The organism is Cohnella herbarum (assembly GCF_012849095.1).
GTDB classification, from domain to species: Bacteria; Bacillota; Bacilli; order Paenibacillales; family Paenibacillaceae; genus Cohnella; species Cohnella herbarum.
In genome coordinates this window covers 5,018,871-5,076,541 of the sequence record NZ_CP051680.1, presented here as the reverse complement: position 1 = coordinate 5,076,541, position 57,671 = coordinate 5,018,871, and the positions used below count along the sequence as shown (strand labels likewise).

At 51.1% G+C, this 57,671-nt stretch carries 53 protein-coding genes (2 of these 53 cut by a window edge); 38 read left to right on the top strand and 15 right to left on the bottom strand.

Translation table 11 applies throughout. The annotated features are described in order from the left end of the window. A protein-coding gene (locus tag HH215_RS21745) for a helix-turn-helix domain-containing protein (protein ID WP_169281807.1) crosses the window boundary here: on the top strand, positions 1-1,574 show its 3' portion. The gene continues 22 nt to the left of window position 1, outside the view; the window shows 1,574 of its 1,596 coding nt (coding positions 23-1,596); its start codon lies off the left edge, out of view; it ends in the stop codon at positions 1,572-1,574. 33 nt (positions 1,575-1,607) lie between these two features. Continuing rightward, positions 1,608-2,858 carry an alpha-L-fucosidase gene (locus HH215_RS21740; RefSeq protein WP_169281806.1) on the top strand — a complete coding sequence of 417 codons (1,251 nt, stop codon included), beginning with the start codon at positions 1,608-1,610 and terminating at the stop codon, positions 2,856-2,858. A gap of 182 nt (positions 2,859-3,040) precedes the next feature. Here HH215_RS21740 and HH215_RS21735 read toward each other — a convergent pair whose 3' ends face one another. Then, positions 3,041-5,947 carry a family 78 glycoside hydrolase catalytic domain gene (locus HH215_RS21735; RefSeq protein WP_169281805.1) on the bottom strand — a complete coding sequence of 969 codons (2,907 nt, stop codon included), beginning with the start codon at positions 5,945-5,947 and terminating at the stop codon, positions 3,041-3,043. Positions 5,948-6,093: 146 nt separating this feature from the next. Here HH215_RS21735 and HH215_RS21730 point away from each other — a divergent pair, with 146 nt between their 5' ends. Further along, on the top strand, positions 6,094-6,978 hold the full coding sequence (locus tag HH215_RS21730; RefSeq protein WP_169281804.1) for an AraC family transcriptional regulator: 885 nt from the start codon (positions 6,094-6,096) through the stop codon (positions 6,976-6,978). 91 nt (positions 6,979-7,069) lie between these two features. After that, positions 7,070-7,909 (top strand): YitT family protein, encoded by an 840-nt coding sequence (locus tag HH215_RS21725; protein WP_169281803.1) that lies wholly within the window; start codon positions 7,070-7,072, stop codon positions 7,907-7,909. Between the two features lie 93 nt (positions 7,910-8,002). On the opposite strand, the gene HH215_RS21720 is transcribed toward HH215_RS21725, so the two are convergent. Continuing rightward, complete coding sequence (locus HH215_RS21720) at positions 8,003-9,697, bottom strand: M3 family oligoendopeptidase (protein WP_169284515.1); 1,695 nt, start codon at positions 9,695-9,697, stop codon at positions 8,003-8,005. Positions 9,698-9,960: 263 nt separating this feature from the next. On the opposite strand from HH215_RS21720, the gene HH215_RS21715 reads away from it, so the two are divergent. The 3 genes from HH215_RS21715 to HH215_RS21705 all read left to right on the top strand — a co-directional run bounded on the left by HH215_RS21715 (position 9,961) and on the right by HH215_RS21705 (position 11,799). Next, positions 9,961-10,494 carry a histidine phosphatase family protein gene (locus HH215_RS21715; RefSeq protein WP_169281802.1) on the top strand — a complete coding sequence of 178 codons (534 nt, stop codon included), beginning with the start codon at positions 9,961-9,963 and terminating at the stop codon, positions 10,492-10,494. Between the two features lie 35 nt (positions 10,495-10,529). Next, positions 10,530-11,492, top strand: coding sequence for a hypothetical protein (locus HH215_RS21710; protein ID WP_169281801.1), 963 nt, complete (start codon positions 10,530-10,532; stop codon positions 11,490-11,492). Positions 11,493-11,562: 70 nt separating this feature from the next. Further along, positions 11,563-11,799 (top strand): NHLP leader peptide family RiPP precursor, encoded by a 237-nt coding sequence (locus HH215_RS21705; RefSeq protein WP_169281800.1) that lies wholly within the window; start codon positions 11,563-11,565, stop codon positions 11,797-11,799. Here the strand turns inward: HH215_RS21705 and HH215_RS21700 are convergent. Together HH215_RS21700 and HH215_RS21695 are read right to left on the bottom strand one after the other, a co-directional pair. Continuing rightward, positions 11,776-13,692, bottom strand: a complete 1,917-nt coding sequence (locus tag HH215_RS21700) for an ATP-binding protein (protein WP_169281799.1) — start codon at positions 13,690-13,692, stop codon at positions 11,776-11,778. The genes HH215_RS21705 and HH215_RS21700 overlap by 24 nt on opposite strands. 155 nt (positions 13,693-13,847) lie before the next feature. After that, positions 13,848-14,651: an AAC(3) family N-acetyltransferase gene (locus tag HH215_RS21695; RefSeq protein ID WP_169281798.1), complete on the bottom strand. Its 804-nt coding sequence runs from the start codon at positions 14,649-14,651 to the stop codon at positions 13,848-13,850. Positions 14,652-14,873: 222 nt separating this feature from the next. On the opposite strand from HH215_RS21695, the gene HH215_RS21690 reads away from it, so the two are divergent. The 3 genes from HH215_RS21690 to HH215_RS21680 all read left to right on the top strand — a co-directional run bounded on the left by HH215_RS21690 (position 14,874) and on the right by HH215_RS21680 (position 17,006). Next, positions 14,874-15,032, top strand: a complete 159-nt coding sequence (locus HH215_RS21690; protein ID WP_169281797.1) for a hypothetical protein — start codon at positions 14,874-14,876, stop codon at positions 15,030-15,032. Positions 15,033-15,182: 150 nt separating this feature from the next. Further along, positions 15,183-16,082: an RpnC/YadD family protein gene (locus tag HH215_RS21685; protein WP_169281796.1), complete on the top strand. Its 900-nt coding sequence runs from the start codon at positions 15,183-15,185 to the stop codon at positions 16,080-16,082. Between the two features lie 150 nt (positions 16,083-16,232). Continuing rightward, positions 16,233-17,006, top strand: coding sequence for a hypothetical protein (locus HH215_RS21680; protein WP_169281795.1), 774 nt, complete (start codon positions 16,233-16,235; stop codon positions 17,004-17,006). A 30-nt stretch (positions 17,007-17,036) separates the two neighbouring features. Here the strand turns inward: HH215_RS21680 and HH215_RS21675 are convergent, their stop codons facing one another. The 3 genes from HH215_RS21675 to HH215_RS21665 form a co-directional block, all read right to left on the bottom strand. After that, positions 17,037-17,771 carry an SDR family oxidoreductase gene (locus HH215_RS21675; RefSeq protein WP_169281794.1) on the bottom strand — a complete coding sequence of 245 codons (735 nt, stop codon included), beginning with the start codon at positions 17,769-17,771 and terminating at the stop codon, positions 17,037-17,039. 58 nt (positions 17,772-17,829) lie between these two features. After that, entirely contained in the window at positions 17,830-18,411 is a 582-nt protein-coding gene (locus HH215_RS21670; RefSeq protein ID WP_169281793.1) for a Crp/Fnr family transcriptional regulator, read from the bottom strand. A gap of 138 nt (positions 18,412-18,549) precedes the next feature. Then, positions 18,550-19,833 carry an MFS transporter gene (locus HH215_RS21665; protein ID WP_254450177.1) on the bottom strand — a complete coding sequence of 428 codons (1,284 nt, stop codon included), beginning with the start codon at positions 19,831-19,833 and terminating at the stop codon, positions 18,550-18,552. A 165-nt stretch (positions 19,834-19,998) separates the two neighbouring features. Here HH215_RS21665 and HH215_RS21660 point away from each other — a divergent pair, with 165 nt between their 5' ends. Further along, positions 19,999-21,087, top strand: a complete 1,089-nt coding sequence (locus HH215_RS21660; RefSeq protein ID WP_169281792.1) for a VanZ family protein — start codon at positions 19,999-20,001, stop codon at positions 21,085-21,087. 10 nt (positions 21,088-21,097) lie between these two features. Here the strand turns inward: HH215_RS21660 and HH215_RS21655 are convergent, their stop codons facing one another. Continuing rightward, positions 21,098-22,039 (bottom strand): helix-turn-helix transcriptional regulator, encoded by a 942-nt coding sequence (locus HH215_RS21655; RefSeq protein WP_169281791.1) that lies wholly within the window; start codon positions 22,037-22,039, stop codon positions 21,098-21,100. Between the two features lie 117 nt (positions 22,040-22,156). Between HH215_RS21655 and HH215_RS21650 the strand changes: the two genes are divergently transcribed. Continuing rightward, the gene (locus HH215_RS21650; RefSeq protein WP_254450176.1) at positions 22,157-22,885 is read left to right on the top strand and encodes an alpha/beta fold hydrolase; all 729 of its coding nucleotides are present in this window, start codon (positions 22,157-22,159) and stop codon (positions 22,883-22,885) included. Between the two features lie 23 nt (positions 22,886-22,908). Here HH215_RS21650 and HH215_RS21645 read toward each other — a convergent pair whose 3' ends face one another. The 3 genes from HH215_RS21645 to HH215_RS21635 all read right to left on the bottom strand — a co-directional run bounded on the left by HH215_RS21645 (position 22,909) and on the right by HH215_RS21635 (position 25,969). Beyond that, the gene (locus tag HH215_RS21645; protein ID WP_169281790.1) at positions 22,909-23,916 is read right to left on the bottom strand and encodes a FecCD family ABC transporter permease; all 1,008 of its coding nucleotides are present in this window, start codon (positions 23,914-23,916) and stop codon (positions 22,909-22,911) included. Beyond that, positions 23,913-24,917 carry a FecCD family ABC transporter permease gene (locus HH215_RS21640; protein ID WP_169281789.1) on the bottom strand — a complete coding sequence of 335 codons (1,005 nt, stop codon included), beginning with the start codon at positions 24,915-24,917 and terminating at the stop codon, positions 23,913-23,915. Before HH215_RS21640 ends, HH215_RS21645 begins: the two co-directional genes overlap by 4 nt. Positions 24,918-24,988: 71 nt before the next feature. Further along, complete coding sequence (locus tag HH215_RS21635) at positions 24,989-25,969, bottom strand: iron-hydroxamate ABC transporter substrate-binding protein (RefSeq protein ID WP_169281788.1); 981 nt, start codon at positions 25,967-25,969, stop codon at positions 24,989-24,991. A gap of 289 nt (positions 25,970-26,258) precedes the next feature. Here HH215_RS21635 and rlmN point away from each other — a divergent pair, with 289 nt between their 5' ends. Continuing rightward, on the top strand, positions 26,259-27,326 hold the full coding sequence (gene rlmN, locus HH215_RS21630; RefSeq protein ID WP_169281787.1) for a dual-specificity RNA methyltransferase RlmN: 1,068 nt from the start codon (positions 26,259-26,261) through the stop codon (positions 27,324-27,326). 35 nt (positions 27,327-27,361) lie between these two features. Beyond that, a complete protein-coding gene (locus HH215_RS21625) occupies positions 27,362-28,336 on the top strand; it encodes an aldo/keto reductase (RefSeq protein WP_169281786.1) in 975 nt (324 codons plus the stop codon). Here HH215_RS21625 and HH215_RS21620 read toward each other — a convergent pair. Next, positions 28,328-28,993 carry a lysoplasmalogenase gene (locus tag HH215_RS21620; RefSeq protein ID WP_254450175.1) on the bottom strand — a complete coding sequence of 222 codons (666 nt, stop codon included), beginning with the start codon at positions 28,991-28,993 and terminating at the stop codon, positions 28,328-28,330. The two genes, HH215_RS21625 and HH215_RS21620, sit on opposite strands and share 9 nt — an antisense overlap. 143 nt (positions 28,994-29,136) lie before the next feature. On the opposite strand from HH215_RS21620, the gene csaA reads away from it, so the two are divergent. The 9 genes from csaA to HH215_RS21575 all read left to right on the top strand — a co-directional run bounded on the left by csaA (position 29,137) and on the right by HH215_RS21575 (position 37,767). Beyond that, positions 29,137-29,466: a chaperone CsaA gene (csaA, locus tag HH215_RS21615; RefSeq protein WP_169281784.1), complete on the top strand. Its 330-nt coding sequence runs from the start codon at positions 29,137-29,139 to the stop codon at positions 29,464-29,466. A 26-nt stretch (positions 29,467-29,492) separates the two neighbouring features. Next, positions 29,493-30,518 (top strand): TlpA family protein disulfide reductase, encoded by a 1,026-nt coding sequence (locus tag HH215_RS21610; protein WP_169281783.1) that lies wholly within the window; start codon positions 29,493-29,495, stop codon positions 30,516-30,518. Between the two features lie 255 nt (positions 30,519-30,773). Beyond that, complete coding sequence (locus HH215_RS21605; protein WP_254450174.1) at positions 30,774-30,965, top strand: hypothetical protein; 192 nt, start codon at positions 30,774-30,776, stop codon at positions 30,963-30,965. Further along, positions 30,962-31,219, top strand: a complete 258-nt coding sequence (locus HH215_RS21600) for a hypothetical protein (RefSeq protein ID WP_169281782.1) — start codon at positions 30,962-30,964, stop codon at positions 31,217-31,219. The genes HH215_RS21605 and HH215_RS21600 overlap by 4 nt, the downstream gene beginning before the upstream one ends. 159 nt (positions 31,220-31,378) lie before the next feature. Continuing rightward, the gene (locus HH215_RS21595; protein ID WP_169281781.1) at positions 31,379-33,991 is read left to right on the top strand and encodes a PAS domain S-box protein; all 2,613 of its coding nucleotides are present in this window, start codon (positions 31,379-31,381) and stop codon (positions 33,989-33,991) included. Positions 33,992-34,026: 35 nt separating this feature from the next. After that, a complete protein-coding gene (locus HH215_RS21590) occupies positions 34,027-34,695 on the top strand; it encodes a response regulator transcription factor (RefSeq protein ID WP_169281780.1) in 669 nt (222 codons plus the stop codon). 192 nt (positions 34,696-34,887) lie between these two features. Then, entirely contained in the window at positions 34,888-36,483 is a 1,596-nt protein-coding gene (locus HH215_RS21585) for a methyl-accepting chemotaxis protein (protein ID WP_169281779.1), read from the top strand. Then, positions 36,484-37,284, top strand: a complete 801-nt coding sequence (locus HH215_RS21580) for a CheR family methyltransferase (RefSeq protein ID WP_169281778.1) — start codon at positions 36,484-36,486, stop codon at positions 37,282-37,284. Positions 37,285-37,485: 201 nt separating this feature from the next. Then, positions 37,486-37,767, top strand: a complete 282-nt coding sequence (locus HH215_RS21575; protein WP_169281777.1) for a helix-turn-helix transcriptional regulator — start codon at positions 37,486-37,488, stop codon at positions 37,765-37,767. A gap of 10 nt (positions 37,768-37,777) precedes the next feature. On the opposite strand, the gene pdxR (HH215_RS21570) is transcribed toward HH215_RS21575, so the two are convergent. Next, a complete protein-coding gene (pdxR, locus tag HH215_RS21570; RefSeq protein WP_169281776.1) occupies positions 37,778-39,181 on the bottom strand; it encodes a MocR-like pyridoxine biosynthesis transcription factor PdxR in 1,404 nt (467 codons plus the stop codon). A gap of 125 nt (positions 39,182-39,306) precedes the next feature. On the opposite strand from pdxR (HH215_RS21570), the gene HH215_RS21565 reads away from it, so the two are divergent. Next, positions 39,307-40,269: a proline dehydrogenase family protein gene (locus tag HH215_RS21565; RefSeq protein WP_169281775.1), complete on the top strand. Its 963-nt coding sequence runs from the start codon at positions 39,307-39,309 to the stop codon at positions 40,267-40,269. Positions 40,270-40,325: 56 nt separating this feature from the next. On the opposite strand, the gene HH215_RS21560 is transcribed toward HH215_RS21565, so the two are convergent. After that, positions 40,326-40,874: a pyridoxamine 5'-phosphate oxidase family protein gene (locus tag HH215_RS21560; RefSeq protein WP_169281774.1), complete on the bottom strand. Its 549-nt coding sequence runs from the start codon at positions 40,872-40,874 to the stop codon at positions 40,326-40,328. Between the two features lie 111 nt (positions 40,875-40,985). Between HH215_RS21560 and pdxR (HH215_RS21555) the strand changes: the two genes are divergently transcribed. The 3 genes from pdxR (HH215_RS21555) (at position 40,986) to greA (ending at position 43,572) form a co-directional block, all read left to right on the top strand. Continuing rightward, a complete protein-coding gene (gene pdxR / locus HH215_RS21555) occupies positions 40,986-42,395 on the top strand; it encodes a MocR-like pyridoxine biosynthesis transcription factor PdxR (RefSeq protein WP_169281773.1) in 1,410 nt (469 codons plus the stop codon). 30 nt (positions 42,396-42,425) lie between these two features. Further along, entirely contained in the window at positions 42,426-42,992 is a 567-nt protein-coding gene (locus HH215_RS21550) for a pyridoxamine 5'-phosphate oxidase family protein (protein WP_169281772.1), read from the top strand. A gap of 94 nt (positions 42,993-43,086) precedes the next feature. Beyond that, positions 43,087-43,572 carry a transcription elongation factor GreA gene (gene greA / locus HH215_RS21545; RefSeq protein ID WP_169281771.1) on the top strand — a complete coding sequence of 162 codons (486 nt, stop codon included), beginning with the start codon at positions 43,087-43,089 and terminating at the stop codon, positions 43,570-43,572. Positions 43,573-43,693: 121 nt separating this feature from the next. Here greA and HH215_RS21540 read toward each other — a convergent pair whose 3' ends face one another. Then, positions 43,694-44,575: a pirin family protein gene (locus tag HH215_RS21540; protein WP_169281770.1), complete on the bottom strand. Its 882-nt coding sequence runs from the start codon at positions 44,573-44,575 to the stop codon at positions 43,694-43,696. Positions 44,576-44,743: 168 nt separating this feature from the next. Between HH215_RS21540 and HH215_RS21535 the strand changes: the two genes are divergently transcribed. From HH215_RS21535 to HH215_RS21485, 11 genes are all read left to right on the top strand, one after another. Beyond that, positions 44,744-45,421 carry a FadR/GntR family transcriptional regulator gene (locus HH215_RS21535; RefSeq protein WP_169281769.1) on the top strand — a complete coding sequence of 226 codons (678 nt, stop codon included), beginning with the start codon at positions 44,744-44,746 and terminating at the stop codon, positions 45,419-45,421. Between the two features lie 107 nt (positions 45,422-45,528). Next, entirely contained in the window at positions 45,529-46,836 is a 1,308-nt protein-coding gene (locus tag HH215_RS21530; protein ID WP_169281768.1) for an ABC transporter substrate-binding protein, read from the top strand. A 73-nt stretch (positions 46,837-46,909) separates the two neighbouring features. After that, positions 46,910-47,791: a carbohydrate ABC transporter permease gene (locus tag HH215_RS21525; RefSeq protein ID WP_169281767.1), complete on the top strand. Its 882-nt coding sequence runs from the start codon at positions 46,910-46,912 to the stop codon at positions 47,789-47,791. Next, on the top strand, positions 47,791-48,618 hold the full coding sequence (locus HH215_RS21520) for a carbohydrate ABC transporter permease (protein WP_169281766.1): 828 nt from the start codon (positions 47,791-47,793) through the stop codon (positions 48,616-48,618). The genes HH215_RS21525 and HH215_RS21520 overlap by 1 nt, the downstream gene beginning before the upstream one ends. After that, on the top strand, positions 48,615-49,775 hold the full coding sequence (locus tag HH215_RS21515) for a trans-sulfuration enzyme family protein (protein WP_169281765.1): 1,161 nt from the start codon (positions 48,615-48,617) through the stop codon (positions 49,773-49,775). Before HH215_RS21520 ends, HH215_RS21515 begins: the two co-directional genes overlap by 4 nt. A gap of 172 nt (positions 49,776-49,947) precedes the next feature. Then, a complete protein-coding gene (locus HH215_RS21510; RefSeq protein ID WP_169284512.1) occupies positions 49,948-50,616 on the top strand; it encodes a hypothetical protein in 669 nt (222 codons plus the stop codon). Positions 50,617-50,794: 178 nt separating this feature from the next. After that, positions 50,795-52,579, top strand: a complete 1,785-nt coding sequence (locus HH215_RS21505) for a hypothetical protein (RefSeq protein ID WP_169281764.1) — start codon at positions 50,795-50,797, stop codon at positions 52,577-52,579. Positions 52,580-52,690: 111 nt separating this feature from the next. After that, positions 52,691-53,389, top strand: a complete 699-nt coding sequence (gene rpiA, locus HH215_RS21500) for a ribose 5-phosphate isomerase A (protein ID WP_169281763.1) — start codon at positions 52,691-52,693, stop codon at positions 53,387-53,389. A gap of 213 nt (positions 53,390-53,602) precedes the next feature. Continuing rightward, positions 53,603-54,922, top strand: coding sequence for an MFS transporter (locus HH215_RS21495; RefSeq protein ID WP_169281762.1), 1,320 nt, complete (start codon positions 53,603-53,605; stop codon positions 54,920-54,922). A gap of 348 nt (positions 54,923-55,270) precedes the next feature. Next, the gene (locus tag HH215_RS21490; RefSeq protein ID WP_169281761.1) at positions 55,271-55,966 is read left to right on the top strand and encodes an S-layer homology domain-containing protein; all 696 of its coding nucleotides are present in this window, start codon (positions 55,271-55,273) and stop codon (positions 55,964-55,966) included. Between the two features lie 95 nt (positions 55,967-56,061). After that, positions 56,062-57,671: the 5' portion of a glycosyltransferase family 2 protein gene (locus HH215_RS21485; RefSeq protein WP_169281760.1), read on the top strand. The gene runs 1,333 nt beyond the window's last position; only the first 1,610 of its 2,943 coding nucleotides appear in the window; it begins with the start codon at positions 56,062-56,064; the stop codon falls past the right edge of the window.

Genomic DNA, 57,671 nt, shown 5'->3' with positions numbered 1-57,671 from the left:
ATGAAATGTATGCCGTCATGGGGATTAAGGATGCGATCGACTGGAAAGGCCTTGGCGTTACCGCGGTCCACGATGCCTATAACATGAGAGAAGCCGTCAAAATCTTCGAGAAGCAGGAAATTCAAGTGATGATCTGCGATATCGAGATGCCCAAAGGCACGGGAATCGAGCTGCTGGAGTGGGTCAACGAGTTTTCTCCCCATACGGAAACGATCTTCCTTACGGCTCACGGAGATTTTCGGTTCATGCAAAGGGCTATTCAGCTTAGCAGCTTCGACTATATGATGAAGCCGGTGGAGTTCGACGTCTTGGAAGATACGATCGGGCGGGCGATTGCCGCCGTAGGCAAGAAAAGCGCGGAACTGGCTCAAAGCGAACAATACAAGCCGTATTACGAGCTATGGAATAAGAAGAAGACGCTGCTTAGCGAGCGGTTCTGGCACGACCTGCTGGCGGAACGAATCGTGGCTAGCGAAAGCGCAGGCAATAGCCTGCCCGCCGAGTACGGCATTGTTCTGCAACCGGAGGATCGGCTGTTCCCCGTTATGGTCAGCGTAGAGAATTGGAAGCGGGAACTCAGCACGAGGGACGAAGAGGTCATGGAGTACGCGATACGCCAATCCGCATCCGAGTTGTTAATCGCCAACTCGCGGGGGGAAGTCGTTCAGACGAAACACGGCGTTACGATGGCGATTCTCTATCTCTCTCCGGATGAGGAAAGCGCAATTCAACATAGTATCGGCGGAAGGTGCATGCAATATATCGATGCCTGCGGCCAATATTTGAACTGTTCGGTATCCTGCTATATCGGCGAGCCGGTGAAGCTGCATGAGCTGAGGCCGATGTACAAGTCGCTGTTGTCGATGGAATACAACAATCTCAGCGAATCCAATCAGCTCAATTGGCTGAGATTGCAAAGCCCGGATCCCGTTCCGAATCCGAGCCTGCCCGATTTCGCGGCTTGGGCTTTGTTAATCGAGAACGGCAAGGAAGACGAGATGGTCGGACATCTGAAGCGGAGCCTTCTGGAGTTGGCCTCGGAGCGGCGTTTCGGGGCGAGTGCCCTGCAGGCCTATTATCAGGGGTTTCTTCAGATGATTCACTACTTGCTGCAGAAGAAAGGCGTCTCGGCGCACCAATTGTTCCATGATGACAGCGTATCGCAAGTTAAAGTGCCGCCTCGTACGCTGGAGCAGTTGGAGGAATGGGGGATTCGGTTAATCCGCACGGTGCATCGGTATCTCTATCGGGAAGAGTCGGTTATCCAACGCCTTCGCGGCTATATCGCCGATCATCTGAGCGAGAACATCACCCGCGAGATGCTTGCCGAATACGTTCACTTAAACCCAGCGTATCTCTCCCGGTTGTTTAAGAAAGAGACGGGTATGAGCATTACGGACTACCTGCTGAACGAGAGAATGCGGATTGCCAAGGAGCTGATCGCCCACTCGACGATTCCGATTTCCGAGATCGCGCAGAAGCTGGGTTACGGCAACTTTTCCTATTTCTCTAAAATGTTCAAAAAAATCTATCACGCCAATCCTCAGCAGTTTCGGAAGTTGTCAGGCTGTTAGCGGGCGGATATAGCGAAGGGGATATCGGGTCACATGAGAGATTACCAAGGGGCTCTGCCATCGGAAAATCAATTGAGGTGGCAGGATATGGAGATGGGCATGTTCTGCCATTTCGGCATGAATACTTTCTGCGATCGGGAGTGGGGGGAAGGAACGGACTCGCCGGAGAAATTCCGGCCTTCCGAGCTTGATGCTCGTCAGTGGGCGAGTACGGCCCGTCAAGCAGGGATGAAATACTTCATCCTTACGGCCAAGCACCACGACGGCTTCTGCCTATGGCCAACGGCTACGACGGATTATTCGGTGGCTTTCAGTCCGTGGAAGGATGGCAAAGGCGACATCGTGCGGGAATGCGCGGAAGCTTGCCGCGAGGAAGGAATAGGCTTCGGACTCTACCTCTCTCCGTGGGACCGGCATGAGCCGCGTTACGCGGACCCTGCCGCTTACGACGACTTCTACGCCGACCAGTTGGAGGAGTTGCTGACCGGTTACGGTCCGCTGGTCGAAGTCTGGTTCGACGGCGCGGGCTCGGAGGGACATACCTACGATTGGGAGCGCATTATGCGTATTGTTCGTACTCATCAGCCCGAGGCGATGGTATTCAATATGGGTGCTCCGACGATCCGATGGGTGGGCAACGAAGACGGCGTGGCTCCCTATCCTTGCTGGAATACGGCAGAGGCGGCGCGCCTGAGCATGTTCACGACCGAGAGCGCGGACTGGCTGCCGTCGACGCCGAAATGGGTGCCGGCGGAATGCGACGTTCCGATTCGCAAAGACCAGTGGTTCTGGCACCCGGACGCCGAAGATCGGCTTCATTCGTTGGAACACCTTATGGATATTTACTATCGTTCCGTAGGGCATGGCTGTAATCTGCTGCTCAACGTCGCGCCCGACGATCGGGGGTTGCTGCCGGATTCGGATGTGCGGCGCGTGCTGGAACTGGGAGCCGAGGTGCGTCGGCGCTTCGATGCTCCGATCGCCCGGACGAGCGGGACTGGGAACGAATTGGTGCTTCAGTTGGAGGGAGAGACGTCGATCGATCATCTCGTCCTGATGGAGGACATTCGGCTGGGAGAGAGAATCCGCGAATACGTCGTCGATGCGTTGAGGGACGGGCAGTGGGTAGAGATCTCACGGGGCAGTGCCGTCGGTCATAAGAAGATCGATGCGTTTCCCCCGGTGGCGGCCTCGGCCGTCAGGTTGCGAGTTCTCTCCAGCGAAGGAGAACCGCTTGTTCGTTCTATGGGGGTATATGCGAATTGTAATGATGCGATAAGGTGATGGCATATTGCTATTCCTAGTCCAATCCGATCGGTGACTCGATAGAGAGTGATACCGTAACGTTATTCCTGATCCGTTCCCAACAAGGGTTAGACTCGAGAATATTTCTGGGTAATCAGATTAAGGGGTGTCCCGCTAGGTCAAGTAATAAGACCTTGCGAGACACCCCTTTTTTCCTAAGCCTAAGCTTGCGGCAGAACCGTTTGTTCAATCTCCGCTTCGTAGCCGTCGGGAATCTGGATCTGCAGGCTTACGCCTTCCGGATAAGCGACGCTAAGCTTGAACGATTTGCTGCTCTCGTTGACCGTCCAAGAGACGTCGATCGTTCCGCCGTCCGGATGCGGCACGCTGCCGCGAGCCCAACCTAACCCGTTCGGCGCCGGAGAAACCTCAACCGAGCTCCATCCCGGGGCAAGGCTCTTGATCCCTAGAACTTCCTTCCCGAGAAAATAGGCCGGCGCGGAAGACCAAGCATGGCAGTGGCTGCGCGTGAGCATATCCGGGTTCGCCCTGTTTTCAACGAAGTTGGGGTACTGCTCCCAACATGTCGTCGCGCCGTGATCGATCATGTTGCCGTAGTTTTTGCGGATATCCTCCAAGATCAGACCGATTTCTCCCAATTTGCCCAACGCTTCATAGTAGAAGAAAGACATGAACGGACTGCCGATCTGCACGAAATGCTTTGGCGGGGAGGTCACATACCGATCGATAGTTTCCTTCCGATCCCCTCTCGCGACTCCCGTCAACGATGCGACGACTTGCGTTTGCATGCTGAGTACGCCGGAACGTCTGCCGTCGGGATGGATGCAATCGATGTAGGCTTGCTTCTCGTCATCCCAGAGGTGCGTATTGATGGCGTTATCCAACCGGATAGCCGCCTGATCGAACCGGGAACTCTCCGCGTCCTCTCCGGCTAATCTCCCCATCTCGGCCGCGCAGCGAAGCGTCTGCACGAGGAACATGTTCTGATGAGTCACGATGCCGTCGTTCGGTTGATCGATCGGCGACCAGTCGAGCAGGTTCCAGCCCTTGACGTTAAACAGGCCGTTATCGTCTATTTTCAACAAATAATGATTGAGCGTATAACGGATATGCGCGTACATCTCGATCGCGAATGCCTTGTCGGCCGTCTGTTCGTAATATTCCCGGCAAGCGATTGCCCAGAAGAACGTCCAATTCGGAATGACGCTGTTCCAGCCGCTGGGTACTTGATCCGCGTACAATGGGCTTTGGTGCTTCGATCCCGGTACGAGACGTAGGCAACGTTTCACGATATCTTGAACGCCGTACAGATAGTTGCTCACCAACGCCTCATTCCGGCTATCGCCGACCCAGAAAGCTTGCTCGTATGCCGGACAATCGACGAACGTGTCTTCCATGCATAATTTCGTCGTATGGCGGCTGATTTCCCAAATATCGTTCAGGAGCGGATCGGAACACTCGAATCGGCCTATCTCGGCAACGGGATAGTTGCTCTGGATTATTTTTACGTTATAGATTCGCACCGGCGATTTCGCATTCCTTACGTTAAAGGCCATATAGCGGAACCCTCTGCGGATCGGAGATTCATGGAATTGCCTTCCGGATTTGCACACGTAACGTATCGTATGGTCTAATCCGAAGGTGTCTTGGCGATAGGTATCGGTCATATACTCTAATCCGTACCCATCCAAGATCGTCCCCTCGGACGCTTCCACTTCGAAAGTAAGATAGCCGGAATATTCTTTGCCGAAGTCGAGGACGAGTTCCGTGTCGAAGCCTTCGTAAGTCGGAACGATGCCGGCCTGAGCGTTCGGGATAACCGCGTTCTGCAACTGCGAAGGCACGGCGAACTTAACCTGCTCTTTTCTCCAGACGCAGAGGCTGAACACATCCGCTTCCGAAATATATTTCCGATCGATCGGACGTAGCCATTGCCCGTAACTATTCAAATCAACGGCAGTCTTAACGCTCTTCAGCAAGTTTAGGTATACCGGGTGTTCGGAATCCAGCTTGCGGTTATCTTGATGATCGATTAGCATGACGTAGTCGAACGGACCAACGGCCCAGAAAGCCGATTGTTCATGGGAATCCGGGAAGCGAAGAGGAGAGGTCAATTCCAATTCGATGCAATCTTCCGCGTATACGCCGATTTGCAGTTTGCCCGTGTGTATGGACCCGGATACGTCGATAAGCAGCAAATTGTCCCCTTGAAGCAAGTCTACGTCCACATAGCGTTCGGGCGCGGATCCGTACAGCCGATCGTCGGTTACGATTTCCCCGTTCAGGGATAACGCGCGCAAGCATTCCCCCGAAGCGAGAAAACCCAGCGTAGCTTTACCTGCTTGGCTTGCCCGAACGGAAGTTGCGACGAATCCAGTAAATTGAATGGCGTTCGCATGATCCTCGCTTCCGACCATAAGCGCATTGCGGACGTCTACCGTCGCCGTGAGAGAGAAAGAACGCACCTTGGCCAGAGAGCTTACCCGCACGGGATATACGGCTTCATCCGTCAGCATCGGAATGTCGCGCGGCTTGACCGTTGTCCAGGGCTCCATACCTACCGGACCAAGAACGATCGCATTGCGCCAATCGGAATCGTCATAGTCTTCGCGCATCCACTCGCCGTCCCAAGCCGATGCATCGATATATTCGGCGAAAGCCTGTTGGCAAGTCGTTCGAGGAGAGCGCGGATGATGACCGTTATGGCGGGAAGTTTGCCATGATGCATCCGAAGCGACAATCTCGCGAGTCGAGCCCGCGTACTCGAGTTCGATAAGGAGACCGCCTCTTCCTCTTAAGTAATAGAAGGTAGATACGCCGAAGTGGAGCACGAGAGCGGCAATCGTATTTTTCTCCCCCGGTTTGAGGAGGTGCCCCACTTCGTAGGTGTCATAGCTCAGCTCGGAAGGCCATGATCGAACAGGCCCTCTGCCCAATTGAGTGCCGTTTAAGAACAATACGTAACGAGAATCCGCGGTAATCCGGAGCGAACCGGAACGAATATCGTTCTCGTGGATTTCGAACGTTTTCCTGAAGCAACGCCATTCGTTTCGCGGGCTCTCTTCCCCGTCTCCCCAGATCCACTGTGCTTGCCATTCTCTGCTCATCCTGTTTGCAAGACCACCCGTCATATGGAATTGTTTTCTCCTCTGTATTGTAAAATAATCAGGGACGGATGTTATGGGTTGTTTGCGACTTCGTATGGGTATATGATGACTTCGAGGGGTATTCGTTTCGGGGAGGGGGAAGGGCTGTGAAGAAAGCGAGTCCGATGATCGAGAAGGGAGAGCAATTCTTCTCCAATGGCCTGTCGTTATTCGTCAATCGGGTGAGCGAGGAATTTATTTTGCCCGAGCATGAACACGACTTCATCGAGATTTGTTACGTATGGGAGGGGAGCGGCTTCCATTATATCGAGGATAGGACGATTCGAGTGAGCAAGGGCGACCTGTTTTTCTTGCCCATCGGCATCTCCCATATTTTCCGTCCATCCACCCGCAATCCGAAAGACCCGCTGATTATAGGCAATTGCATTTTCGACGAGAAAATTTTTCGCTTCCTGACATCCGTACTGCCCGTGGAATACGGCTTGTACCTCTTCCGTCAGATTAACGCGAAGACGGATCGCTGGATCCAGATGCGCGAATCCTCCGGCGAATTCGGACAGTTGTTCGAATCGTTGCACATGGAGTTTCAACAGAAACGGATGGGGTACGAGACGATGCTCTGCGGGTTGTTGCTCCAGCTTCTCATCCGGATGGAACGCGCGTTAAATGTTGAAATGCGCGCGGCGGATCCTGCGGCCGAGAAGGTTGAACTCGTATACGGGTATATCCGCGACCACTTGCACGAGAAATTAACGATCGCCGATATCGCCGGACACGTCGGCCTTGGCGAGAGACAGCTTCAGAGGATCGTAAGCTCCTATACGGGGCTCTCCATATCGTCTCTTCTAAGCAAGGAGAGAATAGAACGAAGCCGTAAGCTTCTATCGGAACCCTCGTGTGCCGGCCTTACCGTGGCGGAGATTGCTTCTCGGGTCGGCATCCACGATCTCAAGAGGTTTCACCGGTTGTTCAAGCAGACGACGAACGTCACCCCCGGGCGGTACAGGCAAGAACAAGGGGCGTCGCGCTGACGTAGGCGAGCAAGTATTATACCCGCAAGTTATTGGAATCTTATTGTTGATCTTATAGGTTCGCTGTTCGGATATGATGGGGGGCGTGAATATGAAAAAGAAGTTAATGTCGGATATGGCCCATATTATCGTCGGAGCGTTGATCTTCGCCTTATCCATCAACTTGTTCGTTATTCCGAACGAATTCGGCGAGGGCGGCGTTACGGGGATCACGATTATTTTGTATTACTTATTCGAATGGTCTCCCGGGTTGGTCAGCTTGATCTTCAACTCCTTTTTGCTGCTGATCGGTTACAGGTACTTGGATAAAATGACGGTCATCTATACGATCGTCGCCGTTGTCTTTTATTCATTCTTCCTATACGTAACGGAGGATTGGAGAATCGCGTCCGACGAGTTAACGATTAACGCCGTGTTCGGAGGATTATTCTCGGGAATCGGGATCGGCATGATTATTCGGGTAGGCGGTACGACGGCTGGGACGACCATACTGGCAAGAATCGCGAATAAATACTTGGACTGGAATGTCAGCTACGCTCTGTTGTTTTTCGATCTTATCGTTGCGTTCTCTTCCTATTTTATTATCGGAGCCGAGGCTTTGATGTTTACGATCGTCATGCTCTACATAGGAACGAAAGTGATGGACTTCATTATCGAAGGCGTTAATCCGAAGAAGGCCGTGACGATTATCTCCAAGGAGCAGACCAAAATCGCCGAACAGGTGAACGTGTTGCTGGATCGGGGAGTTACCGTCCTCTATGGTCACGGTCATTATACGAAAACCCCGCAAGAGATTCTCTATATCGTCATCAGCAAGCAGGAGTTAGCCTTGTTGAAGAAGATCGTGAAGGCGCACGACAAAAACGCGTTCATCACGATCCATGACGTTCGGGACGTATTCGGTGAAGGATTTATCGAATTGTCGAAATGATCGATGGGTTAGGTTGGATGCACAAGGCAAATAAAACAAGCACCGAGACGAGTCTCGGTGCTTGTTTGCTGTCGGACAGCGGGGGCGGGACAATCAAAGAGCCCGATCATCCACGCCGTTCAGCCACTCTTCGATGCTGTCGACGACCGACGTGACGCAGTCGCCTTCGAAAGGCGAGATCAGCCCGGCTTCTTTGACCAATTCCGTGAAGGACAGGCTGCCGCCCAATTGGCACAGATGCAAGTATTGCGCCCACGCGGCGGAGCGGTCCTCGTTCATCTTCTTCCAGAACTGGAACGCGCAGATTTGCGCCAGGGTGTAATCGATATAGTAGAACGGCGAGTTAAAGATGTGACCCTGCTTGTGCCAGAAGCCGCCTTGCTCCAAGTAAGCATTGTCCGAATAGTCGCGATGCGGAAGATACTTCTTCTCGATCTCGCGCCACGCCCGTTTCCGCTCGGCCGGGGTGGCCTCGGGGTTCTCGTAGACGTAGTGCTGGAACTCGTCGACGGTTACGCCGTACGGGAGGAAGATCAGGGCGCTGGCCAGATGCTGGAACCGGTATTTGTCCGCTTCCTCCTCGAAGAAAAGATCCATCCACGGCCAAGTGAAAAACTCCATGCTCATCGAATGAATCTCGCAGGCTTCGTAAGTCGGGAAGCTGTACTCCGGAACGGTGAACCGCCGGCTCTCGTATACCTGGAAAGCGTGCCCGGCCTCGTGCGTCAATACGTCGATGTCGCCCGAAGTGCCGTTGAAGTTGGAGAAAATATACGGGGCTCCGTGGTCGCTAATATACGTGCAGTAGCCGCCGCCTTGCTTGCCTTTCTTGCTTACCAGATCCATCAATCCGTTGTCCTGCATGAACCGGAAAAACTTATCCGTCTCCGGCGACAGCGCGGCATACATTTTAGCGCCGTTGTCCACGATCCAATCCGGGTCGCCCTTCGGCTTCGCATTGCCCGACAAGAAGGCTAAATTCTCGTCGTAATAGAGCAATCGATCGACTCCGATCCGGTTACGCTGGCGCTCCTTCAACTTGGACGCGATCGGCACGATATGCTCCAGCACTTGGTTACGGAAGTTTGCCACCATCCCGGCATCGTAACCGATACGGCTCATTCGAGCGTAGCCTAGCTCGACGAAATCGTTAAAGCCCAGCTTCTTGGCGATTCTTGTCCGTATCTTCACGAGCTCGTCGTAGATGCGGTCGAATCGTTCCTCGTTCTCGGCCATGAAGCCGCTCGACGCTTCGGAAGCGCGTTTGCGCATATCGCGGTCGGTGGATTGCTGGAACGGACCGAGCTGCGGCAGCGTTCTCTCTTCTCCTTCGAACGGGATTTTGGCGGAGGCGATCAGCTTGGAATACTCCGTAGACAGTTTGTTCTCCTGTTGCAAGTCTTCGATGACCTCGGGGCTGAACGTCTTGAGAGACAGCTCGGCCATCTGGAATAGCTGCTTGCCCCATTTTTCTTCCAGCTTCGCTCGGAACTTGGAGCCGACCAGCGCCCGGTAGTAATCCGTGACGTACTCTTGGACGACGGGACCGTTCTCGTCGAAGAAATCCTGTTCGGCTTTATAGAATTCGTCGTTCGTATCGATCGAATGGCGAATGCTCGCGATCTGCTGCTGCGTATCGAATTCGCCGCGCAGTTTGTTGATGCCGGCCATTGCCTCGTCTTGTTCCTCGTAGCTGCTTGCCGCTTCGAAAATGGCCAGAAGCTCCTTGATCCGGAGCTCGAAAGCTTTTACGTCGGGTCGTTCGTAACGGTATTCGCTGAATTTCACTTGCACGCACCTGCCTCTTTTTTGATTAATAATGGGCTTTTTTCACCGGTAGTCATCATGTTCCTCCTGAGTGTATTCGATATTCGGCTTCGCTAACCCTGCTGCGTCACGCAAAGTCGTTTAGCCGGTTCGAAGGCGCTAATGGCGACGAATGCGGAACGCGCCGTTTGAATTTGATAATTCGTGTCGAGAAAGGTTAATATTAGCAGCATGAGAGCAAGTTCGATCGGATATTCAGAGATGATAAAGGGTGTGCGTGGATTGTGAAAATCGGGTTAGTCAGACACTTCAAGGTGCGGAAGGAATTTCCGAAAGGGAGAAGATTCAGCGCAAGCGAGGTTGAGCAATGGTTTCGAGAGTACGATGTCGCCGACATCGAAGAGGGGAGTACCGATCTCGGCGGTATCCAATGGAGCCGATGCTTTACGAGTACGATGCCGAGAGCTAGACTAACCGCGGAGAAAATATACGATGGCACGATACTGGTTAAGGCCGAGCTCAAGGAGATTCCCGCGCCGAAGTTCAGCACGAAGCTGAAGCTTCCGTTCATCGCGTGGTTTCTTTTGATCCGACTTTCCTTATTCTTAAATCGTCAGACCCGAATGGACGTTAAGCAAGCACGAGAACGGATAAGAATGGTGCTCGATGAAGCGATTTCTCCTGACGGAGGAGACGTGCTGATCGTAAGCCATGGCGCGTTAATGATCTTTATGGGCAAAGAACTGCTCAAGAGGGGATTTCGCGGTCCGAAGCTGAATTACCCGGCCAATGGGAAATTGCACATCTATGAGAATTAACAGTTCCGATCGATACGGATTAAGGGGGCCTGTGCATGAGATGGAGCGAACGGTACGAACAGGATATCGAGCGCATATTTGCCGAGGCTGTCGCGGAGACGGCTTTGTTCCCTGCGCCATTCAAAGAGATCGGTCTTTCGTTGCTTGCCAAAGCTAACCCGGAGGGGAAACGCGAAGGTTCGAATTATATTACTTTTTTGTTGCCCTTCTGGTTGAAGGAACGGATGACGGAGTTCTCGGAAGCCATATGCAGGGATCTTGCGGTCGGCAACATATATGCAATGCTTCATTACTTCTTAATGGACGACGTTATGGACGCTGGGGGCAGGCTGGATAAGGAAGAGATTCGTAACGCTCTCGTGCTCGGACAGCTCTATCAGGGTTTGTTCCAGCAACGCTACGGACAGCATTTCCCGGCGGAGTCCCCATTATGGCAGGATTATCGAGGTTATGTTGAAACTTGGGGAGCAGCCGTATCGCTAGAAGGCAAGCTGCCGGCGGATCCGCATGATCCCGGACGGCTTGCGGCGAAGTCTGCGCCGGTTAAGCTGTGCGCCGCGGGTATGCTTCGATTGACCGGAGGAAGAGAAAGCTTGTCCGAGCTGGAGAGGGCCATTGATCTCGTGTTAGCGACCTTGCAGTTAGCCGACGATTGGAAGGATTGGCGGGAGGATCTGGCGGAAGAGGAGGAGGGCTGCAATGCGTTCCTTACGCTTGCGCGGGAACGAATCTCCTTGCCGCCGGATCACCCTCTCGATGAGCGGAAAGTGAAACAAGCGATCTATCGCGCCAATGTTCTAGATCGACTAGCGGACATTGCGGAGGATTATGGAAAACGCATAGAGAGCATTCCGAACGTTCCCGCGAGTTTAGCTTCATTCCAACGATCCCTAACCGGAGAAATCCGAAAAGATGCCCTCTTAGCGGAGGAGACGACCGCGAGATTGGCATCGGGAGGAGCTTTGTCCTATTTTTTGTCGAATATCGCAAGGAAATAAGAGATTTTGTCGCGACCGCATGATATGATAGGGGTGAAATTCAACCACATATTGGAAAGGTCGTGTCCGCATGTCATTGGAATCTTTGAAAGTACAGATTATTAAGAAAGCTTGGGAAGATCCGGCATTCAAGCAAAGTCTACTGAGCGAGCCGAAGAAAGCTATCCAAGAAGCGTTCGGCGTAGAAATTCCCGCGGAGATTGAACTGAAAGTGGTTGAAGAAAGCTCGACTCGGTATTACCTAGCTCTTCCTCCAAGTCCGGAGGACGTTGCGGACGGGGACTCAAACGTCAGATTCCCCTGGTAATCGTTTTTCCTTCACGATCAAGGGGAACCGAATGATGAATTCGGTTCCTTTGCCTTTCGTGCTCTTAATCGAAATCGTCCCTTTCATGACCTCGATGATTCGGAAGGTGACCATTAAACCAAGGCCGGTTCCTTTGGTTTTGGTGGAGAAGAAAGGCTCCCCGAGCTTGGCGACTTCCTCCTCGCTCATGCCATCGCCGTTGTCCGCTATCCGGATCTGTACTTTCCCCGTCGTCGCCGTCGCCTCTATTTGAATAATCCCATCGTTTCCGATAGCCTCGATCCCGTTCTTGATGATGTTAATTAACGCTTGTTTAAGCTTCGACGAATTCCCGTGGATATAAAGCTCGTCTTGTATATTGCATACGAGGACACCCCCATGCATGGCAGCCAGAGGCAGCATCATGGCTTCGATTTTTTTGATTTCCTGCGATAGGTCCAGAAGAGTTATCCTCTCGATCTCCGGCTTGGCGAAGGTTAAGAAGTCGGTAATAATATCGGATGCTCTATCAAGCTCGTTAACGGCCAATTCGAAGTAAGCTTGGCTCTTCTCGTCCGTTCTTGCGGCAAGCAGCTGCAGGAATCCCCTAGTGACTTGCAACGGATTGCGGACTTCGTGGGCGACGGAGGCGGCGAGATCGCTTATGATCTTCATTTTCTCGGTACGCTGCATGCTGTGGTTATAGAGCTCCAACTCCTTGGAGTAGGTAACGAGCTTGGCGTAATCGGAAGATATACGTCTAGCGAGGATAATGATCAGGGAGATCATCAAGATGATGACGCCGAATTTCCACAGGTACAGAACGTATGTTTTGTTGCTCAGGTAATAGAAAGTCAGATCTATCGTTCCCGATAAGGCGAATAGAATGATGCCGATCGATAGTATCGTCGCATTCTTGTTGCCCCTGATCGCATTCAGGACGGACAGAACGATAATAAGCGGCAGTTGCAAAAGAATGAGAACGCTGTTGACGACATTGAGGATCAGATAATAAATCTCGTAATTCTGTTGCCCCGATGCGGTATAAACGAAAAGCGCGATTAAGCAGAATGCGGAGTAGCCGGCTTGAATATATCGAAAGATCGTAAAGAACCGGTAATGGCCTTCGAAGATTTGATCGATATAATAATTCAATGCCGGAATTAATATGAACAACGAAACATCGAATAGGATCATCAGGATGCTTCCGTAATCTTTCAGGAAGAGATACGGCAACGGGGAATAGACGATGATCAACGTTCCCGTCGTAAGGGCGATTAGGCATAGAGATATCCATGAACTTCGTTGCTTTTGGCGCAAATAACCGGAGCTTATTAACATAATCAGCGACAGGAAAGCAATCGAAGTTCCAAGCAAAATATCGGGCAAGTCCTTAAGGACGTACCGGTCGGATAGATGCTCGAAATTATCGACGCGAATGCCGCTTATCATTCCGGCCCGGTCGTTCGTCGTAAGAATGCGGATATAATATTCCTCGGATTCAGCGGATTGTTTAATGGGAACAAGCAGCTTATTCAGGTCGAAGCTGACATCGCGGGAAGACTCGAATATCATTTTGTCTTCTTGGTAGACGGAAAGATCAAGTCCGTATAGCCGATCGACGAGTAGCCCCGGACGCTCCCAATCGGAGGTAGGGGGCACCGTGAAACGAATCCACATCCCTTGCGTATTCTTGGGGACGATCGTTAGCGGATTGTTGACTCTGACATTTTCCCAAAGCCCTCCGTCGGTTGGGGCCTCTTCGCCTGAGGTGCCTGCCGGGATCCACTTGACTTGCCATTCCTGGATCACGATCGGATGACTATCGGCATGGGCAGGTTGGGGCAGGAACGCGAACAGCGACAGTAGGAGGATAATGATTCGCGGTGCTATTTGCCAATGTGCCGGCTTCATCTCATACCTCGCAATTACTCTATATTCTGGGTCGGGAGAGGCATTTATTGAATAGTAACAATGGATTTCGACAATATCTTACATAATCCTCTATTTTCTTGAGAATTATTAGAAAATCAGGTACTTTCGACCCCCTCCCCTCTTCCCCCGCTGTTCTACACCCGGTTTATCTCCATCCATTTCACGCTCCAGTCGATTAGAGGTCGTTGCCTTAGCAATCTGACTTCCGCGTTTCCGATCCGATGAGGAAGAATGGAATGGATCTGTTCGTATTCTGCTCCTAGTCGGATGAAATCCGAGTCGTCTACGGCTTGGGTGGAGTAAGTCACCCATTCTCGTTTGCCGTCGCGCCATATCGCGCTGCTTTCCTCCGCGAAGCTTTTGGAAGCGAAGTTTGCTCTGGTTTCGGCCAGATGCAACGATGTGTTCTTGTCATGTCCGACGCCAATCAACAATACGTATCCGTCTAGCTCGTAGAGCTTATCCACGGGGGAGCCTACGCCGAAAATATGGCTTAAATCATGGTCTCGGGTGATATAATCGGCGTTCTTGCCAACTGCGGCAACCGACCGGGCAGGGTGATCCGAGCGATGAGACCCCGGCCACTTTCTGAACATCTCGGCGACGACTCCCATTCCGATCGCAGGCGTGACGTGCTTGTCGTATGCAGGCCAGTTTTCGCGGATGATTGGCCACCACTCCACCGGTTGTTCCCAATGGACTCCCGTTGCGGGGTCGAGATTTTTCCAAGTTTGCGAGGGCATCATGATCGTGCCTTCTTCTCCCACGATTTCAAGAAGCGCGCGGATTAACGTCTCTGCCCCTCCTACGATGAAGCCTAGACTTTTCAGCGAGGTATGGACGATAAGGGTTTGCCCGGCGCTCACCCCGCAATCGCTGAATTGCCGAATGAGATTTTCCTTCGTTAGAATGACTCTTGTTTCGTTCGCGTTCTTCATGATCTTCTCCTCCGATTTTGTATACCGGCGCAACAAAAAGACAACCTCGCTACGAGTAGCGGGGTTGTCTCTGACTTGGCCAGAAATTCATTGCCCTTGAATTGATGGATGACGATACATCCAATAATATACCATAGCCGGGCGTCGATGAAGTCGCAAAAATATGATTTTCTATCCTTCGGTCAAAGAACACTGACACAGAGTTATCAGTGTTCTTTGCTTATGATGGACTCAGAAATCACTGGGATATCTTCCTCCATCTCGGATACGTTCGTGTGGGGCCTTATCCCCGCGGTTCTTGCCATAGTCGCCGCTTGCCTGATGAGTAATGAGAAGCATGACTCGAAGGCGGAGATGGAAGCTTACGCGGCAGCGCATTAAAAAATTGCATACCCAAGGTAACCCTCGAATGGTATACTGAGGTTAACTCATATCCGCCGGACGTGAAGCACACGCCGCTCGTACTCCTAATAAGGAGCTAACGGGCGGCGTTTTGTTTTGTGGCGCGGTGGAGGAGAGGGGAGGCGAGCTATGGACATCGATCATGATCGGCTGTATAAGGTGCTGCTGCAAACTTTTTTTCAAGAATTCGTAGAGCTGTTCTTTCCGGAAGCTGCAGTGGCGATCGACTTTACCCATGTCAAATTTTTATCGGAGGAGATCTTCACGGATTTAACGGGCGGCCAAAGAGGGCGAGTCGATCTGCTCGTAGAAACTAAGCTTAAGGGGGAGGATGCGTTAATCCTGATCCACTTTGAGCCGCAATCATACTATGAGCGGGAATTTGCCGAACGAATGTTTATTTATGCCAGTCGATTGTATGAGAAGTACCGTAGGAGAATCGTGCCGATCGCCATCTTCAGCCACGAACGTAAGAAGCGGGAACCGGATACGTTCTCTTGGGAGTTTTCGTTTCTCGATGTATTGAAGTTTCGATATTTTTCATTGCAGTTGAAACATCAGGATTGGCGAAAATACGTACAAACGAACAATCCTGTTGCCGCTGCATTGTTAAGCAGTATGGGATACGATAAAAGAGATCGGACCGAGCTTTACGGCAGTTTTTTACGGATTATGCTTGATTTGAAATTTGACCCTGCTAGAATGAGATTATTGACGGTGTTTTTCGAATCTTACATGCAATTAAGCGCATCCGAGGAGAACTTGGCGTATTCCGAGTTTATTAAACAGTATCCGCAGGAGGAGGGAACTCTTATGGAATGGCTAACTTCGCACGAGAAGAAAGGCTTTCAGAAGGGTCTGATCGAAGGCAAGATCGAAGGCAAGATTCAAGGCGAGATCGAGGGGAAGAAGAAGCAACTCGAGAATGTCGTATTCAGAATGCTGCAAGAAGGCTTGCCCCTCGAGCTGATCACCAAAGTGACCGGGTTGCCCGAGCCGGAGATCGAGAAGCTGCAAAGCTCTCACTAATGCCCTGATCCAAGGGGGTTGACGGCAAGCCAAAGCGATGATATTTTCGGATTATGAATAATATAAAGGCAATGTAACCTTAGGGTTCAACCTCGCAGAGACGCGTGGTGGAACCCTTTTTTGCATTCCCGGAACAAGAGGAGGATTTATATGGACCCGAGAGCTCATCTGCTCCAACGGCTCGACGAAATTGGTAAGTCTCTGGAAACGAAAGACGGAGCGCTCTTATTGTTAGGATTAGGTTCGGTTGGAGTCGAGACGGAGCGGTTGGACGAGTATTCCGATTTGGATTTCTACGTTATCGTAGGCAAGGGGTTCAAGAGTAGATTCATCGAACGGCTCGATTGGCTAGAGGAGGTTTACCCGCTGGCTTATCAATTCAGAAACGCGGACGTCGGGCACAAAATATTATTCGAAGACGCCGTTTACGGCGAATTTGCCGTATTCGAGGAGGATGAAATGGCGAACATTGCCTACGCTGGGGGAAGAGTCGTCTGGAGCAATTCCTCGTATCGGAGTATGGAACGCGTGAATCCGGACGGGCAAACGCCTGTTTTGAGAAAAGCGGCATTAGACCATCCCCTGAATGAAGCGCTAACCAACCTATACGTAGGGCTTGGCCGTTATCTTCGCGGGGAGAAGTTGTCCGCGGTGCGCTTTGTACAAGGTTATGCAGTGGACAGCATACTGTCCGTATTACATCTTCTGGAGTCGGAGGTGGATTATTTCCCCGATCCGTTCGGCAACGAGCGACGGATGGAGATTAGATTTCCACGCTTTGCGCAAATCATCGGAAGCATGATCCAAGGCTACGACCGCGTTCCGGAATCGGCCATCTGTCTTCTGAACTACTTGGAAGAAGTGTATCCGGTCAATTCTAGGTTATGCGGCGAAATTCGCCGGTTGGCCGCCCGATGCGGGTAGTTGAACCGGGCGACATCGGCTCGGGTCGAGTCAGCTGTTTTTCAAAATTTTATCCGCAAGCGTCGGCCACCATCGTTGGATGAGGAGGAGCAGCTTAACTTTGCCGATGGGAACGACCAATCGATTGCGTCGATAATGAGCGAGGAACTGAACGACTAACTGATCGGGTGAAATCTTGTTCTGACCTCTGCCTCTCGTCATATCCGTATCGACGATTGGAGGGATGATCTCGAACACCTTGATGTTCGTATTTTCCAACTGATACCGCAGCGCTTTCGTGAAAATATGCAGACCGGCTTTCGTCGCGCAATAGACGGGAGCCGATTTTTTCGGTACGAGACCCAAGCCGGAAGATACGTTTACGATAGCGGCTTCTTTATGGGACATGAGCAGAGGGATCAATCGCGAGAGGAGCTCGATCGGCGAAGTTAAATTCACGGTAATTTCCTCCGCTATGCGATTGGAAGAACTAGGAGGATCGATAAAGGAGTAGTTGTGCTGAATCCCCGCGTTGTTAATGATGACGTTAAGATCGGGGTGTTCGTCGCATATCCTTTGAATCAGATCTTCGAATTGATCTCTTACCGCCAGATCGCAACGATAGACCGTAAGGCTGGGATATTCGATCTTCAACCGTTCCAATTTATCTGCATTTCTACCGATGACAATGACCCGATTGCCGTTCTGAACGAATCGTTCCGTTAAAGCTAATCCAATTCCCGAAGCTCCGCCCGTGATGAGTACGGTTTGACCTGAAAGTTTCATCTGAACATCCCCTTCCTAAAGTTCAATATAGATCAGGTAGGGGGAGCCGATCATTAACCTAGGTTAATTTTCCGCGGATTCGGCTTAAAGCGACAGGCGTAATTCCCAGGTAGGAGGCAATATGATATTGAGGAATATTTTTCGCGTGATGCCCGTACTTCTCGATAAACAACAGGTATCTTTTTTCAGCGGACAGCATGAGCAGCTCGCGTTCCCGAGTCTCCTTCTTCACGAATAAGCGTTCGATCAGAATTCGCCCCAATCGCTCCCAGCATACGTTCCGCGCGTACAAAGCTTGGAAGTCCGCGAACCGGATGACGACAAGCTCGCTATCCATTAAAGCTTGGACGGAGAAGAAGGAAGGGGTATTCAATAGCAAGGCGCTATAGGATGCGAGAAAATCGCTCCCGGCGCAGAAGCTTTTGTTATACTCGCTCCCATCGGGGGTCGTATAGTACAAGCGAAACAATCCGCTGACGCAGACCGCGATGGAGTCCGTTGGCTCCCCTTCCCTGACGAAGTGGGCATGCTTCGCAATGGATCTATAGGCGGCTGAAGCTTTGAACGCGTTCCATTCTTCGAGCGGGATGGGTGAAAGCTGCCGCAGAGCAGCGTAGACGGATGCCCAGGCCTGTTCCATTTGGAGTTCCTCCTTAAAGGCCGAGTAACGTAAAATGCAGAGGGTGGAGATTGCCTAACTTCTTATGTGCCAGAGCTCGATTGGGTGGTAGATAGGCGGAAAATCTGTCTAAGTGCATGCACCGGAAGCCTCAATTCCTTAAATAGGGAGCGATGCTACTCTACGACGCGCCGAGGAATGGATCATATAATATCCGATGGCGGATACGGCGCTGAATAACAGATTGAGTCCGATAAGCCATTGGTAACTGTTCGTCAGGTCGAAGAAAAACCCGCCGGACAAGGATCCGAGCACGGCACCCGCTTGGTGGAATATGAGCAATGTTCCGACTTGCAGGCCTATGGAACGCTCCCCGAGTTTCTCTCCCGCGACGAGCATGCCTCCGGGAACGGCTCCCAAATAACTGGCTCCGAAGATGACGGAGAATAAAATCGGAGACAAGTCGAAATGGAGGAACAAGGCAGTAAACGCGATAACTCGGAACAAGTAGAGGAAGGACAAGGCCAACGTTCTCGATATGCGATCCAGCATGAACGCGAACAGCAATCCCCCGGTTAGTTCCAATAAGCCAAGTAAGCTTAGGGAGGAAGCGAACATGACAGGTTCGACGTGAGCATGCTGATGAATAGCCATGAGATGCATCTCTACGGTGCCCATGCTAAAGCCGCAAGTAAACAAGGCGAAAATAACGAATAAAACCGTTCGATTTCCGATCATTTCTTTATAAATAGATAGGTTCCATTTCGAGGAGGGACGCTCGGTTACCGTTGCGATTTCCGCCCTATCCGTGCTTTCCGAGCTGTTAGTGCTGTCCATCCTATCCGAGTCGTCCGCCCAATCCGCGCCCTCCGAGTTCCTCGAGTTCCCAGTACTCCCCACACTATCCGCATTCGTCTCCTCATGCCGATCTTTAATGATGAGAATCGTAAGCGGAATCGACACGATTCCGATCCAGAAGGTGACCGTGAACGCGGTCATCCAATCGAGCCAATCTCGGTTGCTAACGAAGACCGGCGTCAAGATGGCTAGCCCGAGGGAACTTGCGCTTGTGAGGATCATGAGCGCTTTCGCGCGATGGCGGGAAAACCAGCGGGTTACGAGGACGTATCCCGTCGTTGCGCCGATACCGGATAACCCGGACAACAAGCCGAGGCCGATGAAGAACCCGAACGCATTATCGACCGTAATGACCGTAAGCATGGACAACACGCCGAAGACGGCATTCATGACCATTACTTTCTTAGGCCCGTACTTGTCCGTCAACCAACCGCCTATCGGAGAACAAATCGCCGCTATGGCAATATTGAAAGACCAAGTCATGCTAATGAACGTGCGATTGACCGTTAACGCTTCCGTTATTTCTTGCTGGTAGAACGATATGACGAAACGGCCGATGGCCGCGACGAATCCCAAAATCCACAAGTAGCCGAGTATTCTCCATGCATAACCTTTATCTTTAAGAATGCTAGCCGCTCCCTTCGAGTGCCTTTACAATCGAAATCGTATGGAATAAGCTAAATTCTAACCTTAAGGGATTGGTTAATAAAGAAGAAAATCCCACTTGACCAATGGCAGGTGCCCATACCTATGCTTGAGTTCTACTTGTTTCCGATTTCTTATGCCTTCTATACGTTTCCGATTACCGCAGCGCTATTCACGCTGCCGTTCTTAATCGTGCAATACCGCCGTTACGGGTACGTGAACAAAATTCGCGGGTTGTTCCTCTATCTGTTTCTTCTGTATTTAATGAATGCCTTGTTTTTGATCATTCTGCCTTTGCCCGATACGATTCACAACGCGCCTCCCGCGACGGGAGTCTACACGCAGTGGATTCCGTTCCATTTCGTGCTGGACATCGCCAAGGAGTCGGGGGTCAGCTTAGAGCACCCTTCCACCTACTCCCGCCTGTTAAGCGAGCAAGCATTTCTTCAAGTCGTCTTTAACGTAATCCTCATGGTTCCGTTCGGCATGTTCTTGCGCTATTACTTCCGTGCCCGCTGGTTCAAATGCTTGATCTACTCCCTCGGGCTTTCGCTGTTCTTCGAGATCACCCAAGTCACCGCGATCTATGGCATTTTCGATTATCCGTACAGGCTCTTCGACGTAGACGACTTGATGACGAACACGGCGGGAGGGATGCTTGGCTATATCTTGGCGGAGTGGCTTTCTTCCTTGCTGCCTAGAATCGACAACCTGGACGAGAGCGTGGATCTATCGAAGAAACGCGTCTCTTATACCCGAAGGGCGCTAGCTTTCTTATTCGATTGGGTGATTTTATTGCCTGTTATCGTCGTGCTGTCCATCCTGCGTTGTCCGTATCCATATCTCTGGAGTATTGCGGTGTACTTCATACTGATTCCTTATCTGACGAACGGTTTTACCTTCGGAAAATGGCTGGTGCGGATTCGTCTTAAGGGGACGGGGGAGCGAATCCGTCTAAGCGAGCTCGTGATTCGTTACGGGCTTCTCTATCTTGTAGCCGGAGGAGTCCATGTCGCTTACGTGCTGGCCGGCACGAATTCTTATCCCGGGCTTTTCATGATGCTGTTTACATTGATTTTGTTCGTGTTGGACCTTGCGGTGGCCATCCACGTATTTCGTTGCTTGTTCAACCGGAACCGCAAGCTGATTTACGAGGCAAAGAGCGGTACCGAGCATCGGATTACGCTAAAATAAATCGGACGGCTCAAACGTAAAGCGACTTCATGGCATCGATCTTGCGCTTAGTATACTCGATAGCCTCCGTCGGCTCGGTAATTCGGGCATCGGCTCCTAATCCCCATGCGAGATCCGCGTAGAAGGCGAGATTCTCGGCCGCAATGCGAATCGTGGCCGTCCCGCTACCGTCTTCGCGCCGATTAATCGACTTTCCGAACCATTGATCGGATCGAAGCGATCGTACGCCGTTCGGCGTTAATTCGATCGTGAAGGAGAGGGTCTCGGCCCCGGTGTTGTCCGGCGGGTTCCGCAACGTTCTCCGGTCGACTTCGTCCCGGAAAGGAATGGACGGGTTCAAGCCGGCGGAGCGGATTCGATCCGCGCGGAAGAGGCGGTATTCCTCCCGTTGCAAACAATAAGCGGGGCAATACCAATACCCGTTGCTGGAATAGAGGCCGACCGGCTGGATGTCCCTCGGTTCCGTTCCGCGGCGGGAATCGTATTCGATCGTAACCGCGCTGCGAGTCATAACGGCTTGCATCAGCACTTTAAGACAATCCGGCGACATCTTCCGGTGCGGGCTCCAGACGGCTACTCTGTCTTTTAACCGATCGATCTGCTTCTTCGTATCGGCCGGCAAATAATGATAGAACTTATGAAGCGCGGAGACGGTACCTTCTTCGAAGGGGACCGATCCTAGGTACTGTAGCGACTGGCCGGCGATGAACAAGGCGACGGCTTCGCTTTCCGTAAACGCGATCGGAGGGAGCAATCGTTCCTGAAGCAGACGATAGCCGCCTCCCCTGCCCTGAACGGAATAGACGGGCACGCCGAGCTCGCTTAGCTCCTGCAAGTCGCGGGTCACCGTGCGGGTCGACAAACCGAATTCATCCGCGAGCTCTTGAACGGTGAATGCCTTCTTGGCGTTAATAAGCATCATCATCTGAATGAGCCTTTGGGACTTCTGCATTCGTTGCGCGCTCCTTTGGCTTTTTTTCTAGTGTATCACGATAATAAGACAAAATTTGTCCTATTTGAATGTTACTCTTATTTTGCAGGAGAAACGCAAAATCGGAGGCTGATGATCATGACAATAATGAAGCGGGCATCGAAAGAAATCGGATTTTTATTTATATACGGAGCGGGATTAGAGCGCCAAGTGTGGGAGAGGACGGCGAAGGAGCTCGAATGTCCCTATTTGCTGGCGGATTTTCCGATGAGGTCGGAGCCGTACGAAACAAGGCGGGAGTTAACGCTGGAGGATTATTCCACGCACGTGAGAAAGCAGGTAAACGAGTGGGAGGTCGAGAGATTCGTTATCGTGGCCCACTCGTTAGGAGGCGTTGTCGCTATGCAAGCGGCTTCCGAATTCTCCGATCGATTGGCGGGGTTCATCGCCGTCGGGGCGGCCATTCCTAAGGCAGGGGGATCTTTTCTCTCGACGTTGCCGCTCCCCAAGAGGTGGATGATGTCCCTAATTCTGAAGAAAATGGGCACGAAGCCGCCGGAGAAGTCGATCCGCGCGGGATTGTGCAACGATCTTACGGAGGAAGATTCCGCGCGGATCGTGCGGCGATTCGTACCGGAATCGGTTCGCGTATACACGGATCCGGTAGAGTCTTCTTTGCCGAACGTACCGAAGCTGTACGTGAAGCTGGACAAGGACAAAGCGTTCAGTCCGGCGCTTCAGGATAAGATGATCCTTCGCTTGGCCCCGAATCGAGTCGCGAACTTGAACGCCGGACATCTGCCGATGCTCGGCGACCCGGTTGGATTGCGTCGGATGCTGCTCGAGTTTCTCTCGGAATTGAAATAGATGCCGCGGGGCTTCCGAACCGGCTATTTTCTCAGTAGCAAATACGCGAAATACGGAACCCCGATTAACGAAACCATAATTCCGGCGGGAATGCCGGTGGGATCCGCGACGTTGCGACCGATCGTATCCGCGACCAGCAATAACCATCCTCCCAGTAACACGGCGACCGGAATGAATAGCTGATTACGCGGTCCTACCAACGCTTTCGCGATATGCGGAGCCATCAGTCCGATGAATGCGATTCCTCCCGTTACGGAAACCGCGGAAGCAGCCGCCGCGACAGCCGCCAGAAGCAGGATGGCGCGTTCACGTTCCACTTTCACGCCGACTCCGACGGCGGAGGCTTCGCCTAGAGCGAGCAGGTTCAGGCTTCTCGACTTATATAACGCAAAAGGAATCAGAAGAATGAGCCAAGGCAGAAGAGCCCACACGAACGGCCAATCGGTGCCCCAGATATTACCGGCGATCCACTTGGCGATGAAATCGACCTTTTCCCGCTCCGCGGACGAGATAACCACGATCATAATGCCGGACAGCGCCATCGAGAAGCCGACTCCGGTCAACACGAGCCGAATCGGATTCAAACCGTTGATTCGATTATATGAGAATAAGTAGATCAAGAATGCCGTAGCTAGAGCCCCTACGAAAGCAACTAACGGAATCATGTAAGCGAACGAACCCGCATCGATCGGGAAGTACAGGAAGAAGACGGCGATAGCGACGCCCGCGCCCGAGTTGATGCCGATAATCCCCGGATCCGCAAGATCGTTGCGCGTGATGCTTTGCAGGATCGAGCCGGATAAGGCAAGAGCCATGCCGGACAACACCGTGATCAGGATCCGTGGAAGACGGACGGAAAACAAAACGAAGTCTTCTTTAAACGTCCCGTGTCCGAATAGGACGGGGATCAGCCTGTCGTAGGAGAGGGAGGAATAGCCAAGACCCATTCCGATGACGGCCGTCGCTACGATAAGTCCTAGGCAGGCGAGGACGATTGCTCTTTGTTTACGGACGATGTTGGACAAGATCATGAGAGAGCTTTGCCTCCTCTATGGATGACGAATAAGAAGAAGGGCAAGCCGATAATCGCGACGATCGCCGCGACGGGCGTCTCGTACGGCGAATTAATGGTGCGCCCTAACGTATCTGCCAGCAGCATGAACGTTCCCCCCGTAATAGCGGAGAATGGGATAACGTAGCGATAATCGGTCCCTACGATCGATCTGACGATATGCGGAATCATGAGTCCGACAAAAGCCATATTGCCGACCAGCGCAACCGATGCGCCCGTTAGGAGAATGACTAAGACGAACATGATGCTTTTGACCAGTACGAGCCGCTGTCCCAATCCCGCCGCGACTTCGTCGCTTAGGCTTAGAATCGTAACCTGGTTCGCCAGGAAGACGGCGATCAGCACTCCGATGACGATCACCGGACCGATCGCTTGAAGGTGGCCCCAAGTCGTACCGATGAGTCCTCCGGCCGTCCACATGGAGACGTCCTTCGAGATCTTGAAGACAATGCTGACGCCTTCGGATATCGCGTACAAGAATGCGGATACGGCAGCTCCGGCCAGAACGATTCGAATCGGGGAAAGGCTCCCTTTGCGCACGGCGCCTAGCACGAGAACAAGGGCAGCGCCCAATGCGGCTCCGAAGAAGCAAGCGATCATAATGCCGAAGTAATCGAGCCCGGGCATAAGCACCAACGCGAGCGCGAGCGCCATATTGGCGCCGGAAGTCAGTCCTAACAGGCCGGGATCGGCCAACGGGTTGCGGGTTACGCCTTGCATAATCGCCCCGGACACGGCAAAAGCCGCTCCGACCAACATTCCGGCGATCTCTCGAGGCAGCCGAAGCTCCCGGAGAATCAATACTTTCTCGCCGTTGTCGTTAGTGGTCAGCGCAAGCCAAAAGTCTTTGAACGTCGTATCCGCCGCGCCGAATATCATGGAAACGATAAACATGCCAATAAACGCAACGACGGCGCCGATGAGTTTATATGTAAAAGGGATGGATCTTCTATTCGTCATTGTTCTCTCATCTCTTCTTCATAAGAATAAGGGAGGAATTCTTTAATCAAGAACTCCTCCTTCGGAACCGCTTAGCCAAGCAAATTCTGGATAAAGAACTCTAACTGGTAGTCTAGCGTCAACGGATCGTTAAAGTAAAATTCCTTCGCGTTAACCTCGTACACATGGTTTGCTTTAACCGCGGGAATGTTTTTGTACGTTTCCGTATTTTGGAACGTGTTGTCCGCATCCGGGTTTTTGCTGAAGATGACGTAGTCGCCGGAAAATTCGGGAAGAACTTCGGCCGACAAGGCGTAGTAGCCGTCTTTCAGCGCCATCTCTTTGACCTTCTCGGGCATGGCGAGCTTCATTTCCTGGTAGAGGATTTCCGTACCGCGGCCCCAATTGTCGCCGAAGACGTAAAGCTGTTTGTCAAAGCTCTCGATGACGGAGATCGTTTTATCCGGGCCAATCTTCGCTTTAATGTCTTCGCCTGCCTTCTGAGCCCGAGCTTTGAAGTCGTCGACCCATGCTTGGGCTTCTTGTTCCTTGTTCAACAGTTTGCCGATTTCCAAGTGTTGAGTCAGGTAGTCGACCTTACCGTAAGTGAAGGTGACCGTCGGCGCGATTTGCTTTAATTTATCGACGTTCTTAATCGTGGATAGACCGATGATCAGATCAGGCTCCAACTCGATGACTTTCTCCAAGTTTTCGTCCGTCACGGCTTGAACGTCTTTCAGCTTTTCTTCGAATTTAGGATTCATCTTGGACCAATCGTCTACGCCAACCAACGGTACGTTAAGCGCCATAACGTTCCCGGCGTAAGAGGAAAGCACGATTACTCGTTGAGGATTGGCGGGGACTTCTACTGGGCCGCTCTCGGATTCGTAGACGATCGTTCCCGTTGCCGTATGAGCGGGCGGGGAGGCGGATTCGCTTGGTGCCGGGGAGGAGGCGCTTGCGCTTGGTTGCTCAGATGGGGCTGGGCTGCTTTCGTTATTGGCTTTGTTACTGCCGCAGGCGCTCAAAATAAGTACGAAGATCAGAACGAACGGGATGACGATTTTTTTCATAGAATGGTCTGCTCCTTTTGCATCTAAGTGCTCTTCTATTTGATTATGTAGCTAAGTAGCTTAAAACCTTCACTCGGTATTATCTTTATTGAGAATGATTATCATGATCACTACATTGCACATTTTAAGGCCGTTGCGACTGGCTGTCAATGGTAATTGTTGAACGAAACAGCGAAAATCGAACTCTTCGGATTGCGAGCGCCGATCCCGCCTTGTTAATCCAAGTCGTTTCTGGGAAAATAGGAACAAGAATGCAAGCTCCGGCTATTTATCGAAATGAGGGTTACGAATGAATGCTGAATCGATATACGGATTGACGTTCGACCAGTTGGTGGGCTGGCTGGCGGAGAGAGGACATAAGAAATCCCGGGCTTCTCAAGTGTGGGACTGGTTATATAGGAAGCGGGTCAAAGAATTCTCCGCGATGGTAGACGTGAACAAGGATTGCGTGCAACTGCTTGCGGATCATTACGTCATTCACACGTTAAGCGAACACTTGAAGCAGGAATCGGTGGACGGAACGATCAAGTTTCTGTTCAGGTTGAAGGACGGAAATTTGATCGAAACGGTGCTTATGCGGCACAAGTTCGGCCTATCCGTCTGCGTCACGACGCAAGTGGGTTGCAATATCGGTTGCAGCTTCTGCGCGAGCGGGTTGATTAAGAAGAGCCGCGACTTATCCAGCGGAGAGATCGTGGAGCAATTGATGCAGGTTCAACATCATCTGGATGCCGCGGATAAGGGCGAGTTGGTCAGCCACATCGTCGTCATGGGAATCGGCGAACCGTTCGATAATTTCGTGAATCTGGTGAATTTCATCTTGACCGTCAAAGACCAGAAGGGGCTGGCGCTTGCCGCTAGACATATCACCGTATCGACGAGCGGGTTGGCCGACAAAATATACGATTTTACGGATGCGGATTTGAGGGTCAACTTGGCCGTTTCCTTGCATGCGCCGAACGATGAGCTTCGGACGCGGATTATGAAGATCAATAAGGCGATCCCGATCGAGAAGCTTCTGAAGGCGATAGACTACTATTTAGACAAAACAAATCGGAGAATCACGTTCGAATATATCATGTTGAAGGATGTCAACGATCAGCGGGAGCATGCGTTGGAGCTTGCCGAATTGATCGGAGACAGACGGCCGCTCGTGAACGTTAACTTGATTCCGTACAATCCGGTAGACGAACATAGTCAATATCAAAGACCCGATCGGGCAACGGTCAGCGCATTCTACGATACGCTTAAGAAGCAATCGGTTAGCTGCAGCGTTCGCTTGGAGCATGGGGCGGATATCGACGCCGCTTGCGGACAATTGCGCAGCAAACAAATCAAGGCGGAAGCGGCGCTCTGACGAATAATTCGATTGGATTGGAAGGAGGGATGGACGTGAAATATCGTCGTCTTGGAAATAGCGGGTTGGAAGTATCCCTATTAGGTCTAGGCACGAACGCTTTCGGGAAGCGGGCAGATCAAGAGGCGTCCATTCGGATCGTTCATCACGCGATGGACAACGGGATTAACTTCATCGATACAGCGAACATTTATGCGGGAACCGAATCGGAGAGGATCATCGGGGTAGCATTAGCCGGTAGGCGCCACCAAGCGGTATTGGCTACGAAAGCCGGATTGGCAAGCGGGCCGGGGCCGAACGAGCGAGGTTCATCGCGCTCGCATCTTCAGCGGGAGCTGGAGGGAAGTCTGAAGCGACTGAACACGGAATACGTGGACTTGTACCAGATTCATGCGTTCGATCCGAATACGCCGCTGGATGAGACTTTGCGCGCGTTGGATGATTTCGTGAGCTCGGGAAAAGTACGTTACATCGGAGCTTCCAACTATGCGGCATGGGAAATGATGAAGGCTCTGGGGATTAGTGAGCTTAGGGGATTCAGTCGATACGTCGCCATGCAAACGAGCTACTCGCTAGCCGACCGTACGCCCGAGAATGAGATGATTCCGTTATGCTTGGACCAAGGAGTCGGCATCATTCCTTATTTTCCGCTCGCGGGCGGGATCTTAAGCGGCAAATATACCGCGACGAGCAAGGAACCGATCGGATCTAGAGCGAACACGGATCCTAACTTCGGGAAGTACCTGGAGGACGGAAATCTTGCGCTCGCGGAGCAAGTGAGCCAGATTGCGGCACAACAAGGCGTCTCTGCTAGCGCCCTCTCGATCGCGTGGCTCATGGATCGGCCTGCGGTGTCGACCGTTATCGTCGGCGCGACGAGGACGGAACAATTGGATGATAACTTGCGGAGCGTAGATCTTAAACTAGACTCCGAAGTTACGTTTGCGTTGAACGCAATAAGCGACCCGTTCCGAAACGGGAAGCCGTTCGCGGTTTTTCGGTTACCTTAAGGAAACGGAAGATGACGGAGCGATCTCCGCAGGCTTACTTCCCAAGCTTCGAGCCATTAGGAATTGGGCGGCGTAGTAAGTCGTCATAATCCAGATTCCCGAGTGGCTTACATCGAATACGAACATGTTCCAAGATAAGACGGAGTCGGAGATTACGAACAATAGACTTCCCGCGATCGCGAGCTTGTTGCCGGACATGATCGCGGACCAAGCCATCAAGGAAATGACCGCGACATATAGGATGACGGGTACGATGAGCGCTTGTTCGTCGTCGCGAATTAACGCTTGGATAAGCTCGTTACCCATGAACGAAGCGTATGCGGCAATCGGAACGATCGTTGCGAAGCGAAGCCTCGAGAACGACCATTTTCCGAAAAACGCGGTCATATAGAACAGGTGTCCGACGAGGAACGCGGACAGGCCTACGATAAACCATACGAGCAAGCCGTCCCCCATCATGCAGAACGCCAATCCGGCTAGCATCGTCCAGTGATAACGCTTGCCGGAGACGGGAGGCTGAAGATAGGCATAGAGAATGATCAATGCCATGGGGATGAGCTTGAACAACATCTTAACCCCTTCGGGATCGCTCGGAATGACGAAGATATAGAGCGCGGACATAAGAAGAATGAGTACCGGTAATCCGATTTTTTTCAAGAGAGATCTCTCCATTCTTCATTGAACGATCAGACGGCGAAGTCGATTCGGCTTGAAGTCCGTTAATAGGCTTTACTACATTATACATGCGAACGGATCGATTTCTACGAATTTCGAGATTCGCGATAGGAGACATCAAGGATATGGCAACGATCGAAGATTTCCACGCGCTGGATATCCGTATCGGGACGGTCGTCAAGGCGGAACCGTTCCCGGAAGCAAGGAAACCGGCGATTAAGCTCGAGATCGATTTCGGCCCTTTGGGCATTCTTGCTTCTTCGGCGCAGATTACGAGAAGATACTCGCCCGAAGAATTGATCGGCAAGCAGGTAACGGCGGTCGTGAATTTCCCTCCGCGGCGGATCGCGGGCTTTAAATCGGAAGCGCTCGTCTTAGGCGCAGTGCCTGAGGAAGGGGACGTTGTGCTTCTTCGGCCGGATGAGCCGGTAGAGAACGGTACGCCCATCGCATAATCACGATGAAGAGGAGTTCCAAATCGATGCCGAACATTCAGGTAGGGACTTTCGTTCTCAATATCGAGTTGCTGATTTATATCGTAGCGGGCATGGTCGGCGTGCTTGCGGTACATTACCGGCAACGACGGCATCCGGATAGGGAACGAATCGTATCCGATGCTTGGAATGCCGTCTTCCTATGGATTCTCGTCTGGAAGGGGAGCCTGTTCCTCTTCGATCCGGCAAGCGTGATCGCCCAACCTCTTTCCTTGGCGTTCTTCAGCGGAGGAGCGAAAGGGATGTGGCTGGCATCGCTAATCGTCGCCGCATTTCTGGGATTCCGCCACTTCCGACGACTGGGAGCAAGGCAGACGGCAGCTGTTATCGCCGTTATGGGTGCAGGTTGGGCGATGTCCGTTACGCTAGCCCAGATCGTGTTTAGCGATTCGGCCGGGAATGCCGTTTACTTGATATTCGTGCTATCCGGAGCGGCAATGGTTCTACTGCTTAGCCCTTCTCCGCGATATGCGGCGCAGGCATTCGTAATCCTGCTCGTAGGCACGGCGATTCTGTATACGCTGCTGGATTCGACGGAGCGCGCGGCCAATTCGCCGGAAGAACGGGCGGCAAGCGGAGCTGAAGTCGGCGCACGCAAGGCTCAACTCGCTCCGGAATTCGAACTGACGGATCTTGAAGGCAATTCGGTCAAGCTGTCCGACTACCGCGGCAAGACGGTGCTGCTGAATTTCTGGGCGACCTGGTGCCGGGTGTGCCAAGCGGAGATGCCGCATGTAGAGAAACTATATCGGCAATACAAAGATCAAGACGTCATCATTCTATCCGTTAACGCGACCAGCCAGGAGAGGGACGTGCAGCGCGTCGCTCAATACGCGAATAAGGAGCTTCTAAGCTTTCCGATCGTGTTGGACGAAGAGGGCGACGTGCTGAAGCGATACAAAGTGACCGCCTATCCGACGACCTACATTATTGATCCTTCGGGCGTGATACAAGATCGTTATCTCGGCGCGATCAGTTACGAAAGCATGAAGAAGGCGGTAAGGAAAGCCTGAATAGGGAGACGAAAAGCTGGCACTCGTTCAGGAAGCGATTAGCGCCTCAAGCTGCACGGGGAATAACGAATAAAGAAGAGCTCGGCCCCTGAGCGGAAGTTCAGGACTAGGCCGGGCTTTTTCTCTGCCTAAGTGACAAAAACGTCACTCAACTTCATGTTACTTCAATGGTTGGATGCGGGAATTCCGGCTGTTGTTAGTAACAAGTAAAAAAGCAGTCGCTTAGGCAATTTCGTCAAGAGCTAGCAACTGGGGTTGAACGAGCTGTTCCGGACGACGATCTTGATGGTGACTCACGACATCTATGCGGCAAGCTACTGCAAACGGGTCATTTTCCTCCGCGACGGAGGCATCGTGAACGAACTTTATGCCGGGGAGCAGAGCCAGAAGGCGTTCTATGATCGCATTCTGGATACCCAGAGCATCTTGGGGGGACAAGCGAGATGAGTCTGCTCGATCTCACGGTCAGAAATGTCCGGCGCAACTTCCGGCTCTATACGATCTATCTGTTCTCCATGATGAGGCTGAGATTTCTCGAATTCGGCGAGTACTTGATCGAACGCCGTTACTTCGGTTACTTTAAACTGCCATTTGCGAAGCGTGTCCGCTACGATCGAGCGTATTTTTTCGTCGTCTTCTACGATCATGATCTGGAACAAGGAGAAGCCTCCATTCGTTTAGAGGGGGACCTGCGCATATGATGTAATTATAACATGGAGAGCGGACGGGATATTCCATTAATAACCAAGCGCGGAAATGCGAAGGGAATCAGAACTTTAAGTTGAATTAATCAAAGGGGACGATGTTTAGCCGGACAGTACATAGACCGTAATTAAACATAAGGAGAAGATGGCCGCAGCATGAGTGCACACGACAGCTTAGACACAGCCAGAGAAGCGTTGCTAATCCGTAAAAACCTCCTGTCGGAAAAAATGTTAAACATGATTGATGTCGCTATTTGGTCATACGATCTATTCTCGCTTGAAATTACGATCGCGTCGGAAGCTTTGACTAGAATTACCGGTTACCCGGTGGAGAAGTTCGCGAAATTTAAGGAATGGGAGAGCTTAGTCCACGAAGAGGATATTCCTCATTTTTTAGAATGGTCGCTAACGATCAGGCAGGGAGTTCCCGATCAGTGCGAATACCGGATTCGGCACGCGAGCGGAGAGGCACGGTGGATCCAAGCGAGGGTCATGCCGGTCCTAAACGAGCGAGGAGAAGTTTCTCGTTACGACGGCGTCGTTATCGATATTTCTTCAAGGAAAGCGATGGAGGAAGAGCTGCATAGAAGCGAGCAGCGATACAAATCACTATTCGAATTTCATTCGGACATTATTTGCGAATTGGATTTAGACGGAAACGTGATCGCGATTAACCCGACGGCCGAGAGGATAACAGGCGAACGGTTGCTAGGCGAGAATGCGAATTTCTCGATCGACGATGTTTTCGGAGCGGACAATATTCAGCTTTTGAAGGGATATTTCGAAAGGGTTATGCAGGGCAGCTCCCAGCAATTCGAAATGACATCCCGGCATAAGAACGGAGACGTGTTCCATTGGGAAATGAAAAAGGTGCCGATCCGAGTGAACAACCAAGTCGAGGGCGCCTTTGTCATCTGCAAAGACGTTACCTCCAAGAAGAGCATCGAGAAGGCGCTGGCCGATCGCGAAGAGCAGTACCGGCTGATTGCCGATAATATGACGGACATGATGGGGGTGATCGATAATCGCGCGAACATTTTGTTCGCCTCTCCTTCCTGCGCGAAGGTATTGGGGATTTCGGAATCTTTTCCAGGCACCAGCGTGATTGATTACATTCATCCAGGAGACCAAGACCGGTTGAGGAACGATATGTCGGAGATCATCCGTCAGAAGAGCAACCGGCTAATGAGGTATCGCATCGTCCACGCTAACGGCTCCTATATCCATTTTGAAGCTTTGGGAACCCCTGTATTCGGCGATGATGGAGAAGTCAACCGTATCGTATTCGTGGCAAGAGACATCTCGGAAAAAGCGAAAATCGAGAAGGAACTTGTCGAGAGCCAAGCGCGTTATCGGCATAGCGAGGATCGATATCGTAGATTGGTGGAGCTATCTCCGGTCGGGATCGCCATCTTCAAGGAAGATGAGATTACTTATATCAATCCGTCGGGGATGAAAATGGTCGGAGCGGAGTCGTGCGGAATGAGGAGGGAAACGGATGTCGTTAAGGAATGGGTTCATCCCGACTATCATGATTACGTGAGAGAACGGATAGCGGCTACTCTGAAGAATGGATATTCGCCTCCCGGAGAGTATCAAATCCTTCATCGGAACGGACGAGTAATCGATATTTCCATGACCGCTATCTATGACCCGGAAGCCGCCTCCATCCAATTAATGTTCGAAGATATTACACTCGCCAAACAATCGCAGCGTACATTAATAGAGAGCGAATTCAGACATTATCGCTTGCAAGCGAGCTTGGATCGATTTTCCCATGATCTGTTCGGCGTCATGAAAGTGAGCCAACTGGAGCGGCGCTTGTTGAGAGAAGTACGGGAAGTCATGAAAACTAACCGAGTCAGCTTAACGGAGGTGGAACACAACGAGGACAAGCTATGCGAAATCATCGAAACAACTGAGGGGTGTTATCTGAAGATCGGCGAAATCAGGGGCAGAAGCTATTTGTTATGCATTCACGATAAGCCGGCCACCCTGCAAATAACGTCCCAAAGAGTATGGCTTCAAACGATTGCTAGATATGTCGGCGTGCTATTCGATAACTTCTTGATGATCGAGGACTTATCCAGAGAGTTGGAACAGATCGCAATCCCGCAAGTCGCGCCGACGTGGCTTCTCAGACTGTTGTTCAACTTAACCGAGAACGAGAGAAAACGTCTGTCCCAGGACTTGCACGATGCAGCGCTGCAAGAACAAATCATCTGGTATCGCAAGCTTGATCTTCTAATGGCGGACGACTCCATAACGGAAGAAATCAGGGAGCAATTAGGGCGGATCTCGCAGGGTCTGCTTGATGTCGTATATCAAATCCGACTGACATGCAATGAGCTAAGGCCGCCTTTGTTAAAAGAAGAAGGGCTCGTATCCTCCCTTGAAGCATTGTTCGACTTTACCCAATTGCGTACGAACTATTCCATTCTGTTCGAAGCTGCCCATTACATTCACGCGATAAGCGAAGATCAATTAATCGGCCTCTATCGGGTCGTTCAAGAGATGCTAGCGAATGCTACGAAACATTCCTTTGCTACGGAAGTACGTATCGAATTGTCCAGTCAGTTGGATCGCGTCCATTTGCGTTATGAAGATAACGGGATAGGCATGGATTATAGGAAGGTGAAGGATTCTTATCAGAGTATAGGGATCTACGGGATGAAGGAACGGGTGCGCAGCATGGGCGGAATCATAGATTTCGACTCGACGATGAATAACGGCTTGGTCATCTCTGTCTCCATTCCCGCGCAAGATTAACGCAGAATATTAATACTCTTCGAGGTGTGGACAACATGATTCCTATTCTGTTGGTAGACGACCATCCATCGGTTATGGAAGGAACTAGAATGATCCTTGAACAGGAAGGGGATATCAAGGTTTCGTTGGCTAACTCGGCCGATAAAGCGATAGAGTTGATCAACGCGCAAACTTACGATGTCATGTTAATCGATCTCCATATCGGAGATGTGAACGGGATCGATCTTGCCAAGCAAGTATTAAAGATGAAGCCCGACGCCGTCATCTTAATCTACACGGGTTTTGAGTTCAATAACCATTTCAACTTGATGATCGAAGCCGGCATATGCGGGTTTATCCTTAAGACTTCGAACAGCGAACAACTCGTCACCGCCGTCCGATGCGCTTTGCGGGGAGAAGTCGTGTTGCCGATGTCCTTAGTTAAACAATTAAGGAAATCGGCGCTGCATGCGTCGGGCACGAAAGACGGGCAGCAAGCAACGCTTGCGATAAGCAATAAGGAGTATGAAATACTAAGAGAGATTGCCAGAGGGAGAAGCAATAAGGATATTGCCGAGAGCGTGCTGATGAGCCAGCGTTCGCTTGAATATGCCCTTACGAATCTGTTCGGCAAATTAAAGGTGAAATCAAGAGTAGAAGCCGCGCTCAAGGCTAAGCAAATCGGTTTTCTGACCGATTTGGATTTTCTGGAGCAGGTTTTCTAGGATGACGGTGAAGCATAGCGACGTTGGGGAATTTACCCCCTGCGTCGCTATTTTCTTGCGCTCTTTGCAGGTTCCCGAAATAAATTTGCGCGGTCGCGCTATATATTTTCGGTTACCAATATCGTTAGCCCGCTTATGATCAAACTAGGCCTTAAGAATCACTCGCAAAATAAAGAGGTGAGGTGTTAGATCATGAAATGGTTCAATCATTTGAGAATTTCCGCGAAGCTAATATCCTCGTTTACGGTTATCGCTATTTTGTCGGGTTTTATCGGAGTTATCGGTTTGATGCATCTGAACAGTATGGATCTTTCGATGAGCAGGATGTACGACTCGAACCTGGTGCCGATTAGCGACCTGAGTCAAGTTCAGACTTTATACCAGAATATTAACGTCGACCTGAGGGACATGAACATTTTATCCAAGACCGAAGCGGACAATCAGAGCTATAAAGATCAAATACTCGCTCAGACTAAAGAGATAGAGAAAAGGATGGATCAATTCGCCCAAGCGGAGCTGGTTCAATCGGAGAAGGACGATCTGGAGCAATTCGCTATCGAATGGAAAAGATATAACGGGTTCTTGAATGAAGCGCTTCGAATGAATAGCGAGAATATAAGCACGGAACAATTTACGAATTATTTGCTCGACAGCGGATTTAAGGATTCCGGCGATAAATTGGAGGCTATTGCGGCCAAGCTCGTATCCACCAATATCCGGATGGCGAAGGAAGCTCGCGAGGATTCGGATCGGCTCTATCAATCCTCCCGAACGATGACCTTCGCGATAATCGTCGCAGCGTTGATCATTAGCGTGGGGTTAGGCGTCGTCATTGCTAGGATCATTGCCCGTCCGTTAAATCGTATGGTGCGGTTAGTCGGTAAAGTAGCGACGGGAGATTTAAGCGAAACGTCGGATATCGATACGAAGGACGAGGTCGGGGTATTGGCGGCTTCCGTCAACGATATGGTGTTTAACTTGAGATCGACCGTAGGCGGCATTCTCGTATCCGCGGAAAGCGTGTCGGCTGCCTCGCAACAAATATCGGCCGCCACGGAGGAGATTGCCAGCGGAAGCATGAGTCAAGCCAACGCGGCGCAAACGATGAGCGAATTGTTCAGGGAGTTGTCCCTTGCCATCAATACCGTCGCCCAGAGCGCGGAACAAGCATCGGAGCTGTCTAACCAAACGATTAGCATCGCGCGGGACGGGGGGGAGATTTTGCAATCTTCCATCGACGGAATGTCGAGGGTTAACGAACGGATGTCCATGCTGGAAGAGGACTCGAACAAAGTCGGCGAAATTATTAAAGTGATCGACGATATCGCGGGACAGACGAATCTTCTTGCTCTGAATGCAGCGATCGAAGCAGCACGGGCCGGAGACCAAGGTCGGGGTTTCGCGGTAGTCGCGGACGAAGTAAGAAAGTTGGCGGAGCGAAGCAGCGAGGCGACCAAGCAAATTACGAAAATCATTCAGGGCATGCAGAACAACACCGCGCAAAGCGTGAAGGCGGTGGAGGACGGCGTCGTTGCCTCGCGGAAAACCGGAGAGGCCTTCGGGCGCATTATGACGATGGTAAACGAAACTGCCCATAGGGTAACGGATATTGCCGCCGCGAGCGAACAACAGGCTGCTCAATCGTCCGAGGTCCTGATTTCGATTGAAAGCATATCCTCGGTTACGGAAGAAACGGCGGCCGGCAGCGAGGAAACGGCAGCGACCGCCCAATCCTTAGCGCGGCTTGCCGAGGAATTGAACGGTTCCGTATCTCTGTTCAAGTTATAAATGAGCCATCCAAAAGTATGGTCATCGTTAAACGACGATTATATCCGCTTCGCCGCCCTATTCAAGAAGAAAACGGGAATCGATCTCGTTCTGTATAAAGAAGACCAGATGAGGAGCAGGCTGACCGGCCTAATGAAAAAAAGCCGCTTCGACGCGTTAGTCGATTTCTATTACGCGCTGGCAAAAAACGAGACGTTGCTCACCGATACGCTGGAGCATTTAACGTGCAACGAGTCGGAATTTTATCGTAATGCGCAACGGTGGAGCGTATTGGAGCAACGTGTTTTGCCGGAGATTCTACATGGAAATGAACGAATCAAATGTTGGAGCGCGGCCTGTTCTACGGGGGAAGAACCCTATAGCTTGGCGATAATGCTCGCCGCTTTCAGGCAATCGCACGAAATTCAAGTCCTTGCGACGGATATTAATCAAAGAGCCATTCAGATAGCAAGAGCGGGAATCTATCGGGCGGAATCTATGAGAGAGGTGCCGAAGCTCTATCTGGACAACTATTTTGAGCTGCGGGAACACCGTTATGCCATCTCGGAGGAGATTAAACGTTGCGTTCGGTTTAAGTCGCATAATCTATTGGCCGATCCGTTCGAGGGCGGATTCCACCTGATCGTTTGCCGTCATCTTCTGAATTATTTAAAGGATAAAACAACGGAGGCTTTATTAGGGAAGTTCAGCAGAGCCTTAAAGAAGGGCGGTTTTCTCTTTATCGGAGAAGTCGAACAGATCTTGCAACCGCTTCGATACGATCTTGAGCCTGTGGATGCGTTCTTCTACAGAAAACGATAGAATTAGGAGTGGCTCATAGTTGGCTCTGCCCGGTGCGCCGCATAAGCGTATTAAGAGCAGAGCCTCTTTGACGAGCTTGCGGAAAGAATAAATTTCAAGCTCAGCCCAATAAATAGCTAACACTTTTAGAATATAATGGTATGAAGAAGACTTGCCGTTCCAAAGCGGTATCGTATATCAATTGAGGTGTTAGATTTGAATATGCAACAGGAAACATCGAATTTGCATCATGTCGTCTCCTATTTCGCCAAGATCCACAAGCTGACGGAACGCGAGCGGGAAGTCGTGTTTTACTTGTCGAGATACGGATACAGCAACAAAAGCTTGGCCTCCGAATTGTGCATCGCGGAGAAAACGGTAAAAAACCATATCGCCAAAATTCAAGAAAAAACAAATAGCGGTTCTACGAGAGAGCTATTGTCGATGATCGTCGCGCAATCCGTCATGCAGTACGAGCAGATCAAGGGAGCCATCGCCTTCTAGGCGAGGCTTTTTATTGCATAATGGAGCCCAATCTTCGAATTCCCTCCGCAATTCTTTCCTCCGACAAATTCCCGTACCCTAGAATGATTCGTTTTCGATGCTTGTTTTTATCCAAGGCATGGACGCTAACGGGATAGACTCGTACGCCGCTTTGTTCGATTTGCGCTAACAAGGCCGGCGTGAAGACCGCGCCGGTAAACTCGGCGACTAAGTGCAGTCCGGTAGAATACCCGAGAATCGTAACTTTGTCCGCGAACGTATGAACCAAAGCTTGGATTAAATAGTCCCGCCGTTTGCGATACAGCTTCTTCATTTTCGCAACATGGCGATCAAGATACCCGCCTTCAATAAATCGGGCAAGAATCAATTGCTCTAACGAAGGCGTATGTAAGTCCGTGAGCCATTTCAAGCCTCGCGCCGTCTCGACAAGAGAACGCGGAAGAATCAAATAACCCATCCGCAGCGCGGGAGACAGGATTTTGCTGAACGTCCCGATATAGATGACGCGGTCGGGATCCAGTCCCTGCAGAGAGCTAACGGGAGCCCCTTCGTAACGGAATTCGCTGTCGTAATCGTCCTCTACAATATAGCAATCGGATGCCGAGGCATACTGTATCAATTGAACGCGTCTTTGAATCGGCAGTACCCCTCCAAGCGGGAATTGATGGGAAGGGGTGACGTAGATGAAACACGGCTTGCCGTCGGTCGGAAGCAGATGCGTCATCATTCCTTGATCGTCTGCCGGTACGGGAGATAGAGTCGTCCCGGGGAGGGAGAATAGGGTATGGATCTCCTTCGTAATCGGATCTTCGATAATGATTTCCTTGCCGCCGGGCAGCAATAGCTTGGCAATCAAGTTTATCGCTTGAGTGGCCCCCGTCGTAATGATAAGTTGTTCGGGCTCGCAAATCACGCCTCTCGTCCGAAGCAAGTATTGCGCGAGTACCGCTCTGAGCTCGGTGCTTCCTTCGGGTTTGCCGTACCCGAAAGCTTCGTCGGACGTATCGGCGCAGATCCTTTGAGCTAGCTGTCCCCACAGCTTTCGCGGAAACTGGTTCAACGCGGGAATTCCGTGGCGAAAATCGATCAGGTCGGCGTGCGCCGTTCCGACGGAAGAGGTCATCGCCGCGAGCGGTATGGAGGGTAGCGCATGTCGAGCAAGGTCAAGGAACGTTCCGTCCGCTACGTATGTTCCTGAGCCATGTCGGCTCTCGATGTACCCTTCGGCGAATAATTGCTCGTAGGCTTCGACGACGACGTTTCGGGAAACGTGCAGAGCGGAAGCCAGTTCCCGGGTGCTGGGCAGGGCGGTCCCGCTTTTCATTTCCCCCTGTAGGATCGCTTTTCGGAAATGGGCATAAATTTGCCGAAATAAGGGCGTGCCGGACGCTCGATCCATCGTTATCCATGTCATAAGATTAGCCCCTCGTATAAGTGGTCCTTTAAAATATGGCGCTTAGTGATCCTTTTACTAACCACTTTAACACGGTAATTTAAGAGATGGAACCGTGTCAGGAAACGTAGAGGAGATGATATGCAATGAATGACGATTTTGCATTGCGAACGTTGGCCGCCGATGCATTGAAGACGATAGCGCGAGACGAACAAATCAAGAGCCATATCTCGAATTCGGAAGAGCTGTATCCGCTCCTCTATCGGGCCGCGCGAAGATATATCACCGGCGAGACGAAGGAAGACGCGGTCTTTCAGGCGGTACGGCTGAACATGCGGGGATATGCGACATCGTTGGAATACATCGGGGAGAACGTAAGCGATGAGCGGGAATGCACGGAGTCCGCAAAGGAATTTCTGCGGCTGATCGGAATGTACGGAACCGCCGGCCGGTCATCGACGATCTCCCTTGATCTCTCGCATATCGGCATGACGGTGGATGAGGAGTTGGCTTATCGTCATCTGGAAGAGCTGATCCGGGAAGCGGCGATCTACGGGATGACCATCATGATCAGCGCGGAGGAATCGTTCAAGGCAAGCCGGATTATCGGGATTTACAAGCGGGCCGCCTCGTCGTACCCGAATGTAGGGATTACTTTACAAGCGCACCTGCACCGCGCGGAAAGCGATATGGAGGAGATTAAGCATTTTCCCGGGCGGATTCGGATCGTCAAGGGCGCATTCCGGGAATCGGAGGCAGACGGGGTACCGCGCTCCGAGCATCTTAAAGCCAAGTATTTGCGATTGGCCGAAACGGCTATCGCTACAGGTCGCCCCGTATCGATCGCGACGCATGACGAAACCATTCATCGGGAAGCGAGGGAACGGGGGCTGATTGCGCTGCCTAACGTCGAAGTCGAGATGTTATACGGGATTCGGCCGGACCTGCTGAAGGGATTGAAAGACGACGGCTATCGGACGCGGATTTATTTGCCTTACGGCAAAGAGTGGCACCTGTACTTCTTCCACCGTTTGTCCGAATATCCGCCGAACTTATATAGAGCTATCGCGGATATGGCGATGCCTTCCGGGAGCGAGGAAATGTATTAATAGTCGGCCCACCCCTAGCAAATTGCGGTAATGGGAGACCGATCGCGGCCCCGTACTCATTGCCCTTCATCGTGCCTGGTTTTTCCCGGATAAAATAGTTGTCCCTCCCGAGCAGCGTTTTCCTTAGCCGTGACCTCGGAGGGAACTAGCTTATACACGCTAGTTCGGCTGCCGAGTGAGGATACGTATTTCTCCACATGACTCTTGGCTAAGGGACTGTCGTAATAACCGGGTACGTATTTATTCAGTAAAGCCTGCATCGCTTCGGTTGCTTCCTCCAGATCGGCGACTAAAGCAACGGAGCCGAAGAGCATGACGCTCATATAAGCCGTATCCGTATTGGCAGGAACGATGTCCGTAATCGTTCCTTGATCTTCGCAAACCGTGAAGCAAGCTTGAGCGTTTTGTCGCAAAATCGTGTTTTTCCTTCCTTCCGATGCGCCGTGGAAATAGATCGCCTCCTTCCACCGGACGAAATTCAACGGAACGACGTAAGGAACGTTCTCGGCGGACAGTCCAAGAAACCCTGATCTGGCCCGTTCGAGAAAACCGTTGATTTTGTTTGAATCGTTACATTCTCTTTTGTACATACGTATGGGATACATTTTATTCCCGCCCCTCTTGAAGTTGTGGTAAGATCATATTAGTTGTTATCTGTCATAGCTGAAAGTGACAGATTTCTTTTATTTTAGAGGGACAGTTGGTGTTAAGGGGTCGTGTTGGGACTTTCTCCGATACTTAATAAACAGGGCGAGATTCCGGTTTACAAGCAACTATACGCTTATATCAAACAAGAGATCGAGGCCGGGAAACTGCTTGCGAACGACCGATTACCTTCGATACGGCAGTTGTCCTCCCATCTGATGCTGAGCAAGAATACGGTGGAAACGGCCTATCAGCAGCTGCTTGCCGAAGGGTACGTGATCAGCAAACCCCGAAGCGGACTGCACGTGCTGCCTCTGGAGCGAATAGCGACTATCAACAGCGCGGCACCTGCGCACGATAGTAAAGCTCGCCGTCAACCCGTGCCTGACGAACGAATCCTCTTCGACTATCAATACGGGGACGTCGAGCTGAACCATTTTCCGATGAAAGCATGGAAAAAATGTTTGCTGGACGCCCTGGATTCCCATTCGTACGAGGTGCTAGGATATGGCGACCGACAAGGGAACGGCGATCTTCGCGCGGAAATCGCGCGTTATCTCTATCCCTCTCGCGGTGTCGCGTGCACGCCGGACCAAGTGTTTCTATGCTCCGGCACGCAGCAAGCCATTAGCTTGCTGTGCCAGGTGCTGCCGTTGCCGAGCCGCGTTGCGATGGAGGATCCGGGCTATAATGGCGTTCGAACGGTGTTCGAGAATCATGGTCGCGAGCTCGTATCGATTCCCATCGAATCCGATGGTCTCCATTTGGGTCAACTGAAGCAGCATGACGTAAATGCGGTCTATGTGACGCCCTCCCATCAATTTCCTTTAGGAAGCGTGTTGCCCGTACAAAAGCGGAATAAGCTGCTTCAATGGGCTTACGAACGAGAGGGTCTCATTATCGAAGACGATTACGACAGCGAGTTCCGGTATCAGGGGCAGCCCGTTCCGGCGCTCAAAGCGATGGACGTAGGCGACAGGGTTATCTACTTAGGGACATTCTCGAAGTGTTTTCTGCCTTCGGTGCGCATGAGTTATATCGTGTTGCCCGAGAAGCTGGCCGCTGATTTCCGGAACGGAATCGCCTCCTATAGCCAGTCCGTATCCCCCCTTCTTCAGCAAGCGATGTTTCTATTCATGCAAGGCGGGCATTTCGAGCGTCACGTTCGTAAAATGAGAAAGCTGTACCAGGCCAATCATAGAATGTTACTGAAGGCAATCCATGAGCATCTGGGAGACCGGGTGGAGGTCATCGGACAGAAGGCCGGGTTGCATTTACTGCTAGACGTCCGTAATCGTGATAGTATGGAGTTAATCGAACTGGCTTCGGAGCAGGGCGTCAAAGTTTATTCGCCGAGAAATCATTGGATGGATCCCGCGCAATGCCCGTTATCTTATCTAATGCTCGGATTCGGAGGTATGAACGAACGCCAAATCGAAGAGGGGATCATTCGCTTGAAGAAAGCGTGGTTCGGTGATTAGAGCGCTGCCTAGGGCAGAGGAGGACGCAAGATGGGCAAACAGTTTACGGCTTTGTTACCCGTGCATGAGGAATTCATTGCGAAGCAACGTATTTTTTTCGTAGGTTCGGCTCCGCTGTCATCGGAAGGTCATGTGAATCTCTCTCCTAAGGGATACGATTCTATGCGGATTTTATCTCCGAACAGAGCGGCCTACTTGGATATGACGGGCAGCGGCAACGAAACGAGCGCCCATATCCGCGAAAACGGCAGAGTTACGATCATGTTCTGCGCTTTCGAAGGTCCGCCGAATATTCTGAGGCTGTACGGAACGGGAACGGTTGTCCTTCCGGGCTCGCCGGAGTGGGAAACCCTCTATCCTCTATTCGAGCCGCTTCCGGGAGCAAGGCAGATTATCATGATCGATTTCGATAAAGTCCAGACTTCTTGCGGTTATTCGATTCCCTTCATGGAATACGCCGGGGAACGAGAGACTTTACAGCGGTGGTCCGTACAGCAGGGCGAGGAAGGGCTTAAGCAGTATTGGCAAAACAAGAATACCCATAGTATCGACGGGTTGCCGACTCCTCTTGGGGAAGCGATTGCCGATAGAGGTTGAGGTCAACCTTGTAACGGCACTGCCTATTAAAGTGTAGGGTAACGGAATATAGGTTAAAATGGGATGCAGAATTGAAAATGGGAGTTGTACAAGAATGGCTAAGGATAACGAAGAAGTGATCTTAACGAAAGAGGGCTTAGCGAAACTACAGGCCGAGCTCGACGATCTTAAATACGTTAAGCGCAAGGAGTTAGCCGCACGGATCAAGCTGGCAATCAGCTACGGCGATCTCAAGGAGAATAGCGAGTACCATTCGGCCAAGAACGATCAATCGTTCATGGAAACGAGAATTATCATCTTGGAGAAAATGTTGAATAAGGCCAAGGTCGTCGATTCCGCCGAGTTGGACCATTCAACGGTTAAAGTAGGCTCCTTGGTCATCTTGAACGACATTGAATTCGACGAGAAGTTGGAATACCAGATTGTCGGCCCTGCCGAAGCGGATGTGTTGGAAAATAAAATTTCTTACGAAAGTCCGCTTGGCAAAGAGCTTGTAGGCAAGCAAGTAGGCAACATTATTAGCGTCGCGGCGCCTATGGGCGTCGTAAAATACGAGCTGCTCGAGATCAAATCCGTATAGAGAGTCGCGAACCCGATCGTCCTGAGTTAATGGGATAGCCGAACTAAAGAGGAGCTGTCCCCATAAGCGAATGGCTTATAGGGACGGCTCCTCTGGTTCTTGATAAGGTTGCTCGATTAGATTAGAAATTCGCGCTGCCCATTTTCCCCGATTGGAAGTCTTTGAAGGCTTCGACGAGTTCTTCCCGGCTGTTCATAACGAAGGGACCGTGCATGAAGACGGGTTCGTTCAGCGGTTCGCCGCTCAAGACGATGACGAGCGCATCGTCGGAGAGACCTTCGATAACGATTTCTCCCGGAACGTTCGCGAATAGGACGAAATCTCCTTCATTCGCTTCGTTATCTTCGTTGATTCTGGCCGATCCTCGCAGAACGAGCGCGGCCGTGTTGTAGGTTTGCGGGAGCTCGAAGCGGGCTTTGCCGTTCTGCTTAAGAGCCATGTCGAACGCATGGATCGGGCTAAACGTACTCGCGGGTCCCCGCACGCCATTGAATTTCCCGGCAATGACTCTTACCGTTCCCCCGTTATCCGGAAGCTCGACCCTGCCCATGTTTCCGTCTAGAAGCTCCTGATATTTCGGCGGGTGCATTTTGTGCGCGCGCGGCAGGTTGACCCATAACTGAATCATCTGGAACAGGCCGCCGCTTCTGGAAAATTCCTGTTCGTGATACTCCTTGTGAAGCAAACCGGAGCCGGCGGTCATCCATTGGACGTCGCCGGGACCGATCACGCCATGGTTGCCGTGATTATCATGGTGCTCGATATGGCCTTCGTAAGCGAACGTTACCGTTTCGAAGCCGCGATGGGGATGGGCTCCCACGCCTTTCGCCGCTAAGGACGGCGGGAACGTGTAGGGTGCGTTATAATCCATGAGGATAAAGGGGCTGAATCTTTCTCCGAAGTCATTCCCCGACGGAAAATAGTTGGATACCCGGAAACCGTCGCCTACCATATGGAATGGGGCACCGTGGAACGTTCCTTCGATTGCGCGGAATGTAATCATTGTAAATACTCTCCCTCCGGTAAATCTCTATTTCGTAAATCTTAAATTAAAGATATATGAAAAAAGCGATTTCGTCAAGTATTGCGACAATGGAATCTGTTGACACGACACAACTCGTCAGATAAGATTTACCTATCAGATAGGTGGTAAGGTGAGAGGCGGCTTAGGATGAGAAAGATTCAAAAAATTCTTGTACATGAATTAGTATCGCAAGAAATTCAAAGCTATATTCAAGAAAAGGAACTTAAGGAGGGGCATAAGCTTCCTTCGGTGGAGGAAATGACGAGCATGTTCGGAGTCGGACGTTCTTCGTTGCGCGAAGCCTTACGCTACTTGGAAGCGATCGACATCGTCCGGGTAGAGAACGGGAAAGGGATATTCGTACGAGATGTCGATACGTTCCGTTTTTCGGGCAAAGTGAAGATCGAGAGGGAACGGACTTTTCTGCTGAACACGCTGGACGTGCGCAGAGCCCTCGAAGGCAAGGCCGTTGCGCTCGCTTCGAAACGGATTACGGAGAGCCAGATCAAGGAACTGGAGCTATGCTTAGAAGAATACCGCATTCTGAAAGAAGGCGACAAGGATACTTCGCAGATCGATCTGACGTTTCATCGTTACGTGATCAAGGCAGCTCGAAACCCCGTACTCGAGACGGTCATGGATGCGATCGCCGGCTTGTACGAGAAGTTCTTCAACGAGCCGCTCGGAAACAAGCAGCTGTTCGACGAGACGTATCCCTTTCACCGGACGATGTTCGATGCGATAGCCGCACACGACACGGGACGCGCGTTGGAAGAGTTCAATAAAATGATGGATTGCATCGAGGATAAGATAAAAAGCTATTAAATGGAGGCGCTTTATTTTTTATTGACAAGATAAAGCGCTTTCAATATAATCGACCTATCAGACAGGATGACTGTATGATACATGTAAGATTAGGGGGAGATTTGTCGATGATTAGGCGTCAGAAAGTGATTGTTTCGTTGCTTTGCGCCGTATTGACGGTAGGACTCTTGGCAGGATGCAGCGGCAAGAACGGTAACGGCGGCAGTGGAGACAAGGTAACGCTCCGTATGATCGAAAGCTTGACCAGCCCGAAGAGAACCGAGCTCATCCAGGCAATGATCACGAAATTCGAAGAGGCCAACCCTAACATTAAAGTGGAATTCATCTCGCCTCCTTTCGATCAGGCAGACAACAAAATAAGAACGATGCTCGGGTCCGATGAACAGCTCGATGTACTTGAAGTCCGGGATTTGACCGTTGCCGAGTTCGTAAACAACGGTTATATCGAACCGCTCAATTCCTATACGGATAAGTGGAAGGATTTCGCTACCGTAAGCGCGGTATCGAAATCCGTAGGGACGGTCGGAGACAAATTGTATTTCGTGCCGAATGGCCTGTATCAGAGGCAAATGTTCTATCGGTCGGATTGGTTGAAGGAAGCGGGATTAAATCCGCCGACAACCTGGGAAGAACTTTACGATACGGCGAAGAAGCTGACAGACCCTGCCAAGAACCGCTTCGGCTTCTCTTTCCGCGGGGGAGCGGGATCGAATGGCACCACGGATGCGATGATTCTTGCCTTCAACGGGGATAAGGTCAATCTGGATGATTCCATGTTCACGAAGGATGGAGCGACGATCTACTCCACGCCCGAAGCAAAAGCGGCTATGGAGCTATATCTGAAGCTGTACAAAGACGCATCGCCTCCGGATTCCATCAACTGGGGCTTCCAAGAGCAAGTGCAGGCATTCACTTCCGGCGTAGCGGGCATTCTGCTGCAGGATCCGGACGTCATTCAATCCTTGCAGGAGAAGATGACCGAAGGAACTTGGGCGACGGCTCCGCTCGTCACGGGCCCGACAGGCAAAGCGCTATTCGCCGCAGGCGGAGCGGGATGGGGAATTACGGCCAAATCCAAGCACAAAGAAGAGGCATGGAAGCTGGTAGAATTCCTGTCTTCCCCGGCCGAGAATACGAAATTTTCGAAAGACTACGGTCTCATTCCTATTCACAGCAGCGCTACGGAAGACGAGTTTTTCAAAACGGGTCCTTATAAAACGTTGATCGACATGTCCAATAAACCGGATACGTTCGTGAACTACAAGCCGGCGTTCCAGTACCCGGGCACCGGTCAGTGGGGGCAAGTCACGATGGAGACCGGGCAGTCGCTGCTGCTAGGCAAATCCAATCTTGAGGATACGCTCAAGAAGTGGGATGAGTACTGGGTGGATCAGAAGACGACGTTAAAACAATAGCAGCCATATGAAGTCGTGATGGGCGGCGCAATCGTTGCCGCCCATCCCCTTTATTAAAGAAGGCGGTGCGGCAATGAAAAAACAAAGGGCGTTTATTCTATCCGGGTTGATTCCCGCCCTGCTGCTTGTGCTTGCGTTTACGTACTACCCTTTTCTTAAGGGAATCGTCATGGCCTTTCAGGAATATAAGCTGTTTGACTTGCGAAGCGTTCATTTCGTTGGAATAGACAATTTTAAGGCCGCGTTTAAGGATCCCAAGTTCATCATGGCATTGCAGAATAGCGGTTATTGGGTCGTGATCTCGCTCTTCTTTCAATTTTTTCTCGGATTAACGCTTGCTTTACTGATGAAGAAACAGTTCAGGGGACGAGGGATCTATCAAGGTTTCGTGTTCTACTCTTGGGCTTTGTCGGGCTTCCTCATCGGGATGATCTGGAAGTGGATGTTTAATTCCCAGATCGGCGTCATCAACGATCTGCTCCTTAAATTAGGCATTATCGAGGAGCGAATCGGATTTCTGTCGAACCCTCATTGGGCGATGTTCTCCGTCATTATCGCCAACGTGTGGTATGGCGTCGCGTTCTTCGCCATTATGCTGCTGGCTGCCTTGCAATCCGTACCTTCGGAGCTCTACGAGGCCGCGGTCATGGACGGGGCAAGCGGAGTTCGCAAGCTATGGAACGTAACTCTGCCTTACATCATGCCGACGATCATTGCGACTACGCTGCTGAGAGCGATTTGGATTTTCAACGACCCGACGATCATCTACGGGCTAACGAACGGAGGACCCGCGGGCAGCACTCATATTTTGTCTTCGTTGATGCTGGATAAAATCATTTACGGAGGAGATTACGGGGCTGCTTCGGCAATCGGTATTATCATGATCGCGATTTTGCTGCTCTATACGATCTTCTTCTTATCGGTCACCAAGGCGGAGAAGGCGGGTGAGTTCTGATGAAGCTGAGACTTCTGGGCGTCTCCAAATTCATCTATCTGGCGATTTATTTGCTGGTCATGGTTTTCCCGCTGTATTGGATCGTCATCACGTCGCTTAAGCCGCAGAAGGATATCTTCTCGTTCCCTCTGAAGTATTGGCCCGAGCGCTTTACGCTGGATAATTACGTGCATATTTTCAAAATATCCAAGTTCCACATTTACATCGGCAATAGCTTGATGATAGCGATTATTTCCGCCATGATCGTACTCGTCATCGCGATTCTGAGCGCCTACGTTCTGGCACGTTTTAAGTTCCGGGGACATAAGCAGATCATGCTCGCGTTCTTCGCTACCCAGATGTTGCCCGGCTTCGTCGCGCTAGCGCCGCTGTACCTAATGATGAGCAGCATGAGCTTGATTAACAACCGATTCTCTCTCGTGCTTATGTATACGGTCATCCTTATCCCGTTCTCCACGATTATGCTGCGCGGATTTTTTCAACGGATTCCGGCGAGTCTTGAGGAAGCGGCGATGATCGACGGTTGCTCCCGGTGGTCCGCATTGGTACGAATTATTATACCGGTCATGCTGCCGGGGATCGCTTCCACCTTTATTTTCGCATTCGTGCAAAACTGGAACGAATTATTCTTGGCCGTAATGTTCATTGACAACGATGCGCTTAAGACGCTCCCGGTGGCGATGAACTCGTTTATTATGAAGTTCGACGTGGATTGGGGTGCGATGTCGGCCGGAGCGGTATTATCGATCTTACCGACCATTCTTTTATTTGCTTTTGCCCAAAGATTCATCGTAGAAGGACTCACTCAAGGAGCAGAAAAAGGATGAACAAACGAGAAAACCAATTTACCAAAGCATCTTTCGATCCGGTCGACGCGAGGCATCACGGCGCCATTCACGTACCGATCTATCAGAACAGCTTGTTTGCGTTCGAAAGATACGATCAATTCGAAGAAGCGATGAAGACATTGCTGGACCATCACGTGTATTCTCGCGGCAACAACCCGACCGTTCAGTATTTGGAACAGAAGTTGGCCGAACTTGAAGAAGCGGAAGCGGCGAGATGCTTCGCATCCGGGATGGCGGCCATCAGCTCGGCGATCATGTCCGTCGTCGGGCAAGGGGATCATGTCGTATGCGTCGATCAGGCGTACGGTCCGACGAAGGCGTTTCTCGGTACTTATCTGAGCCGGTTCGGAGTGGAAACGACGTTCATCGACGGAAGTTCGATCGAGCAATGGCGCGGAGCTGTACGTCCGAACACGAAGCTGCTATATCTGGAAAGTCCGACGACTATGCTGTTCGAGTTGCAGGACCTGCGATGGTGCTCGGAGTTTGCGCGAAGCATAGGTGCCGTAACTCTTATCGATAATACGTGGGCGACTCCGTGTTTTCAGAACCCTCTTCAATTGGGGATAGATCTATCGGTACATTCCATATCGAAGTATATTGGAGGACATAGCGATTGTATCGGCGGCATCGTGCTGGGCTCTAAGGAGCTCGTGGAGCGGATCGGGAACACGGAATATATGCTGCTAGGCGGCATTATGACGCCGCAGACGGCGGCGCTCGTATCGAAAGGGCTCCGGACGTTGCCCTTGCGCATGCAACGACATGAAGGGAGCGGGCTTCAGGTCGCGGAGCATATCGGCAAACAAGGGTTCGCGTCCCGATTAAACCATCCCGGACTGCCTTCCCATCCCCAATACGAGCTAGGGCGGCGCCAGATGTCGGGCTCCAGCAGCTTATTTTCGTTCCTATCGAATGAACCGACGGAGCGGCTGAAGGAATGGGCGAATCGACTGAAATATTTCAAGATCGGCGTGAGTTGGGGAGGGTTCGAGAGCCTAGTAACGGTTAATCGACTCGGGAGCGATGGAGATGGAGGCGAGGAACGAACATCAACCGTCGTAAGAATGTACGTCGGACTGGAAAGTCCGACGGATCTGATAGCCGATATAGATCAAGCTTGGAAAGCGGTATGAAGCGAAGTCTAATCTAACGGGGTTGGTTAGCGAGTAAATGTTACTTGCTGGCACCCCTTTTTGTTCTGTTATTAAAGTTTTGCACAAGTTATGCACAAGTTGTGGATAGGGTGTGTATAAAGTTGGGGATAAGCAAGCGAATGTGATAAAATAGCTGAAAAAAAGGCGGTGAATACACGTGAACATGAAAATCGGCTGTTTGCATGCCCATCATTCTAATATCGAATATATCGAACAGGCATTATCTTCGAGCCGGTCGGAGCTTCTCCATTTCGTGGACCCCGCGCTCGTGTACCGGATATCTTCGGACGGGGCTTTCGGGCTGGAGGATGCGATGAGACGGGTCAAGGAGCAACTGGAGTGGATCGCCGGGGCGGATACGGACGCGATTCTGATCACTTGCACAAATTACATCGCAGTGCTGCAAGAGGAGGAATCTTCCGTCGTCGTTCCGGTTCTGAAGATCGACGAGCCGTTTTTCGAATCGGTTTGCGCTTGCGAGGAGCCGCAGCTTGTATTGTTTACGAATCCGGCGACCGTCGAGGGGACGATGGGAAGGCTGCGGGAACACGCCCGGAAGGCGGGGCGGCAACCTCGAATCGAAGTTCTCGTGCTGGAGGGATTATTCGATCTGTTTATGCAAGGGAAAAAAGAGGAGCATCGGCTCGCGTTGGCTGAACGTCTGCGGAATATTGCTTCCGAAGCTTCCGGCAAGAGGATCTCCGTCGGTCAGTTGTCCATGTCGGAAGCGGCTAAACAGGTTCGCGAGGAGACGGGGATCGAAATCGGGCATCCGTTGGAAGGTTTGGCTTCTTATATCGAGAGGACGCTTTGCCGCTGACGAACCGCCATTCGGGAAGAAATAGACGTGGAGAAACGAAGGGTACCTGCAATGGGTATCTTTTTTTGCGCGTAAGGACGTTTGTATTAGGAGTTGTAGGAATTTGGAAAGAAATGTCGAATGGTAAAGAGGTAAAATCGATCGGTTTGACGACGTGGCGGGAGCGTGCGAAAGATAGATGAGCCAGACCCAGTATAAACAATTGGCATCCTATGTGCCCGGAGAGTGGATGCAGGGCTCGCCGGTGGAGATTCTTCAAGGAACGGTTTTCTTGGATCCGCTTAACGAGCGAGCGGTCTTTCGCTTAAAGATGTGCAACATATCCGGTAAAATCCTTCATTCCGTGCATCTCCATATCGGCTGTTACGACGAGACGGGCGAACCTACCCCCGGCAATTCCGTCGTTTATTTCGCTTTTCAGGATATGAACGTTTCGTCCGGTTCTGTTTTCGGAGAAGATCAGTTGATCGCGCTGCCGGACGTTAGGGTTAGGAAAGTCGTCGTTTTTTTCAAAAAAGCGCTAATAGAGAACGATGTGTTCCATTTCACCGAAATGACGACCCGGAAAGTGCCCGAACTGAAGCCATTGTCGGATTGGAAACAAGATTGGCTCGCGGAATTGAAGCTGAGGACGCCGGAAAACGCCGTTTTCCCGACGACGTACGTTCCTCAAATCTTCCCGGATCAAACGTGGGCTTGTACCTGCGGCAAAATGAACGAACTGGCCGAGGCGAAATGCGAGCGTTGCGCGAGGGATAGACGGGAGCAGTTGGAACTCGTTAACCCTTCTTTTCTGCAACGATCGTACGAAGCTCGCCAGGCGGAAGCCTTGGAGCAAAGACAATTGCTCGCGGTACAAGAGAAGAGGGAAAAAAGGAATTTTCGGATCGTCATTACCGTGACCTTCGTCGCGCTTGGGTTGTTCGTGCTGTACGAGAGCTATTTCAAAGATCAATGGCGCTACGAGAAGGCGGAGAAGCAATACGAAGCGGGGAGTTATGAAGAAGCCAAGGAGGCTTTCCTCGCGCTGGGGAAATTCCGGGATTCCTCCGAACGGGTCAAGCAGGCCGAATACGGGATGGCGAACGCGGATCTCGAACGGAAGGATTTCAAGAAGGCGGAAATAAGGTTCGGTGCACTGGGCAATTATAAAGACAGCGCGGAACTTCTGAAGGCAACCATTTACGGGTGGGCTCAAGGGTTGCAGGATAGCGGGAAACCCTATGACGCCATGAATATGTTTAATCGGATTATCGATTACAAGGACAGCAAGAAGCTTAGGAGGGAAGCCCGTTATCAGTATGTCCTCGACCTTCGCGAAGCAGGAAAATTCTTGAATGCGCTTGATGAGCTAAGGGAACTTGGAGCGTACAAGGATAGCCGGGACTTGATTAAGGATTCCAAGTACGAATATGCGAAAGATCTGGTCAAGCAAGGTCATTATACGAGCGCGTTGGGTTTGCTAAACGAGATTGACGGAGATTACGCGAGCAAAGCCGCCTTGCTGCTGGAATGCCGATATCGCATCGCTCTTAGCTTTCGGAGTACCCGGGCGGAAGTGATTCAAGCCCGCGACGAATTTATCAAGCTGGGGAAATATAAGGATTCCGCAAGGCAAGCAGAGCGAATGGAAGAAGCGTTGATATGGCACGGGAAATGGTACAGGGTGAGATACCGGGAATTCATAGGGAAGCGCGTGACGCATAACAAAACCTACGGGCCGCTCGGCACCGATCCTCTAGGGAAAGGCGTCATCATCGATTATTTCGACCGCAAACTCACATCTAAATCGACTATCGCGACGTTGGAATACACGTTCGAATTATCCGGAAACAAGCTCATAGCCGACTCGTACGGTTCAAAAGAAAGATATGTTCTTTCGGGTAACAAGCTGATTTATAAGACGTCGGGTTACGAAGAAACCTTCGTTCGGGAGGATCTGCTCGATAAAGTGAAGCCATAGGGAATCGCGCGAAATGCGTAAGCGTCTGCGACTGGTGCGGGCAAACATGATATAATAGTTATCAGTTTTTCGCGAAGCGCGAATTCACTTAACTCGAAGCGAGGTTTAATCATGATCTGGGAAAATAAAATCGCGACTACGCTGCAGTGGACGAAGGAAATCTCGAATAGAGAACAGAAGGAAGCGGTTGCGGCCAAGATCGCCGAGCGCGTGAAGGACGGGGACGTCATCGGCGTCGGCTCCGGTTCGACTTCATACTTGGCATTGCTGGCGATCAGCAAGAAGGTAAAGGAACAGAAGTTGAACGTGATGGCGATTCCGACTTCGCACGAGGTTTCGCTGGCATGCTCCATTATGGGACTGCCGACATCGACGTTGTTGAACGCGAGACCGGACTGGTATTTCGACGGCGCGGACGAGGTCGATCCGGACAAAAACCTGATCAAAGGCAGAGGCGGCGCGATGTTCGCGGAGAAGCTCGTCATGAAGAGCGCTCCCGAAAACTATATTCTCGTCGATTCCTCCAAATTCGTCTCGTTTTTGGGCGAGAAATTCGCCGCTCCGATCGAAGTCGATCCCCGGGCGATTAACCTCGTGGAGACGGAGCTGGCGAAGCTCGGAGCGAAAGAAGTCCAACTGAGAATGGCGGTAGCCAAAGACGGTCCCGTGATCACGGAAACCGGAAACCTAATCCTCGACGTGCGATTCAACAAGATCACGGCCGATTACGAGAAAGAGGTCAAGTCGATCCCGGGCGTCATCGAATCCGGCATTTTCATTAACTATAACTTAGAGATCCTAACGACTTAGAGTCGAGAATCCCCGTATTACAGAGAGCAGACGAAGGCTGGCATGACGATTGCCGATCTCCTGCTCTCTTTATGTTGGCGCGGGCTATGATCATTCCATCGGGGCGAGGAGAACGGACAGAGGACCACGCGGCAAGCTGGTAAAACCTAGAGATATACCCTCTGGGAGCGGGGGATTCTGGAGCAAGGAAATCGAATCGAGGCTGAAGCATCTATGAATGACAAAATCGTGTTGCCGATATGGGCGATGGGGTTGTTTATCGTCGTGATGAACACGACGATGTTTAACGTATCGCTTCCTAGTATCATCAACGATCTTCAAATTACCGCGGATCTAGGTTCGTGGGTAATTTCTAGTTACTCCATCGGATATGCATTATCTACGGTAATCTATAGCAGGCTTTCGGATATAATCCCTATTCGCAGGCTTCTGGCCGTGGGGCTGGTCATTCTCGGGCTCTCATCGGTTATAGGCATTTTCGCGCATGAATTCAGCACCTTGCTGGCGGCAAGAATTTTGCAGTCGGCCGGGGCGGGCGCGATGGCGGGCTTGGGACTCGTTCTGGCCAGCCGTTATGTCCCCGCGGAAAGGCGCGGCAGGGCAATCGCCATGATCTCGGCGGGCAGTGCAATGGCTTTCGGTCTTGGTCCGATCGTCGGGGGGGTCATCAGCGAATACTTCGGGTGGAACGGGTTATTCGCCATCACTTGTTTGGTTCTCGTCATTCTTCCCGTACTGTACCGGCTGCTTCCTAAGGAGCAACCAACCCCTGGGCGATTCGACGTCTTGGGGGCACTGTTCACGGTTATTAACGCGGCTTCGCTGCTCGTTGCGGTTACTCAACTGTCGGTGTTGTGGCTGGCGATCAGCATCGTATCCTTCGTGGCTCATTTCTGGTATTTGCGTAAAGCACAGGAGACTTTTATCAACCCGGAACTGTTGCAGGTAAATGGCTACCGGAAGCTTCTAGCCATCGGATTCTGCGTCTTGATGGTTAATCTGGGCAATCTGTTCCTAATGCCGCTCGTGCTGTCGCAGCTGTTTCATAAATCCGCGATGAGTATCGGATTATTGATCGCCCCGGGAGCGATCCTCACGGTATTCATGACTCGTTTCGTTGGGCGATGGATCGACCGGTACGGGAATGTGCGGCTATTGCTGATCGGACATGTTACTCTCGTCATCGTATTGGCGATCTACTCATGGGAAGCCGTCGTTTCTCCCGTAGTGATCCTGTGCGGATACCTCTTCTTCTCGCCCGCGCTATCGGCAACGCTGTCTTCCCTGAACAATGAAACTTCCCATCGCTTATCGACAAATAAGATCGGCGCCGGTATGGGGCTCATGCAGCTTATTCAATTTTTCGGCGGTTCGATTTCGGTTGCGGTATGCGGTCTTCTTCTCGAAGCTCAGTCCGCTATCCCGCTGACTCAGGCTTTCCGTCATGTGTACGAGCTGTTGCTTGCGATCTGTCTTTGTTCGATCGTGCTGTTGCTTAGCTATCGTCGATCAGCGAGGGCTTTGGTCACGTGAAAAGTAATGTCTTAACCGTGTTGCACTAAAATGAAGTCACGATGAAAGCACGCACTCCGAAGATGTTATCGCGGGGTGCGTGCTTTTGTCGTAGAAAGGTTTGAGCTTGGAACAGTTAAGAAACTAGTGCTAATTGTGTAGGTATAACGACCTTTTTGTCACATGACAAGTAATGTGTTGAGTTTTGTCGAAGATTGGACAATTCATGACTAGAAGGGTGACGGCTGTAACTACCTATAATCCCATATTCTGCTATTCTAAAATAGTACTTCCTAAGGAAATGTGATACAGGGCATTATTTCATTTTATAAGATATTAAATATTCCAAATAAAGCGGAGGAAAGAAATGTGAATAATAAAAAGGTGAAAATAACAAGATACGCGGTTTCGTCAGCGATGTTAGTGAATGCATTAGCGGCTCCGGTATCGGTATTCGCGGCCGAAGAGACGATAAGTCCTGACTTGGTCCAAGCAGCGGTAAAGGAACTAATAGACAAATCTATCATGTCGGGCGATAAGAACGGAGATCTTAACTTAGAGGGTAAACTAACCCGCGTTCAAGCTGCCGGGATTTTGGCCAGATCGTTGAACTTGGATACGTCGAAATTACCTAATTCGACTTTTAATGACGTAAGTAACGATCACTGGGGATTGAAATACATCAGTATTATGGAAAACCTCGGGGTAATGAAGGGTTCGAACGGCAGTTTCCGTCCCAATGCCATTCTGACGAAAGAGGAGCTTGCCATAGTATTGGTTCGCATTACTCAAACCAATATCGTAGGAAAAGGAAATAACCTGCAAATCAGCGATTCCAGCGATATCAGCGATTGGGCTAAACCCTATGTTCATGCGGCAATCGAAGCGGGGTTAATTCCGGTTCAGAATGGGAAGTTTGCTCCGAAGAGCCAAGTCGATCGCAAAGAGGTTGCCTTATTAACGGCAGCTTTTATTAAGAGCGAGAAGTTCGAACAGTACAAGGCAGAGATCAATAAACTGCTTGAAGAGGGCAAGAAAATCTCTAATAGCGATCCGGCTGCTTAATCTTTTCCATTATGTTCAAAGGGTCGTTATCTCGCTTTTAACAGAGCCGGATAACGGCCTTTCATTATGAGGCAAAAGTAGAAGGAATCACGACTATGAAAATCACTTGCTGCATTCTGGTTAACAATAACGAGTCTACTTTGGCCGGGTGCATACAAAGCGTGCGGCCTCATGTGGACGAGGTTGTCGTCGTAGACACGGGTTCCACGGATTCAAGCGTTCCGATGGCGTATGAGCTTGGAGCCCGAGTTTATTTCTACCCGTGGAGCGACGATTTCTCCGAGGCAAGAAATTTTGCCCTGAAACACGCGAAAGAGTCCGAATGGGTGTTGGTTGTCGATTCGGATGAAGAGCTGCTATGGGAATGCAAGTTAAGTTTTCGGGAATGGGCGGCGTCGCTGCAGTCCAAGCAAACCGTGATTGCTTTTGAATTCCTCCATTATGAAATGTCCGATTCCCGATTATTGTCCGTCACTCACTCGGAGCGTTTTTTCGATCCCGCGTCTTTTAGTTACATAGGAAGAATTCACGAACGATTGATTCCGGCTAACGAAAACGATGTTAAAAGGGTGGAGTTATGCCCGCATGCCGCCTTCCGACACTTCGGATATTCTTCCGAATTCCATATCGAGAAGAACGTCAGGAACACGAGGAGCTTATTGAAAGAATTGGAGACGAATCCCGCCGAGGGATTTACCTACCGTTACTTATCTACCGAATATTATCATTCGGGTCAATATAGAGACAGTATTCAATACGCCAAAACTGCGCTGAGCTTGCTCGCAGGTACAGAGACGTATAGCCGGGCGCAAGCGCATTACTATAAGATGATGTCATTTTTGCATTTGGACAATGCATTGGAAGCCAAGCTGGCAATAGAGGCATGCCTTCAAGAATTTCCTGATTATGCGGATCCATACGGAATCGCGGCCGAGATCTGTTTTCACGAACAATGCTGGGATGACGCTTTCCGCTTGTACTGCGAGTGGGAACAAAAGGTTGATCAGCGAAGCGGGATAATGCCGAACCATTGTATTTCCCTGAAGGATACATTTTGGCGACATAAGTGGATAGCCGCAAGCCAGAGCAATAAAATCAAGGACGGACTTAGAAAAGAGGTTCAACAGATGAAGGTGGCGTTATTAATCGTCCATCCGCAGTTGGAAACGGATCGCGAAGATTTGCTAGATCATGTAGCGGCCAAATGCGTTGGAATGACCTATGAAATCGGTTTGTGGTCGAATCGACCTCTTATCAAGAGCGAGAATGACGTTAAGAGTTGGCTGGAGCAAAGCAACGTGCGATTAGCGGAAGGAAAAGAGCTTGCTCAGGCGGGCTCCAGTTTCGCTGCCAAAAGTAACGCGGATATTTTATGGATATGGTACGCGAACGAACGGCTCGTGTCGGACTGGAATGAAGATAAGATGCTGGAGGCTATTTCCAGCAACGGAGCGGTAACCGTTAGAAGCTATTCAGAACGACTAGGCGGTCAGTGGGCCGAGCAGCGAATCCGGCTTTGTAAATCGGATGACGCGAGAGTAAACCGATCGGTGCAGCAGCTTGCTGCCGGTTCCGAGAAGGAACTAGATAGATCACTATTTGCTTACGACGGTCTAGTACTAGAGAGGCCCTTCCTCATTCCCGCGGACAAACAGGATGCCTATATGGATATCTACAAGCGGGAGGCGCCGCTTCAGCGATTGCT

What these genes read in the sequence shown, in the direction of transcription:
- csaA (WP_169281784.1), top strand. Translation starts at nt 29,137, where the DNA reads ATGGCAACGATCGAAGATTTCCACGCGCTGGATATCCGTATCGGGACG.
- HH215_RS21635 (WP_169281788.1), bottom strand. Translation starts at nt 25,969, where the DNA reads ATGAAAAAAATCGTCATCCCGTTCGTTCTGATCTTCGTACTTATTTTG.
- HH215_RS21685 (WP_169281796.1), top strand. Translation starts at nt 15,183, where the DNA reads ATGGACATCGATCATGATCGGCTGTATAAGGTGCTGCTGCAAACTTTT.
- HH215_RS21590 (WP_169281780.1), top strand. Translation starts at nt 34,027, where the DNA reads ATGATTCCTATTCTGTTGGTAGACGACCATCCATCGGTTATGGAAGGA.
- HH215_RS21670 (WP_169281793.1), bottom strand. Translation starts at nt 18,411, where the DNA reads ATGGAACAGGCCTGGGCATCCGTCTACGCTGCTCTGCGGCAGCTTTCA.
- HH215_RS21640 (WP_169281789.1), bottom strand. Translation starts at nt 24,917, where the DNA reads ATGACGAATAGAAGATCCATCCCTTTTACATATAAACTCATCGGCGCC.
- HH215_RS21655 (WP_169281791.1), bottom strand. Translation starts at nt 22,039, where the DNA reads ATGCAGAAGTCCCAAAGGCTCATTCAGATGATGATGCTTATTAACGCC.
- HH215_RS21705 (WP_169281800.1), top strand. Translation starts at nt 11,563, where the DNA reads ATGTCATTGGAATCTTTGAAAGTACAGATTATTAAGAAAGCTTGGGAA.
- HH215_RS21725 (WP_169281803.1), top strand. Translation starts at nt 7,070, where the DNA reads ATGAAAAAGAAGTTAATGTCGGATATGGCCCATATTATCGTCGGAGCG.
- HH215_RS21525 (WP_169281767.1), top strand. Translation starts at nt 46,910, where the DNA reads ATGAAAAAACAAAGGGCGTTTATTCTATCCGGGTTGATTCCCGCCCTG.
- HH215_RS21710 (WP_169281801.1), top strand. Translation starts at nt 10,530, where the DNA reads ATGAGATGGAGCGAACGGTACGAACAGGATATCGAGCGCATATTTGCC.
- HH215_RS21700 (WP_169281799.1), bottom strand. Translation starts at nt 13,692, where the DNA reads ATGAAGCCGGCACATTGGCAAATAGCACCGCGAATCATTATCCTCCTA.
- HH215_RS21515 (WP_169281765.1), top strand. Translation starts at nt 48,615, where the DNA reads ATGAACAAACGAGAAAACCAATTTACCAAAGCATCTTTCGATCCGGTC.
- HH215_RS21520 (WP_169281766.1), top strand. Translation starts at nt 47,791, where the DNA reads ATGAAGCTGAGACTTCTGGGCGTCTCCAAATTCATCTATCTGGCGATT.
- HH215_RS21680 (WP_169281795.1), top strand. Translation starts at nt 16,233, where the DNA reads ATGGACCCGAGAGCTCATCTGCTCCAACGGCTCGACGAAATTGGTAAG.
- HH215_RS21530 (WP_169281768.1), top strand. Translation starts at nt 45,529, where the DNA reads ATGATTAGGCGTCAGAAAGTGATTGTTTCGTTGCTTTGCGCCGTATTG.
- HH215_RS21560 (WP_169281774.1), bottom strand. Translation starts at nt 40,874, where the DNA reads ATGTATCCCATACGTATGTACAAAAGAGAATGTAACGATTCAAACAAA.
- HH215_RS21565 (WP_169281775.1), top strand. Translation starts at nt 39,307, where the DNA reads ATGAATGACGATTTTGCATTGCGAACGTTGGCCGCCGATGCATTGAAG.
- HH215_RS21580 (WP_169281778.1), top strand. Translation starts at nt 36,484, where the DNA reads ATGAGCCATCCAAAAGTATGGTCATCGTTAAACGACGATTATATCCGC.
- HH215_RS21535 (WP_169281769.1), top strand. Translation starts at nt 44,744, where the DNA reads ATGAGAAAGATTCAAAAAATTCTTGTACATGAATTAGTATCGCAAGAA.
- HH215_RS21550 (WP_169281772.1), top strand. Translation starts at nt 42,426, where the DNA reads ATGGGCAAACAGTTTACGGCTTTGTTACCCGTGCATGAGGAATTCATT.
- greA (WP_169281771.1), top strand. Translation starts at nt 43,087, where the DNA reads ATGGCTAAGGATAACGAAGAAGTGATCTTAACGAAAGAGGGCTTAGCG.
- HH215_RS21675 (WP_169281794.1), bottom strand. Translation starts at nt 17,771, where the DNA reads ATGAAACTTTCAGGTCAAACCGTACTCATCACGGGCGGAGCTTCGGGA.
- HH215_RS21740 (WP_169281806.1), top strand. Translation starts at nt 1,608, where the DNA reads ATGAGAGATTACCAAGGGGCTCTGCCATCGGAAAATCAATTGAGGTGG.
- HH215_RS21540 (WP_169281770.1), bottom strand. Translation starts at nt 44,575, where the DNA reads ATGATTACATTCCGCGCAATCGAAGGAACGTTCCACGGTGCCCCATTC.
- HH215_RS21585 (WP_169281779.1), top strand. Translation starts at nt 34,888, where the DNA reads ATGAAATGGTTCAATCATTTGAGAATTTCCGCGAAGCTAATATCCTCG.
- pdxR (WP_169281776.1), bottom strand. Translation starts at nt 39,181, where the DNA reads ATGACATGGATAACGATGGATCGAGCGTCCGGCACGCCCTTATTTCGG.
- HH215_RS21610 (WP_169281783.1), top strand. Translation starts at nt 29,493, where the DNA reads ATGCCGAACATTCAGGTAGGGACTTTCGTTCTCAATATCGAGTTGCTG.
- HH215_RS21695 (WP_169281798.1), bottom strand. Translation starts at nt 14,651, where the DNA reads ATGAAGAACGCGAACGAAACAAGAGTCATTCTAACGAAGGAAAATCTC.
- HH215_RS21595 (WP_169281781.1), top strand. Translation starts at nt 31,379, where the DNA reads ATGAGTGCACACGACAGCTTAGACACAGCCAGAGAAGCGTTGCTAATC.
- HH215_RS21645 (WP_169281790.1), bottom strand. Translation starts at nt 23,916, where the DNA reads ATGATCTTGTCCAACATCGTCCGTAAACAAAGAGCAATCGTCCTCGCC.
- HH215_RS21575 (WP_169281777.1), top strand. Translation starts at nt 37,486, where the DNA reads ATGCAACAGGAAACATCGAATTTGCATCATGTCGTCTCCTATTTCGCC.
- HH215_RS21505 (WP_169281764.1), top strand. Translation starts at nt 50,795, where the DNA reads ATGAGCCAGACCCAGTATAAACAATTGGCATCCTATGTGCCCGGAGAG.
- HH215_RS21660 (WP_169281792.1), top strand. Translation starts at nt 19,999, where the DNA reads ATGCTTGAGTTCTACTTGTTTCCGATTTCTTATGCCTTCTATACGTTT.
- rlmN (WP_169281787.1), top strand. Translation starts at nt 26,259, where the DNA reads ATGAATGCTGAATCGATATACGGATTGACGTTCGACCAGTTGGTGGGC.
- HH215_RS21690 (WP_169281797.1), top strand. Translation starts at nt 14,874, where the DNA reads ATGATGGACTCAGAAATCACTGGGATATCTTCCTCCATCTCGGATACG.
- HH215_RS21650 (WP_254450176.1), top strand. Translation starts at nt 22,157, where the DNA reads ATGACAATAATGAAGCGGGCATCGAAAGAAATCGGATTTTTATTTATA.
- HH215_RS21735 (WP_169281805.1), bottom strand. Translation starts at nt 5,947, where the DNA reads ATGAGCAGAGAATGGCAAGCACAGTGGATCTGGGGAGACGGGGAAGAG.
- rpiA (WP_169281763.1), top strand. Translation starts at nt 52,691, where the DNA reads ATGATCTGGGAAAATAAAATCGCGACTACGCTGCAGTGGACGAAGGAA.
- HH215_RS21495 (WP_169281762.1), top strand. Translation starts at nt 53,603, where the DNA reads ATGAATGACAAAATCGTGTTGCCGATATGGGCGATGGGGTTGTTTATC.
- HH215_RS21600 (WP_169281782.1), top strand. Translation starts at nt 30,962, where the DNA reads ATGAGTCTGCTCGATCTCACGGTCAGAAATGTCCGGCGCAACTTCCGG.